This is a genomic window from Paenibacillus sp. FSL R5-0473 (genome assembly GCF_038004565.1).
In the GTDB taxonomy this organism is placed as follows: Bacteria; Bacillota; Bacilli; order Paenibacillales; family Paenibacillaceae; genus Paenibacillus; species Paenibacillus amylolyticus.
Window position 1 is genome coordinate 3,575,629 of sequence record NZ_JBBORL010000001.1, and the last position, 57,671, is coordinate 3,633,299.

General features: G+C 45.6%; 54 protein-coding genes, 1 tRNA gene, 1 other RNA gene, 1 pseudogene and 1 riboswitch (1 of these 58 running past the window's edge). Of the genes and pseudogenes, 21 read left to right on the forward strand and 36 right to left on the reverse strand.

Annotated features, from left to right (window positions below; all coding sequences use genetic code 11):
• Positions 1 to 862: the start of an acyltransferase family protein gene (locus MKY28_RS15485; RefSeq protein ID WP_340936336.1), read on the reverse strand. The gene continues 1,232 nt to the left of window position 1, outside the view; the window shows 862 of its 2,094 coding nt (coding positions 1-862); it begins with the start codon at positions 860 to 862; its stop codon lies beyond the left edge, outside the window.
• A gap of 574 nt (positions 863 to 1,436) precedes the next feature.
• A complete protein-coding gene (locus tag MKY28_RS15490; protein ID WP_074094479.1) occupies positions 1,437 to 1,997 on the reverse strand; it encodes a flavin reductase family protein in 561 nt (186 codons plus the stop codon).
• 233 nt (positions 1,998 to 2,230) lie between these two features.
• Here MKY28_RS15490 and catA point away from each other — a divergent pair, with 233 nt between their 5' ends.
• The gene (gene catA, locus MKY28_RS15495; RefSeq protein ID WP_036670176.1) at positions 2,231 to 2,878 is read left to right on the forward strand and encodes a type A chloramphenicol O-acetyltransferase; all 648 of its coding nucleotides are present in this window, start codon (positions 2,231 to 2,233) and stop codon (positions 2,876 to 2,878) included.
• An 82-nt stretch (positions 2,879 to 2,960) separates the two neighbouring features.
• Here catA and MKY28_RS15500 read toward each other — a convergent pair whose 3' ends face one another.
• The gene (locus MKY28_RS15500; protein WP_340936338.1) at positions 2,961 to 5,600 is read right to left on the reverse strand and encodes an adenosylcobalamin-dependent ribonucleoside-diphosphate reductase; all 2,640 of its coding nucleotides are present in this window, start codon (positions 5,598 to 5,600) and stop codon (positions 2,961 to 2,963) included.
• Positions 5,601 to 6,131: 531 nt separating this feature from the next.
• Between MKY28_RS15500 and MKY28_RS15505 the strand changes: the two genes are divergently transcribed.
• The 3 genes from MKY28_RS15505 to MKY28_RS15515 all read left to right on the forward strand — a co-directional run bounded on the left by MKY28_RS15505 (position 6,132) and on the right by MKY28_RS15515 (position 10,254).
• The gene (locus MKY28_RS15505) at positions 6,132 to 7,895 is read left to right on the forward strand and encodes a DEAD/DEAH box helicase (protein WP_051447131.1); all 1,764 of its coding nucleotides are present in this window, start codon (positions 6,132 to 6,134) and stop codon (positions 7,893 to 7,895) included.
• Positions 7,896 to 7,898: 3 nt separating this feature from the next.
• Positions 7,899 to 9,092 (forward strand): YqhG family protein, encoded by a 1,194-nt coding sequence (locus tag MKY28_RS15510; protein ID WP_340936339.1) that lies wholly within the window; start codon positions 7,899 to 7,901, stop codon positions 9,090 to 9,092.
• A 154-nt stretch (positions 9,093 to 9,246) separates the two neighbouring features.
• On the forward strand, positions 9,247 to 10,254 hold the full coding sequence (locus MKY28_RS15515; RefSeq protein ID WP_340936340.1) for a hypothetical protein: 1,008 nt from the start codon (positions 9,247 to 9,249) through the stop codon (positions 10,252 to 10,254).
• Between the two features lie 120 nt (positions 10,255 to 10,374).
• Here the strand turns inward: MKY28_RS15515 and MKY28_RS15520 are convergent, their stop codons facing one another.
• Positions 10,375 to 10,593 carry a YqzE family protein gene (locus MKY28_RS15520; protein ID WP_036609606.1) on the reverse strand — a complete coding sequence of 73 codons (219 nt, stop codon included), beginning with the start codon at positions 10,591 to 10,593 and terminating at the stop codon, positions 10,375 to 10,377.
• Between the two features lie 195 nt (positions 10,594 to 10,788).
• On the opposite strand from MKY28_RS15520, the gene MKY28_RS15525 reads away from it, so the two are divergent.
• Entirely contained in the window at positions 10,789 to 11,535 is a 747-nt protein-coding gene (locus MKY28_RS15525; RefSeq protein ID WP_036609607.1) for an N-acetylmuramoyl-L-alanine amidase family protein, read from the forward strand.
• On the opposite strand, the gene MKY28_RS15530 is transcribed toward MKY28_RS15525, so the two are convergent.
• Positions 11,510 to 12,304, reverse strand: coding sequence for a divergent polysaccharide deacetylase family protein (locus tag MKY28_RS15530; protein WP_405144628.1), 795 nt, complete (start codon positions 12,302 to 12,304; stop codon positions 11,510 to 11,512). The genes MKY28_RS15525 and MKY28_RS15530 overlap by 26 nt on opposite strands.
• Positions 12,305 to 12,754: 450 nt before the next feature.
• Here MKY28_RS15530 and MKY28_RS15535 point away from each other — a divergent pair, with 450 nt between their 5' ends.
• Positions 12,755 to 14,449, forward strand: a complete 1,695-nt coding sequence (locus tag MKY28_RS15535; RefSeq protein ID WP_036609608.1) for a carbohydrate-binding protein — start codon at positions 12,755 to 12,757, stop codon at positions 14,447 to 14,449.
• Between the two features lie 145 nt (positions 14,450 to 14,594).
• Here the strand turns inward: MKY28_RS15535 and MKY28_RS15540 are convergent.
• Together MKY28_RS15540 and pelA are read right to left on the reverse strand one after the other, a co-directional pair.
• A tRNA-Leu gene (locus tag MKY28_RS15540) sits at positions 14,595 to 14,678 on the reverse strand.
• Positions 14,679 to 14,854: 176 nt separating this feature from the next.
• Complete coding sequence (gene pelA / locus MKY28_RS15545) at positions 14,855 to 15,808, reverse strand: pectate lyase (protein WP_200868499.1); 954 nt, start codon at positions 15,806 to 15,808, stop codon at positions 14,855 to 14,857.
• A gap of 428 nt (positions 15,809 to 16,236) precedes the next feature.
• Positions 16,237 to 16,368: riboswitch (cyclic di-AMP (ydaO/yuaA leader) on the forward strand.
• 5 nt (positions 16,369 to 16,373) lie between these two features.
• Between pelA and MKY28_RS15550 the strand changes: the two genes are divergently transcribed.
• Positions 16,374 to 16,838 (forward strand): C40 family peptidase, encoded by a 465-nt coding sequence (locus MKY28_RS15550; protein ID WP_036609611.1) that lies wholly within the window; start codon positions 16,374 to 16,376, stop codon positions 16,836 to 16,838.
• Positions 16,839 to 16,911: 73 nt separating this feature from the next.
• Here MKY28_RS15550 and MKY28_RS15555 read toward each other — a convergent pair whose 3' ends face one another.
• The 4 genes from MKY28_RS15555 to MKY28_RS15570 form a co-directional block, all read right to left on the reverse strand.
• A complete protein-coding gene (locus tag MKY28_RS15555; protein ID WP_253507302.1) occupies positions 16,912 to 17,241 on the reverse strand; it encodes a carboxymuconolactone decarboxylase family protein in 330 nt (109 codons plus the stop codon).
• A 141-nt stretch (positions 17,242 to 17,382) separates the two neighbouring features.
• On the reverse strand, positions 17,383 to 17,601 hold the full coding sequence (locus MKY28_RS15560; protein WP_036609613.1) for a hypothetical protein: 219 nt from the start codon (positions 17,599 to 17,601) through the stop codon (positions 17,383 to 17,385).
• Between the two features lie 119 nt (positions 17,602 to 17,720).
• Positions 17,721 to 18,050 carry a hypothetical protein gene (locus MKY28_RS15565; RefSeq protein WP_036609615.1) on the reverse strand — a complete coding sequence of 110 codons (330 nt, stop codon included), beginning with the start codon at positions 18,048 to 18,050 and terminating at the stop codon, positions 17,721 to 17,723.
• Positions 18,051 to 18,147: 97 nt separating this feature from the next.
• Positions 18,148 to 18,729, reverse strand: a complete 582-nt coding sequence (locus MKY28_RS15570; protein ID WP_036609617.1) for a xanthine phosphoribosyltransferase — start codon at positions 18,727 to 18,729, stop codon at positions 18,148 to 18,150.
• A 204-nt stretch (positions 18,730 to 18,933) separates the two neighbouring features.
• Here MKY28_RS15570 and MKY28_RS15575 point away from each other — a divergent pair, with 204 nt between their 5' ends.
• The gene (locus MKY28_RS15575) at positions 18,934 to 19,989 is read left to right on the forward strand and encodes a YkvI family membrane protein (protein ID WP_036609619.1); all 1,056 of its coding nucleotides are present in this window, start codon (positions 18,934 to 18,936) and stop codon (positions 19,987 to 19,989) included.
• Between the two features lie 135 nt (positions 19,990 to 20,124).
• Here MKY28_RS15575 and MKY28_RS15580 read toward each other — a convergent pair whose 3' ends face one another.
• From MKY28_RS15580 to MKY28_RS15605, 6 genes and pseudogenes are all read right to left on the reverse strand, one after another.
• Positions 20,125 to 21,255: a glycosyltransferase family 4 protein gene (locus tag MKY28_RS15580; RefSeq protein WP_036609621.1), complete on the reverse strand. Its 1,131-nt coding sequence runs from the start codon at positions 21,253 to 21,255 to the stop codon at positions 20,125 to 20,127.
• 316 nt (positions 21,256 to 21,571) lie between these two features.
• Positions 21,572 to 22,111: pseudogene (locus tag MKY28_RS15585) on the reverse strand (hypothetical protein); the annotation flags it as partial.
• Positions 22,104 to 23,144, reverse strand: a complete 1,041-nt coding sequence (locus MKY28_RS15590) for a hypothetical protein (RefSeq protein ID WP_340936343.1) — start codon at positions 23,142 to 23,144, stop codon at positions 22,104 to 22,106. The pseudogene MKY28_RS15585 and the gene MKY28_RS15590, both read right to left, overlap by 8 nt.
• A 97-nt stretch (positions 23,145 to 23,241) precedes the next feature.
• The gene (locus tag MKY28_RS15595) at positions 23,242 to 24,045 is read right to left on the reverse strand and encodes a Cof-type HAD-IIB family hydrolase (RefSeq protein WP_036670159.1); all 804 of its coding nucleotides are present in this window, start codon (positions 24,043 to 24,045) and stop codon (positions 23,242 to 23,244) included.
• A gap of 44 nt (positions 24,046 to 24,089) precedes the next feature.
• Positions 24,090 to 24,836 (reverse strand): pseudouridine synthase, encoded by a 747-nt coding sequence (locus MKY28_RS15600; protein WP_340936344.1) that lies wholly within the window; start codon positions 24,834 to 24,836, stop codon positions 24,090 to 24,092.
• On the reverse strand, positions 24,833 to 26,530 hold the full coding sequence (locus MKY28_RS15605) for an RsmB/NOP family class I SAM-dependent RNA methyltransferase (RefSeq protein WP_340936345.1): 1,698 nt from the start codon (positions 26,528 to 26,530) through the stop codon (positions 24,833 to 24,835). The genes MKY28_RS15600 and MKY28_RS15605 overlap by 4 nt, the downstream gene beginning before the upstream one ends.
• A 221-nt stretch (positions 26,531 to 26,751) precedes the next feature.
• Here MKY28_RS15605 and MKY28_RS15610 point away from each other — a divergent pair, with 221 nt between their 5' ends.
• The gene (locus MKY28_RS15610; protein ID WP_100529313.1) at positions 26,752 to 27,300 is read left to right on the forward strand and encodes a thioredoxin family protein; all 549 of its coding nucleotides are present in this window, start codon (positions 26,752 to 26,754) and stop codon (positions 27,298 to 27,300) included.
• A gap of 218 nt (positions 27,301 to 27,518) precedes the next feature.
• On the opposite strand, the gene MKY28_RS15615 is transcribed toward MKY28_RS15610, so the two are convergent.
• The 3 genes from MKY28_RS15615 to MKY28_RS15625 form a co-directional block, all read right to left on the reverse strand.
• The gene (locus MKY28_RS15615; protein ID WP_100529312.1) at positions 27,519 to 28,001 is read right to left on the reverse strand and encodes a DUF309 domain-containing protein; all 483 of its coding nucleotides are present in this window, start codon (positions 27,999 to 28,001) and stop codon (positions 27,519 to 27,521) included.
• On the reverse strand, positions 27,988 to 28,803 hold the full coding sequence (locus MKY28_RS15620; protein WP_036609636.1) for a GTP pyrophosphokinase: 816 nt from the start codon (positions 28,801 to 28,803) through the stop codon (positions 27,988 to 27,990). Before MKY28_RS15620 ends, MKY28_RS15615 begins: the two co-directional genes overlap by 14 nt.
• Positions 28,804 to 28,938: 135 nt before the next feature.
• Positions 28,939 to 30,036: a quinone-dependent dihydroorotate dehydrogenase gene (locus MKY28_RS15625; RefSeq protein ID WP_017689366.1), complete on the reverse strand. Its 1,098-nt coding sequence runs from the start codon at positions 30,034 to 30,036 to the stop codon at positions 28,939 to 28,941.
• A 255-nt stretch (positions 30,037 to 30,291) separates the two neighbouring features.
• On the opposite strand from MKY28_RS15625, the gene MKY28_RS15630 reads away from it, so the two are divergent.
• On the forward strand, positions 30,292 to 30,429 hold the full coding sequence (locus MKY28_RS15630; protein ID WP_017689367.1) for a hypothetical protein: 138 nt from the start codon (positions 30,292 to 30,294) through the stop codon (positions 30,427 to 30,429).
• A 42-nt stretch (positions 30,430 to 30,471) separates the two neighbouring features.
• On the opposite strand, the gene MKY28_RS15635 is transcribed toward MKY28_RS15630, so the two are convergent.
• The 3 genes from MKY28_RS15635 to MKY28_RS15645 all read right to left on the reverse strand — a co-directional run bounded on the left by MKY28_RS15635 (position 30,472) and on the right by MKY28_RS15645 (position 33,794).
• Complete coding sequence (locus MKY28_RS15635) at positions 30,472 to 31,914, reverse strand: L,D-transpeptidase family protein (protein ID WP_340936346.1); 1,443 nt, start codon at positions 31,912 to 31,914, stop codon at positions 30,472 to 30,474.
• Between the two features lie 219 nt (positions 31,915 to 32,133).
• Entirely contained in the window at positions 32,134 to 32,376 is a 243-nt protein-coding gene (locus MKY28_RS15640; RefSeq protein WP_017689369.1) for a ferredoxin, read from the reverse strand.
• Between the two features lie 116 nt (positions 32,377 to 32,492).
• On the reverse strand, positions 32,493 to 33,794 hold the full coding sequence (locus tag MKY28_RS15645) for a DNA polymerase IV (RefSeq protein ID WP_100529310.1): 1,302 nt from the start codon (positions 33,792 to 33,794) through the stop codon (positions 32,493 to 32,495).
• A 533-nt stretch (positions 33,795 to 34,327) separates the two neighbouring features.
• Here MKY28_RS15645 and cimA point away from each other — a divergent pair.
• A complete protein-coding gene (gene cimA / locus MKY28_RS15650) occupies positions 34,328 to 35,947 on the forward strand; it encodes a citramalate synthase (RefSeq protein WP_340936348.1) in 1,620 nt (539 codons plus the stop codon).
• Positions 35,948 to 36,067: 120 nt separating this feature from the next.
• Here cimA and MKY28_RS15655 read toward each other — a convergent pair whose 3' ends face one another.
• On the reverse strand, positions 36,068 to 36,619 hold the full coding sequence (locus MKY28_RS15655) for a TlpA family protein disulfide reductase (RefSeq protein WP_100529308.1): 552 nt from the start codon (positions 36,617 to 36,619) through the stop codon (positions 36,068 to 36,070).
• Between the two features lie 225 nt (positions 36,620 to 36,844).
• On the opposite strand from MKY28_RS15655, the gene MKY28_RS15660 reads away from it, so the two are divergent.
• The gene (locus MKY28_RS15660) at positions 36,845 to 37,336 is read left to right on the forward strand and encodes a M67 family metallopeptidase (RefSeq protein ID WP_340936349.1); all 492 of its coding nucleotides are present in this window, start codon (positions 36,845 to 36,847) and stop codon (positions 37,334 to 37,336) included.
• Here MKY28_RS15660 and MKY28_RS15665 read toward each other — a convergent pair.
• Genes MKY28_RS15665 through MKY28_RS15675 form a run of 3 tightly spaced genes read right to left on the reverse strand, consistent with a single transcriptional unit; the run spans position 37,322 to position 40,583 of the window.
• A complete protein-coding gene (locus MKY28_RS15665; RefSeq protein WP_340936350.1) occupies positions 37,322 to 38,059 on the reverse strand; it encodes an exonuclease domain-containing protein in 738 nt (245 codons plus the stop codon). The two genes, MKY28_RS15660 and MKY28_RS15665, sit on opposite strands and share 15 nt — an antisense overlap.
• Positions 38,056 to 39,141: a DUF294 nucleotidyltransferase-like domain-containing protein gene (locus tag MKY28_RS15670; protein WP_445670925.1), complete on the reverse strand. Its 1,086-nt coding sequence runs from the start codon at positions 39,139 to 39,141 to the stop codon at positions 38,056 to 38,058. The genes MKY28_RS15665 and MKY28_RS15670 overlap by 4 nt, the downstream gene beginning before the upstream one ends.
• A gap of 41 nt (positions 39,142 to 39,182) precedes the next feature.
• Positions 39,183 to 40,583, reverse strand: a complete 1,401-nt coding sequence (locus tag MKY28_RS15675; protein ID WP_076326943.1) for an ammonium transporter — start codon at positions 40,581 to 40,583, stop codon at positions 39,183 to 39,185.
• Positions 40,584 to 40,935: 352 nt separating this feature from the next.
• Between MKY28_RS15675 and MKY28_RS15680 the strand changes: the two genes are divergently transcribed.
• Entirely contained in the window at positions 40,936 to 41,364 is a 429-nt protein-coding gene (locus MKY28_RS15680) for a MerR family transcriptional regulator (protein ID WP_017689377.1), read from the forward strand.
• A 28-nt stretch (positions 41,365 to 41,392) separates the two neighbouring features.
• Positions 41,393 to 42,073: a zinc metallopeptidase gene (locus MKY28_RS15685; protein WP_036609646.1), complete on the forward strand. Its 681-nt coding sequence runs from the start codon at positions 41,393 to 41,395 to the stop codon at positions 42,071 to 42,073.
• A gap of 44 nt (positions 42,074 to 42,117) precedes the next feature.
• Here MKY28_RS15685 and MKY28_RS15690 read toward each other — a convergent pair whose 3' ends face one another.
• On the reverse strand, positions 42,118 to 43,029 hold the full coding sequence (locus MKY28_RS15690; protein ID WP_036609648.1) for a LysR family transcriptional regulator: 912 nt from the start codon (positions 43,027 to 43,029) through the stop codon (positions 42,118 to 42,120).
• Between the two features lie 69 nt (positions 43,030 to 43,098).
• A complete protein-coding gene (locus MKY28_RS15695) occupies positions 43,099 to 43,725 on the reverse strand; it encodes a rhomboid family intramembrane serine protease (RefSeq protein ID WP_036609651.1) in 627 nt (208 codons plus the stop codon).
• 148 nt (positions 43,726 to 43,873) lie between these two features.
• Between MKY28_RS15695 and tpx the strand changes: the two genes are divergently transcribed.
• Positions 43,874 to 44,392 carry a thiol peroxidase gene (gene tpx / locus MKY28_RS15700; protein ID WP_340936352.1) on the forward strand — a complete coding sequence of 173 codons (519 nt, stop codon included), beginning with the start codon at positions 43,874 to 43,876 and terminating at the stop codon, positions 44,390 to 44,392.
• Between the two features lie 72 nt (positions 44,393 to 44,464).
• Here the strand turns inward: tpx and MKY28_RS15705 are convergent, their stop codons facing one another.
• The 4 genes from MKY28_RS15705 to MKY28_RS15720 all read right to left on the reverse strand — a co-directional run bounded on the left by MKY28_RS15705 (position 44,465) and on the right by MKY28_RS15720 (position 47,912).
• On the reverse strand, positions 44,465 to 44,857 hold the full coding sequence (locus MKY28_RS15705) for a DUF1499 domain-containing protein (protein ID WP_017689382.1): 393 nt from the start codon (positions 44,855 to 44,857) through the stop codon (positions 44,465 to 44,467).
• Positions 44,858 to 45,039: 182 nt separating this feature from the next.
• Positions 45,040 to 45,231, reverse strand: a non-coding RNA gene (gene ssrS, locus MKY28_RS15710) — 6S RNA.
• A 51-nt stretch (positions 45,232 to 45,282) separates the two neighbouring features.
• Complete coding sequence (locus MKY28_RS15715; protein WP_017689383.1) at positions 45,283 to 46,095, reverse strand: YesL family protein; 813 nt, start codon at positions 46,093 to 46,095, stop codon at positions 45,283 to 45,285.
• Positions 46,096 to 46,313: 218 nt separating this feature from the next.
• Positions 46,314 to 47,912 carry a DEAD/DEAH box helicase gene (locus MKY28_RS15720; protein ID WP_340936354.1) on the reverse strand — a complete coding sequence of 533 codons (1,599 nt, stop codon included), beginning with the start codon at positions 47,910 to 47,912 and terminating at the stop codon, positions 46,314 to 46,316.
• A gap of 305 nt (positions 47,913 to 48,217) precedes the next feature.
• On the opposite strand from MKY28_RS15720, the gene MKY28_RS15725 reads away from it, so the two are divergent.
• From MKY28_RS15725 to MKY28_RS15740, 4 genes are all read left to right on the forward strand, one after another.
• On the forward strand, positions 48,218 to 49,039 hold the full coding sequence (locus tag MKY28_RS15725; protein ID WP_036609659.1) for a YitT family protein: 822 nt from the start codon (positions 48,218 to 48,220) through the stop codon (positions 49,037 to 49,039).
• Positions 49,040 to 49,213: 174 nt separating this feature from the next.
• Positions 49,214 to 49,402, forward strand: coding sequence for a hypothetical protein (locus MKY28_RS15730; RefSeq protein ID WP_029880762.1), 189 nt, complete (start codon positions 49,214 to 49,216; stop codon positions 49,400 to 49,402).
• Positions 49,403 to 49,565: 163 nt separating this feature from the next.
• Positions 49,566 to 50,747 carry a putative glycoside hydrolase gene (locus MKY28_RS15735; protein WP_100529304.1) on the forward strand — a complete coding sequence of 394 codons (1,182 nt, stop codon included), beginning with the start codon at positions 49,566 to 49,568 and terminating at the stop codon, positions 50,745 to 50,747.
• A gap of 204 nt (positions 50,748 to 50,951) precedes the next feature.
• Positions 50,952 to 52,304 carry an MATE family efflux transporter gene (locus MKY28_RS15740; protein ID WP_340936355.1) on the forward strand — a complete coding sequence of 451 codons (1,353 nt, stop codon included), beginning with the start codon at positions 50,952 to 50,954 and terminating at the stop codon, positions 52,302 to 52,304.
• A gap of 83 nt (positions 52,305 to 52,387) precedes the next feature.
• Here MKY28_RS15740 and pfkA read toward each other — a convergent pair whose 3' ends face one another.
• Complete coding sequence (pfkA, locus tag MKY28_RS15745; RefSeq protein WP_036609663.1) at positions 52,388 to 53,359, reverse strand: 6-phosphofructokinase; 972 nt, start codon at positions 53,357 to 53,359, stop codon at positions 52,388 to 52,390.
• Positions 53,360 to 53,412: 53 nt separating this feature from the next.
• Positions 53,413 to 54,492, reverse strand: a complete 1,080-nt coding sequence (locus tag MKY28_RS15750; RefSeq protein WP_017689390.1) for a tetraprenyl-beta-curcumene synthase family protein — start codon at positions 54,490 to 54,492, stop codon at positions 53,413 to 53,415.
• Positions 54,493 to 54,671: 179 nt separating this feature from the next.
• On the opposite strand from MKY28_RS15750, the gene MKY28_RS15755 reads away from it, so the two are divergent.
• The gene (locus MKY28_RS15755; RefSeq protein WP_047842380.1) at positions 54,672 to 56,012 is read left to right on the forward strand and encodes a multi antimicrobial extrusion protein MatE; all 1,341 of its coding nucleotides are present in this window, start codon (positions 54,672 to 54,674) and stop codon (positions 56,010 to 56,012) included.
• A gap of 40 nt (positions 56,013 to 56,052) precedes the next feature.
• Complete coding sequence (locus tag MKY28_RS15760) at positions 56,053 to 57,225, forward strand: MFS transporter (protein WP_036670134.1); 1,173 nt, start codon at positions 56,053 to 56,055, stop codon at positions 57,223 to 57,225.
• Positions 57,226 to 57,381: 156 nt separating this feature from the next.
• Here MKY28_RS15760 and MKY28_RS15765 read toward each other — a convergent pair whose 3' ends face one another.
• Positions 57,382 to 57,579 carry a cold shock domain-containing protein gene (locus MKY28_RS15765; RefSeq protein WP_017689394.1) on the reverse strand — a complete coding sequence of 66 codons (198 nt, stop codon included), beginning with the start codon at positions 57,577 to 57,579 and terminating at the stop codon, positions 57,382 to 57,384.
• Positions 57,580 to 57,671 lie beyond the last annotated feature (92 nt).

A 57,671-nucleotide genomic window follows, 5' to 3' on the forward strand; every position in this document is an offset into this window, starting at 1 on the left:
AAGACGATGGGTGAGCCAACACCGCTACCAGCAACGTTGTTGCGATAGCCTGAAGCACCATGCCCCCTTGATACAGAAACGGATCATATTCACTGCTGTTCAGCATCATGTAGATTAACAAAGCGAGCGCAGCAAGTCCCGACACATCGAGCACAAGCCGGTTCATGCCAGACAGAGAGTTCGATAGCTTGCGACTAGGCCACACCACGGCAAGAGCAGCACCAGCAAGCAGTGCGAATGCCCGCGTGTCTGTTCCATAATATACACGGCTCGGGTCCAAATCCGGATTATACATGATGGCCATTGCGCCAGCAGATAATTCAGCTGCGACGACAATGAAAACGACCAGCCATCCCTTTCTTTTGAACACTACGATTGCCGCGATCAGTAGAAGAGGCCATATAAGATAAAATTGCTCTTCCACAGCCAGTGACCAGAAATGTCCAAACGGTGATGGAGGGCCAAAACTTTCGAAATAGGAAACGTTGTGAAAGATATACCACCAATTGCTTATGTATAATACACCCGAAACGATATCACCACGAAGCGCAGCAAGCCGGGATGGATCTGTACAAGCCAACCAGATCATCACCACTGCTGTCATGGTCAGCATGCCTGGAAGCAAACGCCTTACCCGTCTTACCCAGAAATCACCGAGTGAAATGCGTCCATGTTCCTGCCACTGTGACACGAGAATATCTGTAATTAAATATCCCGAGAGAACAAAAAATATACCTACACCGAGCAGTCCGCCCGGAATAAAATCCAAATTCAGATGATACGCGATTACCGCAAGTACAGCGATGGCTCGCAAGCCGTCAAGTCCGTTCATATGTCTCTTACGATTTAACGATTGTGACATGCATGCCCCTCCTTGTTACTGTGAGTCAACAACATCGGTGTTGGGGGCATAAAGGAACTCCTGATCGTTCTGGTTGTCATTAACATACGTATTGCACCTTCCATCTTTCATTTACAGCATAAGAAAAGCTTCTGTTCGAAGCACGATCCGATGATGCGACATTCTGTGTGAATTCTATAATCTTAAAGAAGACGAGTTGCCTATCCATTAAGTTTAATTATTAAAATATTCTTTATATTCATTCGTGAGTTCACGTTTAGCATTATACGCCCGTATTAAGCCTTATACTTTACAGGAATAGTTACAAACGATTAAACCGATGTAACCTTTCCTGCCAGCTCATATAGCTGTAAAATCATACTCTAATTTTGTCGTTAAATATAGTACTTTTCATCGAGTGGCTAAAATTACCTGTCCCGCTTGCGCAAACCAGCATACCCACGCACACATCGATTGAAACAATTGAATTCATAACAAAAGGCTGCCGACTTGCTCAGCAGCCAATATCCATTATAAACCTATGTCAGACCGGATTGAAAGTTTTGCTCATAATTGCTTCTTCTTGCCTAGGACCCTAGAGGTGGAACGGGTGAATCTTTTCTTCTGTCCTCGCATCCATGATCCGGTATGCTGAACGCCCTGTGTACATTGGGATTTGCAACTTCTCCAGATCAACCATTCCATTCTCCAGAAAGTACTTCTGATCCTGATATCGCTGTAACACTTCGCCTGCAATCCATTCATGGTCACCATATGTCGTAATATCCATAACCTTGCATTCATAAGCAAAATAAGCATCTGTCAAAATGGGTACACTTACCTTGATTCCTTCCTCATACGGAATGCCGAATCTTGTGAATTTATCCGTATCTCTCCCACTGAACGTTCCTGCAGCTTGAATCCACTCCGATCGATGACCTGGCAGGAAATGAACACCGAATACGCCACTCTTCTCAATGAGTTCATAGGAGTATGTTTCCTTACGAAGGGAGATGCCGTATACGCCTGGTGATGACCCGATGTATGTATGCCATCCGGACGCCATCACATTCTGGACTCCCTCATGACGTGAAGTCACCACCGCTACCATTCCAGGATAAGAATAAAATATGGGTTCTTCTATCGGCTGACGCATCTAATCCCCTCTCTTCTTCGTTATAAACACAACTTTAATTATAAAGGAAAGAAACAGGTTGAAACAGCGTTTTGCAGAGGATTTCGCTATAAGCGACACATTCAGTATCATGTTATACTGAGATGGATCAATTTCTAAAAATACAATACTGGGAATGTGATAGGATATGGTCAAATCAGTCAAATATACCTCCTAAATAAAAGACATTATTCAAATTTAGGAGGTTATAACTTATGTTTAATTCAATCGTGTTAGATCAGTGGGATCGAAAGCCATACTTTGACCACTACTTGAATCAGGTCAGATGTACCTACAGCATAACTGCTAATCTGGATATCACTCTATTGATCAACGAACTGAAGCTTAAAGGATTGAAGTTCTATCCGGCTCTTATTCATATGATCTCTACGGTCGTCAATGCACACAGGGAATTTCGAACTTGTTTTGATGCCGAGGGAAGATTGGGCTACTGGGACGAAATGTCTCCGAGTTATACGATTTTTCATGAGGACAACAAAAGTTTCTCAACGATCTGGACAGCATTCCATGAAGATTTCGAGACGTTCCACAATCGACATCTGGAAGATATGAAGAATTACAAAGATCACAAACAATTTGTTGCCAAACCTAATGAACCACCAAATACTTTTCCCGTTTCCAGTATTCCTTGGGTGAACTTTACCGGATTTAATCTGAATATTTACAATGAGGGAACCTACTTGTTGCCTATTTTCACGATGGGGAAATATGTTCAACAGAACGATAAAGTATATCTTCCCTTATCCGTTCAGTTACATCACGCCGTGTGCGACGGCTACCATGCTGGTGTTGTATTTAATGAATTACAATCACTTGCAGATCGATGCCAAGATTGGTGTTAGTTATCTAAATGACAAAAAGGTATTCCTGACTTCGTAATGGAGTAAGGAGTGCCTTTCTTTTTCTCTTTTTTTCAAAAGATATTTAATTGCATTTACTGTACCCACAGTTGCTGCATGTTTTGCAACCTTCCACATTCATCAGGGATGCCGAGCCGCATGAAGGACATAAATCTCTCGATTCGATAAAGGTTTTCTGATCCTCCACTTTGGGATACGTGCTCTCCACTTGATTCTGTTCTTGTAATGCTTCAGTTTCGTTCTCCTGCATATCGCTCTGTACATGACTTTCCAATGCTTTGGCGACTGCATCAGCAATCGATTCAACCCTATTGGCTCCGAAGCCAATCGCTCCCGAACCACCGATTCCCTTGAGATGTTTGATCAACAGTTCAACCTTTTGCCCATGATCTCCGTATCGAAGGAACAGAGAGCATACTCGGCCGAGTGCCTCAGCCATGGCAAACACATCCGATCCCGCTTTGCCCACGTTCAGGAAGATCTCACCCGGGGTTCCCTCCAGATCATTGATCGTAATGTAAGCCATACCAAATGGCGTATTGATTTTGTATGTCGCACCGCGCAGTACTTGAGGACGGCTTCTGTATTGTTTATCCAGTACTGTAGAAGAGGACGGGGCTTGGTCAGAAGAATGCGTTCTAACACCAACCTGGCTATTGGAAGTTCCATCACTTGCCTGTACTTCAGCATTATTCGGGTTTTCTATAGCAGATACGACTGTCTTCTCTACAGCTTCCGCCGTGTTCTGATCTTCACCTTGGGTCTCTTCCTTCTTCGACGTGGACAACACCTGCACATCCCTGCTGCCGTCGCGGTATATCGTTACTCCCTTGCAGCCAAGGTCGAAGGCCAGTTCGTACAGCTCAGCCGTATCCCCCACTGTAAAATCAGCCGGACAGTTGGCCGTCTTCGAGATCGAACTATCCACCCATTGCTGGATCGCAGCCTGCACCCGTATGTGATTCTCAGCCGACAAATCCATTGCCGTCACATAATAGTCTGGTAAAGCTTCACCCGGATGTTCATCCAGCCAGTCTTGTGCAATCGGTACGAACTGTTCATCATAACCTAGACGGCTTTGACGGAAATACTTGAAGGCGAAATACGGCTCAATACCTGTTGATGTGCCCACCATCGTACCTGTACTTCCCGTTGGCGCTTGTGTGATCAGTGTGACATTTCGAATGCCCTGTTTACGAATGGCCTCTCCCACTTCAGGGTACGTCGCAACCATGTTTTTCATGAATCCACTCTGTAAATACGGTTCAGCTTCGAAAGCTGGAAAAGCTCCCTTCTCTGCTGCAATCTCTGCCGATGCCAGATAGGCCTCCTTCGCCATGAATCCATACAGTTTATCCAGAAATGCAAGAGATTCAGGACTGCCGTATCGAATACGCAGCTTAATCATCAGCTCTGCCAGTCCCATCGTGCCAAGCCCAACCCGGCGTTCACGCTGCTGATTCAGTCTATTTTCCTCAAAATGATATGGTGTTGCGTCGATGACATTGTCCAAAAATCTAGCCGAGATACGAGTGGTTTCCGCCAGTTCATCCCATGCCACATCATGATTTGTTTCATCGTAGAATTTGGACAGATTAATGGCAGACAGATTACATACACCCCAGCCAGGCAGGCCTTGTTCCCCGCACGGATTAGTACAGATAATCGGATTGAAATACCAGCTGTTGGACATCTGGTTGTAGTACTCCATGAATACCACACCAGGCTCTGCCGATTTCCAGGCTGATTCAATAATGGTATGCCAGATTTTGCGAGCCTTCAGTGTACGATAGTGCACCACCGAATGACCTGCGGCTTTCCATTGCTGCATATCCCCGTTCCACTCGGTATCATAGTCTGGATCGTTTGTATCGGGAAAAACCAAATCCCAATCTCCGTCCTGCTTGACAGCCTCCATAAATGCGTTGCTCACACATACAGACAGATTGGCATTGGTCACCTGCCCCATCGTTTGTTTCACGGTAATAAAGTCAAGCACATCCGGATGCCAGTCATTCATCATCAGCATGAGCGCACCCCGGCGGCTTCCGCCCTGTTCAATCAGTCCAGTCGTATAACTGAACAATCCGCCCCACGATACGGAACCGCTGGATGATCCGTTGACACCTTTCACCACCGCTCGGCGAGGACGCAAAGAGGACAAATTAATGCCTACGCCTCCCCCACGTGCCATAATCTCCGTCATCTCGGTCAAGGTTCTCATGATGCCACCCCGACTGTCTTGCGGAGATGGAATGACATAACAATTGAAGAGTGTCAACTCATCGCTTGCCCCTGCACCCGCAGCAATTCGGCCTCCGGGTACTAACTTCCAATCTTCCAACACAGAGCGGAACTTGGACTCCCACGTTGCCCGCTGATCGGCTGTGGATTCGACAGAAGCCATCGCTTTGGCAAGACGGTCCCACATCTCTTCCGGTGTTTTTTCTATGTTGAGTGTCAATTTCTCCACACTTGTCTCAATCATCTCTCCCCTTCGAGTCCTTACCTGTACAAGCTGACCCTTACGTTCTATGATTTCGCCCACTTCCTTGGTTGGGAACTTGGGATCATCCTTCGTTAATACCAATACCACATCTCCAACCTTGGCATGATTCGAATCAGCGTCCTTCCAGGCGTATCGGTCCAGAAATATTTTTTCGCTAAGTCCTTCTAATTGGTACGATCGTTGGTTCGATTTCATCGCTACATTCAACCTCCCCGGTATAAAGCTCCATTTTCATTATAAGAATAAATTATGACAAAACACCACATATAGTGATATAAAAACAGTATATTACACCATATATTGATTTTCCATGCGACTTTTATCACAGACCTTATTTTATAGACTCCCTATACACGGACAAACTTCTTCACACACCCTCATACGCATGAATACGACATCAGTGAATTTTTTGGCACAGAAAAAACATGTGCCTTTACTAAATTTCTGGGTTCAATATAAGTTAAACTAATCATTTGCACGTCAACGGAGAGGACAGAAATAACCTGAAGAAGTGAAGCGTTCGCCTTTATCCCCGGGTTTTCCCCCTTTGGACAAGGGAATCAAAAAAAATCTGGGGATAACAGCGATTGGAAGGTTATTCTGTCATCGGAGTGACAAGTGTAAATATTCCTTATTTGAACCCACATAGTTATGAACTGACTCTCATTCGTCCATACTATTACCTACGAATAAAACGTCATCACGTATGGCAGGGGAGGAAACACCATGAACCGGAAAAACCCGCACCACATGAATCAACCTGTAGCCGAGCTACCCGTTCCGTTGGAATTTGATCGGACCTGGATTAATCAATTGGAATCACGACTGGATAAAGGAGGTCCTTGGGGGGATTATCGACTCTTCCAACTGGGTATTCAAGCCGAAGAGACCAACCTGATTCCCAATTTTGACGAGATCCAATGTCTCAAGCATCTACAAGGTCTCACTCCACTCCCTCACCAGATGGACACTGCACGCAGAGTATTATTTGAAATGTCAGGCCGGGCCATTCTCGCCGATGAGGTGGGTCTGGGCAAAACCATTGAAGCCGGTCTCATTCTGAAAGAATATATGGTTCGAGGTCTCGTATCCAAGGTACTCATTCTCGTGCCAGCCTCTCTTGTGTTGCAATGGGTACGGGAGTTGAATTCAAAATTTGGCATCCCTGCTATTGCCCAGAAAAAGGCCTATTCCTGGCAGAATGAAGTGGTTGTTGCTTCCATGGATACAGCCAAACGTGACCCGCATAAAGATATGCTGCTGAATACTGATTACGACATGATTATTATTGACGAGGCTCATAAACTCAAAAACAAGAAAACAACCAACTATCAATTCATGCTGAAATTGCGCAAAAAGTATTGTCTGCTGCTTACAGCTACACCTGTTCAGAACGATATGAGTGAATTGTTCAATCTGATCAACCTGCTCAAGCCCGGTCAACTGGGTCGTCAGGGTGACTTTGCGGCCAACTTTGTTGTAGACAAACGGGTTCCGAAAAATCAGGAACAGCTTAAGAACGAGTTATCCAAAGTCATGATTCGTAACCGCCGCGGCGAAGGCCCTGTTCAATTTACCAAACGGAACGTCTCCAACGTGAATCTGCAACTATCGCCCGAAGAACAAGCGCTTTATGATGGCGTGACTTCCTTTGTTAAAGACCAGTACCAGGAAGCTGGCGGCAACCTGAGCAGCATGCTCTCCCTTGTTACATTGCAGCGTGAAGTGTGCAGCAGTCGGGATGCTGTATTCGTGACACTGGTTAATCTGTCTAAGAAACTTCCGCTGGACTCTCCCCTTCGGGACAAGATTTGGGAACTCGTTGCCCATATTAAAGCGATCAAGGAGAATACCAAAGCGGAGAAAACGATGGAACTGGTTCGGAACATGAATGAAAAAGTAATTATCTTCACTGAATACCGGGCCACACAGGAGTATCTGCTAAACTATTTCCGCAACAATGGGCTTACGGCTGTACCCTATCGGGGTGGCATGAATCGAGGCAAAAAAGACTGGATGATGGATCTCTTCCGCGGGCGTGTGCAGGCCATGATTGCAACCGAAGCAGGTGGTGAGGGCATCAATTTGCAATTTTGCCATCATATGATCAACTTTGATCTGCCTTGGAACCCTATGCGGGTAGAGCAGCGGATCGGTCGGGTACACCGGCTGGGACAGCAGAATGACGTGAACATCTTCAATTTATCCACGACTGGAACCATTGAGGAACATATTTTAAATCTGCTGCATGAGAAGATCAATATGTTTGAGATGGTGATCGGCGGGCTGGATGTCATTCTGGAACGGTTAGAGAAGAAGGAGTCTATTGAGAAAAGTTTGTACAAAATCATGCTGGAATCACAAACTGATGAAGATATTCGCCGAAAAATGGATTCACTTGGACAATCGCTGAACTCTATTCAACGTGAGGTTTCAGATGAAGGGCCTGCCGTATCCGGGTTGTTAGATCTTCGTAAAGGAGGTAGCTAACTCATGACCATGTCTCCCCATGAAGTGCAGGCTTATGTTCTCACCTATCTGGAAGCACTGGATTGTCAGATTATGGAGCGTTCCCCTGCCCATGTTACAGTCAAACTCTCACCTGAGGCGGACAAAGCGTTGACCAATCGCCCCTATTATTGGGGGTTCGTGGAACGAACCGGAGCACCCGCTGAGACGATGTCCTTTACATTTATATTTGATCCTGACAGTTATCAGCAGGCCATTGAAGCAGCAGAAGCCAAAGCTACGCAAGCATCACCTCCTGCTGTTCCTAACCCTGATGGAACGAATGGCGTAACCAACGGCAGTCCTCAAGGCGAGCCACCAAAAGAAACTATTTTAGGCCGTTACTTCGGTATTACGCCATCGTTGCCACAGCTGGGGCCAGGACGAATATTGCGTGAAGAAGTGGTGTATGGCAGTCGCAGACTCCAGCAGATTTTCGGCGCTGCCCGTGAAGGCGGTGCTTTCGTGAACCTGTTCGAACAGGCTGCCAAACGGCAATTGCGGGCTACAGCGCCAGCCGTATATGAGCCTTGGCTTGGTGTCTGTTTCAAGGTGGAATTCGCCTGTGATTTGAAACGGGAGGAATTGCATTTTCTCGGCATTTCCCTTCGCTCGGGTGAAATTATAGAAAAATTCGGCACCAAGCTGAACCGACGTGATCTTAGTCCGAGGCTTGCGGAGAACATGCATGTACAGACAGCTAAAGTTTCGTTATTTGATGCCGGAGCTGCTTTGGAATCTCATTTGACGAACCGCTTGCTGGAACTCGATTATAGCTGGGCAGAGAAAGCCCAAGAGCGGCTTGATCTGGAGCTGGACGTGTTGGACACCTACTATGAGGCGGTACTCCGGGAAGATACGCCTGAGGTAGAATCAACAGGTAACATAAACTCAGACACAGAGAATGTCACTTCTGACCGCACGCCACCTGTACCACTGATAAAAGTTGTGGATATAACTAACGCAAAACCCATTGGAGCAGATGTAGAACTGGCGGCAGAGGCCGCAGTACCGATCGACTCCGAGACAGATGCCGAAGAAGAGAAAGCAAAACAGGCGGTAATCGATCGTGAGGCTATGAAACTGCAGTATGAGACACGCCGGACCGAGATGATCTGGCAATATGAACCCAAAGTGAAAGTGACTGCCATTAGCAGCGGCATGTTTCACTTAAGATAGACGAAGACACTACTTTTCCTGCAAATGCTGGCAAAAGTAGTGTTTATTCATGATCAGCCGCCCGACAGGTTGCGGCAACCTTTGCATAGCCTGTCCCCTAGAATGAAACTAGGACCCGCTCAGGTAACGGATAAATGAAAAAGTAGGTGTAAATTTGAAACGATTCTTTCATACGTGTTGGAACAACGCTCGGAAAACAACCTGTATAACCTTGGGCTTGCTCAGTTGTCTTGCCCTATTCTCTTTTTGGTCGATAGCCAATGCAGAGGAACAAAAAACCTCTTCGCTATCCCCCGCATCATCAACAGAGTATAGCCCCGAACATCATGCCATTCAGAATGAAAAGCTAGCTCCCGCTGCTGTACAACGGTTTGCAGAGCAACAAGCTGTTACACTTGGTACAGCTAACGGCGAAGTGCATTGGAAGAACGCCGACCTGAACTTCTACCCTCTGGGGCCGGGTTTACATAGCTGGCTCGTACAGGCTGAGTTTGAAGGCAAACCTATCGGATATATGATTATTACGGCCACAGAGCAGGGTCAGTTGATGCTTAGTGAATATGGTCATGGAGAGCAGTCACCATACAACAATGAACTTCTTGGACAAACCTTAGATCGACAACATGTGGACCTTGAGGTATTACTTGCTGGCGGAGGAGAGCTTCATCTTGGTTATGCTCTTCCCCTACTGGCTTATTGGAAAGTGGAACAGCCTAACCATCCTGCACTTTATATTGATGCTACGAACGGAGATGTACTACCATCAGAGTTCCTGAAGCTGCTGGAGGCTGATTCCAAACAGACCTCTGTCAGCATAACTGATTTATCCACAACGCCATCTTTATCAGTCGACCCACTTCATCTCCGACCCGTCTTCAATCCGGCTGACAATCTGTTGTGGCTTACCTCCAAACCTGTTGCTGCCGACCGGGCACAAGATGTGATACAACACGGGGAGAATCAAGAGATTGTTTTCTCAGCGGGTGATCGTAACGCCGTATACGGTGGTCCTCTACCCGTTAGCGGTTATCAGCTATGGCATGCAGATCAGGAAGCAGAGTCCATTCTATATGTAGCGCTAGGTGGAAAATCATCCATTCAACGCTTTGTCCCTTTGAGCACATTGCAGCAAGATGGCCATTTTTACCTCGTAAATCCTTGATCATCAGCAAATTCTTAAGACACAGTCAGATAATTTGTAAAACAACAAATAAGACGCCTTCCCATTTTATTAAGGGATTGCGTCTTTTGGTTTACTATTAGTGAAATAGGTAAGCGATAGTCACCCTTTGCCCGAAGAACTTCGTTTATGAGACTGTGTATCGAATTCTTTTTCCTTTTTCCCCACCCACAGGGATACAGCGAAAGGGATCATACCAAACCACTTCATCGCCCACGGCTCTTTCCTTTTGGTGCGACCTTTCCGCTCATCCTTCGGCGTATCGATATAATGTACTACACGTTGCGTAATGTATTTTACCAACTCATCACTTTTGGCCATAACCTCTGCCTCCTTCGCTCCTGCACTTTCACGGAGCTTACGATAGTTCTATTGTGTGCAGGATGTGCAATGGTTAAACATTTTTTTATTGAAAGGAGTATGAAAACCCTCAAAATGCACAGTCTAATGCCAAAGGTATCCATACAGTCTTTAATCTGCATCCGGTACCTATTTCATGAAGGAGTGTGTATTCCCATGTATAAGCTGCTGACCGCTTCGGTGGCCTTGCTCATTAGCTTCCATTGTCTTCCCATCCTGCCCCACCATGTCGCGCATGGAAAAGCAGCCCCGTCCCAGAACAGTCCATCCATGCTGCCAGTGACCGATGGAGATGCTTATCGCTCAAGTCATCATGCCTTTGCAGCACCCGTTATCCTGCTCGACGTAGGCCATGGGGGTATTGACGGTGGTACGTCAGCCCAAGGTGTGCTGGAAAAAGATATCAACCTGGCCATTAGCCAAAAGGTCTATCTCCTGCTTCGCAGCAAAGGTTATGCCGTTATCATCAATCGACTTGGTGATTATGCACTTAGTGATGAGAACCGCTGGCTGAACAGCCGCTCCCGTCATACCAGAGATCTTGCCCAACGTAAAAGCCTTAGCGAAGAAGTAAGTACAGATATCGTGGTCAGCATTCATGCGAACTGGAGTCCCCGATCGACAGCACACGGCCCGGTGGTACTGCACCAGAAAGAAGGCAGGAGTTATTTGCTGGCCCAATCCATTCAGGATGCCATGAACAAGTTGTACGAAACGGAGCACGGGGTTGTATGGGGCAAGCCCTTTTATATATTGAATTACGTGAAGCAACCTGCCGTCATCGTCGAAACCGGATTTTTGAGCAATGCGGCAGATCGAGCCAGAATGAATGACCCCGCTGAGCAAAAACGAATCGCCCAGTCCATTGCCAATGGCATTATTTATTATCTGTCGGTAGTGTAGGAGCAGACTGCCATTGCCACACATCTCGAACCAGATCACCAATCCCTACAAATTGGACCTGATTTTGCAGACGGGAGACGGATTCACGAATTACTGCGGATGTGTTCATCCCCGAATGACCGACATGACCAATGACAACACAGATATCCTTATCGATCGCACGCTGAGCAGCCAGATCCAGTTGCTTGCGAATGTGTTGCTTGGAGTTTTGATCATCCAGGAAAATGTCATTACCTACAGGTGGCATATTTTTGGATACGGCCAGTTCCCCCACCACAGAGCGAAAGTTCGTACGGCTGTCTACAAAGAAGAGGCCCCGCTCCTTGCATACATCGAGCACAATGGACATGATGCGTTTGTCCGAAGTAATTTTGGAACCCATATGATTGTTCATGCCAATGGCGTGGGGCACATCATCAATCGCTTTCTCCACGCGTGAGCGGACTTCTTCATCTGTTAGATTGGATGTGATTGCACCCGGGCCCAGCCATTCAGGTCGTCCTTTCTTGGGTTCCATGGGCATGTGCACAATCACATCCATTCCCTTTTCATGTGCAGCCATCGCATCTTTCTTCGTTGTTGGTAAAAAAGGCATAACCGCTACCGTCAGTTTGACTGGCATCGCCAGGATCTCTGCCGTACCCTTCATGTCATTACCAACATCATCGATGATAATCGCTAACCGTTTGTGATTCGATGTGGACTCTGAAGCTGCCGCTGTAGGCCCTCCTGCCGATATGCCTGCGTAAAACACAATCAATAATGCCATGATACCTGCAATGAATCGATAATTCTTTCTCTGTACCTTCATCATGATTCCCTCCCCGTAACTTCTGTGATCTCATTGTTTGATAATGAAGGGAGGAATATGTAAGCCAAAGCCTTCCTTAATGATCATATCCCCGCCATTGAAGACCTCTATCTCAAGCGAATCCCCCATCATTCCAGTTTTCCCTTTTGCATTCAGACAAGAACTGTCATTGAATAGTTAGAAAATAGAGATTAATTAGAAAAAATACTGTAATTTGTCAGGTTTTCAGTTTAGGAATTTTTTAGTAGAATCAACAAATGAAAGAGGTTTTATGCTTCAATTCTATCCTATGATTTATGGAAGGAGGTTTTGAAAGGGTTTACATAAAATAAATGCCAGACAATCCGCTATTCTTGTTTGTTATTCCTGGTTGCTGTTTCTCTATGTAACTTACTATTATCGAGGAGGATGAAAGTAGTGAAATTCAAACTAAAAAAGACGATTAATGTTCTTTTGGCCTGTTTAACAGCCCTGCCTTTGATGTTAACCCCGACAAATGTGTCAGCAGCCAGCGATGCCAACATTAATTTGTCCTCGGAAAAACAGCTGATCAAGGGCTTTGGGGGCATTAACCTTCCTGCCTGGATTGGTGATCTGACTCCCGCTCAACGTGAAACTGCTTTTGGTAATGACCAGAATCAATTAGGCTTCTCCATTCTCAGGATCTACGTTGATCCAGATTCCAATAACTGGTATCGTGAAGTTGCCACAGCCAAACGAGCTATCGAAAAGGGTGCTATTGTATTTGCATCCCCATGGAATCCTCCAAGCAGCATGGTTGAAACGTTCAACCGCAATGGGGACACAAATGCCAAACGTCTGAAATACGACAAATATACCGCATATGCGCAACATCTGAACGACTTTGTAACCTACATGAAAAATAACGGCGTAGATCTGTATGCCATTTCTGTACAAAACGAACCGGATTATGCTCATGACTGGACTTGGTGGACTCCACAAGAGATCCTTCGATTCATGAAAGAAAATGCCGGGTCCATCCAAGGTACCAAAGTCATGGCGCCTGAATCCTTCCAATACTTAAAGAACATATCCGACCCAATCCTGAATGATCCGCAGGCACTTGCCAACATGGACATCCTGGGAGCACATACGTATGGAACCCAGATTTCGAATTTTGCCTACCCTCTCTTTAAGCAAAAAGGAGCCGGTAAAGAACTGTGGATGACTGAAGTGTATGTTCCAAACAGTGACAACAACTCGGCAGACCGCTGGCCTGAAGCATTAGACGTTTCCTATCACATGCACAATGCCATGGTAGAAGGTGATTTCCAGGCCTACGTGTGGTGGTACATCCGCAGACAGTATGGTCCGATGAAAGAGGACGGTACCATAAGCAAACGCGGGTATAATATGGCTCATTTCTCTAAATTCGTGCGTCCAGGCTACCTGCGAGTCGATGCAACGAAAAATCCGGATACGAACACATTTGTCTCAGCCTATAAAGGTGATAACAAAGTCGTCGTCGTGGCAATTAACCGTGGAACTTCAGCCACAAGCCAAAAATTCGTTCTGCAAAATGGTAATGCCTCTACTGTGTCCTCATGGATTACGGACAGCAGTCGAAACCTGGCAAGCGGAACCTCGCTTAACGTATCCAATGGAGCCTTCACGGCACAGCTCCCGCCTCAGAGCGTAACAACGTTTGTTGCCAACGTTACTGGCGGAAATAGCGGCGGGAATACAGGCAGTGGCACGACGTATGAAGCCGAGACCGGAACGTCACTTACGGAAGCTGCCATTGAAACAATCTACCCCGGTTACACTGGCTCCGGGTATGTTAACTTCAATGCGATGACTGGTTCAGCCATTCAATGGAACGGCATTAATAACACGACAACAGGTACCAAAAACGTAAAGTTTCGTTATGCGCTGGAAAGCGGCACTCGGAACCTCGACATTTTTGTGAACGGAACCAAAGTCATCAGCAACGAGCCCTTTCCCGCTACGGGAAGCTGGTCCACTTGGGTTGAAAAAACAATACAGGTCCCCATGAACACGGGGACCAATACATTGAAAGTGGTTACCACCGGATCGGAAGGACCGAATATTGACAGCGTTAATGTTACCGCAGCACAATAAACGTTCCGTATGGCTGATGGAAGACATTTGCTGTACGTGCAGCTAAGCACTAACCTCTTGAATACTCATCACTAAAGTTAGTGTTATATCAAAAAATGCAAAAAAAGACTCCTTAAGCGTTAGCTTAAGGAGTCTTTTTTTTAGATGCGGTCGAGAGGACTCGAACCTCCACGGGGGTTAGCCCACACGGACCTGAACCGTGCGCGTCTGCCAATTCCGCCACGACCGCATATTGTATCTTCGTCATCCATATCGGCGACAAGAAATAATATATCATGCGTAATCTATCATGTCAACACTGAAAATAATAACAATAAAGCCCGAATCAGACGTCCATGTCGATTCGGGCCTTACCTTTAACTGTTGCTAATAGTTTGGTTCATTAATACGGAAGCATACTACAAATTACAGCTTGGAAGGCCAGTTGCCATACCATGCATAACCGCCTCTTCTTTCTTTATCAATATCACTTAATTTGTATTTAACTACCCCGTCACGACCAATAAAGATTGGTTTATCCGTTCCGATCTCATAGAAGCGTGCCCAAATTGGTGCAGCTTTGGAATCAGCGATAATTTTACTATCTCCATTAGCTCTTTCATACTTGTAACCCGTAATTTTCACTTTGTTAAACCAAGCCTCCGCTCCTTTAATGGATGCGGTAATTTTAGCGTTAGCAGGTCTGGTTTTCAGAAATTTAACAATCGTTACACTCTCTCCAGCTGTCAGCGATGGCACTTCGTAGATTCTTGCGCTCGCTGGTTTAAGAGAGCTGGAATCATGTTGTTGTCCCCATGCTGTCAGCTTACCACCTGAAACGACCTGTGTATTCAGAATCGCCTCCACACCTTTGGCAACTGAATTTTTACTGCGGTTAGCAAGTGTACTGTCGATAAATGAGAAATCACCTTTGCGTGCCGCTACTTCATCCAGCATGATCATTACATTAATCATGGCATCATCATTGTAAGTGATGTGCTTGTGGTATCCGGAGCTTTGGTAAACTTGTGGCCACCCGCCGTTTGAATACTGCATGTTGATCAAAAAGTTAATTCCTTTGATTGCAGCTGTGGAGTAACGCGGATCATTCGTCTTTTTAAATTCCTTCGCCAATCTTCTAATTTCTGAGTATGTAGCCTTGTTGTCTATCGTGGACTTTGCCCACTCTCCACTTGTCTGTTTATAATCTTTTCTCCAACCTCCATCCGGCAGCTGGTTCTTCAAAATATCAGAAATACTCGCTGTAGTACCCGACGCATCTGCAGCAGATACCGTCCCTACAGGGAGAACTGCCATTCCAACTGCTGAGAACACCATCGTACATGCCAGGACAAAAGTAATTATTTTCTTCGCTTTCAAATGTAACACTCTCCTATGTTCGTTTTTATAAATCTTCCACTTCTACTTTACCTATGATACGCGTCTCTAAACCTCCTTTATTTGTATTTATCGCATAATAAAATCAATTTTAATCCAATATGTGGATTGGATAATCAGATAATATGCAAAAAATCGATTTTTGTCAATATATGCAACTTAATGAATATAATCTCTCTAATTCTACATAACGGAATAGTTCTTTTAACTCATGACAAACCTATCTATTTATCAAAATTCGTCTTACACGAATCAATAATGACGTTTTTGTCATGAATGATACCCAAACTCGATCCCTTTTTTCATATAAAAACCTTAATTCCGCTAACATTGAGGTATTAAGAAAGGGTTTAAATGGGTTTGACAATTACGCATTTATGCAATATAGTTTCAAATAGTTACAAAAACTTAATTATTCATTGCCGAGTTTCATGTTTGAAAACGGGGGAACCAATTTGGGTGAATTATTCTTATACATAGGAAATATAGGGAACCTTCTACCGAACCCTTAGCTAACTCCGTAGGCATCGAAGGGAGAACATTGATTTTGAAAAAACTGATTATCTCCATTTTTGGAGCAGCTGTATTATTTACATCCGGGGCAACAAGCACAGAGGCAAGCAGTATCAACTCCGTAGTGAACAACATGACAGGTATTCCTTACAAATGGGGTGGCACAACTGTAGCCGGCTTCGACTGTTCTGGTTTTATGAGATATCTTTTCAACAAATACAGCATTGAATTACCACGTACTTCGCAGCAGCAAGCCAAAGCAGGTACTCCCGTATCCAAGAGCAATGTTCGGACAGGTGATCTGGTGTTCTTTAATACAACAGGCAAAGGCATTTCACATACAGGTGTATATATCGGCGGCGGACAATTCGCTCATGCCTCCAGCAGTAAAGGTGTAAGCATCACGAAGTTATCGAATCCATACTTCAATGATCGTTATGTAACAGCACGTCGGGTAACTGGACAGTTTATGTATGATAAAATGTTAGGTAAAATGTGATTCACATACAAAAAGGCATCGGTTATTAACCGGATGCCTTTTTTGCACTTAAAAATGTATGTTGCATTGCTTACTAATGCAGCGCCTTCTGCACTCGCATCGCACCCTGAGACAGGGCATGTCCTCCTCCAACAGCTCCGGCCACCGCAACGGTCTCCATAATCTCCTGATCTGTTGCTCCCTTGGCCCGGGCTTCTTCTACATGGTAGAAGGTACATACCTCATTGTTTGCGAATAATCCAATGCCAAGCGCAATTAGCTGTTTTGTCTTCGCATCAATCACGCCAGATTGGAAACATTCTCCGGTAAACTCATGATACGACTTCACCACACCTGGCAGCACATCGCTTAATGCTCCAATCTGATCCTTGTAGGCATGAACTTTATCATTCATCAATGTCATGGCTTGTAGCACACCCTCTCGGCTATAGTTACAGATCTTCCTCACTGTACCTATCTTCTCTCCCGAGTGAGCCATTTATGCCAAGAAATCATGGTAATTCCAAACATTTAACGCGCATGGCTCTGCCATAATTATAAGCTGTTACTCACTAAGTGGACTCTGGCGCGGCTCGCTGAACAGCTGATAGCTGTAACCTCGGTCCAGCTTAACGACACGTCGATTCTGACGACGGATAAGTACCTGCTCGCCATCCCAGGCAACCACAATCCCTTTCACATCGTTCGATTCCAGCTCGTCCCGTACTACTCTAACTTTCTCACCTGACAGACGCAGGGCGTCCAATTCTGTATCACTAATCATCTTCATGGCTCCTATATTTCAAATTTATTTACAAAAAGAGACCTAAATGAAAAGTCATTTAGGTCTCACGTGACTGTATTGGACTGTCATGTCATTCGAAATTATGTCCCGACTGAAAGTTACCGCTGCGCGTGCTCTTTGCTGTCGTTCTTCTCGAACCAAAAATCAAGCACTTTGGCGGACATCACACGTTCTTCAAGGTACTCCACTTGATGCGGTGTAAATTGTTCTTTCCAAGAGAAGGACAACTCTTCGCACAAGCCTACAATCGTCAGTAATTCTGACCAGGCAACATAGCGTTTGTACCAGAAAAATTGAGGATGTTCAATCATATAGGGATAAAGGTCATCGAATTCCGTATGTTTACAATCCAGGGCACGTTCAAAATGAACTTTCGATTCCGCCAGCTTATCATTAAAAAATTGTTCTGTTGCCGGTTGGTTCCCCATGGTGTTGCCTCCTCTCCCTAACATAACCCCATTATAAATGAAATCGGCGGTCATGCAAAGGCATAGTTCAAAAAATAGGCCCTATTCCTTTAAAATGTCACATTTCGTTATCGTCAAATTGTACTGTTCCATCGTTCAGGGAACGAATGCGTACCAAGGCTTCCACCGGAATACCCTGTTCACGAATCGTGCGTGCCCCCGCCTGAAAACTTTTCTCGACCACAACGCCGAATCCGACGAGTTCCGCACCGGAACGCTCGATAATTTTGATGACGCCACGAGCGGCATCTCCATTGGCAATGATATCATCAATGAACAAAATGCGGTCATTCTCATGAATGAACTCGCGGGATACCATAATGTCAGTTACAATTCCTTTGGTAAAGGACGGTACACGTTCACAGTAAGCATCAGGATCAGCCAGAAGTGTTTTTTTACGACGGGCGAATACAAGGGGCACCCCAAGTTCATAGGCTGCTGCAAAAGCAACCGGAATCCCTGAGGATTCTACCGTGATTACCCGAGTTACTCCACTTTCACGAAAACGGGCAGCAAACTCACGTCCCATCTCCATCGTTAATGCAGGATCAATCTGGTGGTTCAACAGACCATCCAGCTTTAATACTTGATCCGAGATAACCACACCTTCTTGTAATATTCGTTGTTTCAATAATTCCATGATTTGACCTCCCAAGCCTATCCTATGAGGTAAAAGTATCATATATCTATCTATAAGTTCAAGCGAAATTGCCTGGGCGCTGTCCTTGAGACGTAATTCAAGCCAAAGCTCATTATCGATTGTCATGACTTTCGTGGGTCAAGCATACCTTGTACCATGGTACCCGCATGTCCAAACTATACAGGGGCCTGAGAGGGGAAACACATGAAACAGGCATTTCGGGTGCTGCAGATCGCATTTACATACATCGGAACGGTTGTCGGAGCCGGCTTCGCTACAGGGCAGGAAATTTTGCAGTTTTTTACCCAGTATGGCAAATGGGCCACCATCACCATAGGCTTATCCACCATGCTCTTTGTCTGGTTAGGTACCAAAATGATGCTGATCGCTCACGATACCGGGTCCCGCTCTTATGAGGATCTGAACAAACATTTATTCGGCCATAAGGCGGGCAAATGGATCACCTGGGTGACCCTTCTCATTCTCATTGGCGTGAACAGTGTCATGCTTGCCGGAGCAGGCTCCGTTTTTGTCGAACATCTGGGTTTGCATTATCAGACAGGTCTGATCGTCACACTTGTAGGGACATATCTGCTTCTCGGTCGGGGCATTCAAGCCATCCTACAAATGAATAGCATCGTCGTGCCCATGATGCTCCTGTTATCTCTGCTCATGATCACCAGTACGATCCATCATCCAGGTGCTTCCCGATTCATCACACTGACGACAGACTCAAACCCTATTCAAGTGTGGCTGTCTCCACTATTGTATACTTCATTCAATCTGGTGTTGGCTCAAGCTGTTCTTGTGCCTGTAGGTAACCAGATTCGTAGTCGGAATGTGCTGAAGTGGGGTGGAGTATTGGGTGGAATTGGCGTTGGTTTCATGCTGATGGCAGCTCATTTTGCCATGTCAGCTCAGATGCCCGGCATCATCCAATTCGAAATCCCGATGGGCAGCATTGCCTTTCAACTTGGATGGGCAGTGCAATCTGTATATGTATCCCTTATTTTCATGGAAATATTCACTACCTTTGTAGCCGATATCTATGGAATGACCTTGCAACTGAGACAACATATACGTGTCCATCCCCGTTTCATTACATTAACCATTATGCTATTGTGTTACTCACTCAGCCAGTTTGGATTCAGTTCCCTGCTGTCCATCCTTTACCCCATCTTTGGAACTATGGCATTAATCTGGGCTGCCAAATTGGTACTGAACCGCTGGGGCACCTTTCGTAAACGCAACAATATATAACTCTCACGGTCCATGTATTTCATGAATATGAGCATCCGTTTGCCTTCTAACCACAATTCACCGCGGGTACTCTTTCCTTAAACATGACAAAAGGCCGCTGTTTGTCACAGCGGCTCGCACTTTTTGCTCTACGTTTTAGGCTTGGCTAGGAAACTGTAGATACATCTTTTTCAACTCATTGACCGATCTGCCGAGCGAGTAATGTGTCTTGGCTTTTTCACACGCTGAACGGGCAAGTTCATAACGATAAGCCGGGTCCAGCATCACCTTTTCAAGCGCTTCAGCTAATGCAGAAGGATCTTCTGCCGGTACAAGCAACCCATTGCTACCGTTCTCGATCTGTTCCGGTATACCACCTACATCCGTACCCACAAGGGCAAGACAACTCAGAGCCGCTTCAGCAAAGACGGAACCAAATGCTTCTGCCCGTGAAGGAAGTACAAAAATATCAAAGAATGGCATGAATTCCTCAGGGTGCAGTGTGTAACCATAGAAAATGGTCTCATTATAGATCCCCAGTCGCTGCGCCAATTCTTCCAGGTCAGGACGAATCGGTCCATCTCCAATAATATGTAACACATAATCATGACCTCGACCCTTCAGTTCCGCACAAGCTTTGAAAAGAATATCCAACCCTTTTGCCGGAACAAGTCGACATACCGTGACCAGCTGTGGTATCGCATTATCATGAGGGATCGGCTTAAAGCGCTTCTCATCAAATCCATTGGGAATCACACCGATGACATCAGGTTCCTTCACGTAGGGAGCCAGATAACGGCGGAACGAATCCGACACCGTCAAAAGGCGCTCTGCCTGGTGTTCCAGCTCACCATATATCGCAAGCAGGAATCGATGCTCCGGTCCATCCGTTTCAATGCGTCCATTAAGGATTAATTCTCGTTCATAACTGGAGTGAATCGTCTGAATGAGGGGTGTATCCGGGAAAACTGTTTTCATCGCAAGTCCTGCAATTGGGTGGTGGGCATGGATCAGATCATAGGGCTTCTGAATTCGCAGTTTGGTCCACCAAAGATAATCACGATATGTTTGAATATATTTTTGGACAACAGGACTATCCTGATATTCCGTCCAGTCAAACGTTTCGAACTGAACTTCCTCTCTGCCCTTATTGCGAATTCGCTTTGGCAACGAGAACAGATCCATTTCCCACCTCGGGGTTGTAAATCTCTCTTGCATATACGGAATCATAGAGGATACACCTCCGGGCTGCTCCGGAGGAAAGAAAAGCGCCTGCAGCAATTTCACCGTTAGTTTCCCCCTTTCTAACTTACGTACTGCTCTACTATCCATTATGACATAGGGAAGCCGGAACATCTATATTACGATAACTCGTATATACAACATATTCATGAAACGTTCCCCTCAGAAGCAAAAGCTTTAATTCAGCAGTCCATCGCTTGCGGTTGTCGTCAACATATTCATAGGATAGTCAGAATTCTCAGCTCAGTGGCTCCACGGGCTTCTCATATGTACCGTAACCATCGGTCACTCCCAAAAAAGTATACCCGTTCCGCGCGTAAAAGGCGTTCAACGTGGCATTGCTCGCTCCGCAATCTAACCGAACCGTATGTTTGCCTTCAAAATGTATCCCGCTGCTGGACCATTGCAAAATGGACCGTCCTAAACCACACTGAGCATATTTTCTTCGAATCGCTAGCCGATGCAGATAAATTGCGCCATCCTCGGCATGAGCTTTTGAACCCCAAAGATGAATATCCCAAGGACTTGGCTGAACCAAAAGGATGACCATCCCCGCTACGTCCGCCCCTTTTTTGAATACAAACACATCCCCACGACGAATCGCCCCTGCCGTATCATGTGAATCTTCACCTTTAAGCAAAGCGTTCCATTGGGAAGAACCTTGGCTCTGTAACCATTCGGCTGTCTCCACCAGCAGCGACATCACATCCTCCGTATCTTCCGGCTTCGCCTGAACCGCTTGAAAACCATCGTTAATATATTCGCTACTGATCCTGAATGAGTGCATCATTGTTCTCCTCCGCTTCCTGATCTCTTTTAAACTAATGGTACTATACCGGGAAATGGATTTTTCGTCAAAACGAGAACAAAAAAAGGTAAAAGGCGGTTGCCCTTTACCCATCTATTCTGGCTTCATCAATAATCTGATTTCGATACAACATCGTCAGGTGCAAGGTGTCAAACTCCAACTCCTTGTCCAACTCCTGCATCAACACTTCGACCAGGCTCTTTCGCTGAATGCTGGTACCAGGAACCTCGTATTCAATGTATCCCGTCAGATCGGAATGAGAAGTATCTATTGTCGCTGTTCCCACAGGCAATCCACCTCGCTCCTGAAGAAACAGCTCATATACCCGGAACTCCCGATCCTTACGCTTCAGCATGACATAACATGTTTCTTCAGCAGCTTCCAACTCATCCAGATCCGATTCATCGGTATCCTCAAATTCCTCGGAGAAATCGCGATGTACCCACTCTAGCGTCTCGAGTTCGTTGCCCTGATGCCACATGCGGATTGTAATCGTATCGATGATATCTTCATCCAGCTCTCTGACCAGTAACTCTGCCGCAGCTTCCAATTGATTCTCTTCCGGCTCGTCATACCAGTGTATTTCACCTTGTACATCAGCGCCATATTGTTTTAAGGAAGCTTCTGCTAGTTCCTGCCCTTCGACATCATTGAAAATATACGTCGATATGCTGCGTCCTGCGCTTACCATTTCCATCTCCAGAACCTGATCCCGATCTTCATATGTAAACGATTCGGCTTGTGAAACAGGGATTACCTTACTTCCACTGCTACCTATATCGTCATAGCTGCCTTCGTCATGATTCATCTCTTCAGACGGCCACACTGTCTCTGACTCAGGCATATGCAGAACCGTATGTAATGAGCCACAACTAACCAGCACTTCATAATACGCAGCTTCCAACGCATCTGCAAGAGATCGGACATAGGCATGTACTTTTTCCACGATACGTTGCTCTGTATCATCTGGCAGAGACTCCTGCTCGATCTGAAGACTACCTGATAAACGATCTCCTTCTCTATACACAAGGAACAGTGAGCCTGCATATTGACCATTGACCATCACGTCCTGTACTTCTCCACCTGATGTCCGCAGGTCTGCAACTAATTCCACATCATAATTCATCACGTGTCCTCCTCCATTCCTAACGTTATTCTCTTAGGATGCCCCTGAGGACGGTAGATTATGAGGAAAGCGTGCATTTTAAGTATAAGATGTAGGGTTAGACGGATAACACATATTTTTGGATTGCGTGTGCCACACCTTGCTCGTTATTGGAGAGTGTAACCTCGTCCGCAGCAGCTTTCACCTCGTCCGGGGAGTTATCCATGGCAATACCTTTGCCCGCAAAGGTCAGCATCGTAATATCATTGAAGTAGTTACCAATCGCCATAATCTCCGAAGGCATGATTCCTTTCGATTCAGCAAGCCTTTTAAGTGCAGCGCCTTTGGACGCTTCGGGATGCATCAGATCAATAAAAAAGTCACCACTCCGTGTCATATAATAAGGCAGATTCCAGGTAGACCATTCCTGAAGTACTGCATCCATCTGTTCAATCGGACCAAATGCAGTGAACTTCGCCAGCGGTTCTGTCATGTCAACCCACTTGGGTAACTTCAGCGGCTCGGCCATAAAGTTGTAATACATCTCACGCACCTGCAACCCCAAACCTTCCGGTTGATCCACATACAGACCAAATGCCGTATTGATGTCAAAATGTACTCCATTGGTTCGACAGTAGGATATGATCGGCTCCAGTCCTTGTCCATCTAATGCAAAATGATGAACTACCTCACGGGTATCGACTTGCGCGGTAACTGCGCCGTTATGCGTAATCACATATCCATCCAGTCCCATCTGCTCCATAAAAGGAATCGTGTTGGCAGGACCTCTACCTGAACACAGGACAATCTCTGCTCCCTGACGGGAAGCTTGGATCAAGGTCTCCTGAGTCCATTCGGTAAGTTCATGATGATCATTCAGCAATGTTCCATCTACATCAAGTGCAATTAATTTATAAGTCATCTGGCTTCATCCTCATCTGTTAGTAGTCGCACCCACCCAAACCCTTACTTCCGCAGAAAGCTCAACTCATCTGCGGTTAGTTCACGATAACTTCCGATCGCAAGATCGGAAGCTAGTTCTAGCTCACCCATGGCTACGCGTTTCAGATAGACCACACGCTTGCCTACCGCCTGAAACATACGTTTCACTTGGTGAAACTTCCCTTCGTGAATAATAAGCGAGATCGACGAGATCGTACCTTCTTCCGTCTCTTCCTGACCGAGTATAGCCAGCTGAGCAGGTAATGTCTCGTACCCGTCATCCAATTGAATGCCCGCCTTGAAACGTTGCACATCCGCTTCATCCACGTTTCCCAGCACACGGGCTTCATAGGTTTTGGGCACATGCTTGCGTGGAGATAACAGATCATGGGCAAGTGGACCGTCATTCGTAAGAATGAGCAGTCCCTCCGTATCCTTATCCAGTCGTCCCACAGGAAAAGGATTGAACACCCGATCCTCTTTCCGCAGCAGATCCAGTACCGTCTTATCTCTGTTATCCTCGGTAGCAGACACAACACCCGGAGGTTTATGCAACATCAGATAGATCATCTCCCGATACACAATCCGCTCACCATCGGCTTCAATGACGTTGACCTCAGGGTTCACCTGTACACCACTGTCTTTCACCGCTTTGCCGTCCACATGGATTCTGCCTTGTTTCACCATCTTTTTGAGTTCACTTCGTGTTCCCACACCCATATGGCTTAATATTTTGTCCAGACGCAACGTTTGTTTGCCTTTTCCACTCATACCGATGTCCACCTCCACCCTGCCGGATATTCATTCTTCAGTACACCATCCAGCCATTTTCCCCAGCCAGCGGCATAACCATCTACACATACAAGAACATACCCTTTGGCAAACGTATCCGCCTTGAGCACCACTCGTTCTTCTTCAATATTTAACGTTTCACCCTTGAGGTATCTCACGGCTTCGCCATCAGCGGATGACAGATTTACGCTTCGCCGTGCTTCAGATGCATTCAAAGCACACGCAAGCGGGTGGGACGGAACAAATCGTCCATTCTTGATCGTGCCCATAAACCAACCTGGACGAATGACTTTCAGTCCCTCCAACCGAGCTGCACCAACCGATGATTGATACACACGATCTCCATAACATACCGTCTCTCCCGTTAACTCAATCTCCAATTGTTCTTTCATAAACTGACTGTAGATCGCAACCGGATCAATACTTGCCGAATCAGCTCCGCGTCCCTGACCCCGTTCCGATTTACGTCCACCGTGATCTTTACCTTTTTTACTCTGTCTACCCGAATTTTTGCCGCCACCAGCCTGTCTGTCATGGGACTCTCGGGATTCGATTCGCAATAAACGTTCCTTTTTACGATCAGCCTTGGTCATAGCAATTGAAGAAGCAGCAATAGAGTGATCCTTGTTCCCCTCTACTTCAATCCTGGACACATCCACGACCTGTCCATACTCCATTGCTCCTTCTTTAACTACTCCAGGTTGATCTGTTTCTAATTCTTGCCCTGCACGATGCTGCAATACAGCGAGATAATGTCCCTCTCCTTCCAAAAGGTGAGGCCACAATCTTGCGGTGCCACGCGTTTGATCCAGTACAGCTTCCGTCTCCTCTGCCTTCTCTGGCATCATCTGACGTACCCATTCCGGACGTCCTGGAGCGAATCCTTTTTCTTCAGGAATGTCCCTGACAACGAAATCATGGTTTACATTCAGAAACTCCGCAATCATTGCTTCGTTTTCCTCCGGCGCAAAGGTACATGTCGAGTACACGATGGTTCCTCCCGGGGCCAGCAACCGTGCCGCAGTCTCCAAGATATCCCGCTGCATGAGCACACATTTTTCCACCGAATGATGTTCCCACGATTTCACCATGTCTTCATCCTTGCGGAACATGCCTTCACCTGAGCAAGGCGCATCAATTAATACTTTGTCAAAATAATGAGGAAATGCATTTGCGATCCGCTCTGGCGACTCATTCAAAACAACCGCGTTACGCACCCCGTACAATTCCACGTTCTTGGCCAGCGCTTTTGTGCGTTCAGCATGGATATCGTTCGTGACAAGTACACCCATGCCTTGCAGCTTTGCAGCAATCTGTGTCGTTTTTCCTCCCGGAGCAGCACATAGATCTAGGACACGATCTCCAGGCTCCACCTGCAATAATTCAACTGGAGCCATTGCACTTGGTTCCTGTATATAATACAAGCCTGCATGATAATAAGGGTGCAGCCCCGGTTTAACACCATGAGGTACATAGAATCCTGTCTCACACCACGGAATAGGTCTTAGATCAAACGGAGCAATCTCATCGAATTGTTCCATCGATATTTTTAGCGTATTCACTCTCAGCCCCGCATGTGGAGACTGTTCATAAGATTTCATAAATTGTTCAAACTCATCACCCAGCAAACTTTTCATTCGCTCAGCAAATATCAAAGGTAACTTTACACCCATATTCCCACTCATCCTGTCTTGGTAAGATTGCAATATCGTTTTATTTTATCATATCCAAGCTTTGCTTTCCTATCATATCGTATCTATTCCACTACAGCGTGTAATGTAGTATAATGGCAAGTAGATTGATTCCTGAGCAAAAATTCGGGTGTTTATGCATATTATCCCAACCTTTATTTTTGCCCAAACTATATTTCGATATGATCGATGGGGGATGTCCAATGAAATCCAAGAAGAAAAAGAAAAGTGCTGCGATCCTTATTTTCCTGGGTATTTTAATCATTATGATTGCAGCACTGGTTGTCGTAGACCAGCAATCCAAGAAACAGATGGATTCAGTGGAAAATGCTTATGGCATCGCTGCTTCCAAGCTTAATCCAGCTACACGGGAGCTACTTAGTGATCCCAACTATCAACAAATTATTGTACCCACTGATCTCAAAGCCAAAATCGATAACAAAGACAGCTTTTTTGTTTATTTCTTTGCTTCCGACTGCTCGCACTGCCGTGCCACAACACCTCAGTTGATGCCACTGGTTGACAGTGAAGGTATTGAGCTTCCACAGTTCAATCTGCGTGAATTCGAAGCAGGATGGACCGATTACAATATCGAGTTCACACCTACACTCGTCTATTATGAGGCTGGTGTCGAGAAAGACCGTATGGTTGGCGGACTGCAAGAGAATGGCAGTGACCAGGGCTACACACTGGAAGATTACAAACAATTTTTCCAAAAATATAAAGGCAGCGCTACTCCTTCGGCAAGCTAACTGATAGATCCGTTTCCACAAGTATCTACAATCAGGCACTTGTATCACCAGACACTGTTCTGTTGAAGGACAGGCTGCGCCACCTGCAATCATCTGAATATGAGGCAACATTCAAAAACACCCCGATCGTTCCCTTTACAGGAATCGTCGGGGTGTTTCATATACATGGAACTTCATATCCATGGGATGCTCATTTGAATGTTAACGCTAATTACGGTTCAACTTTTACTCTGATCCATCGCCTTCATCTTCTCTTCGTATATTCGCCCTCTGGTAGGACTCCGGCGCTGCGGAATATTAGGTTTTAGCTCAAGCGATCTTCTAGACATCTCTTGTTCTAAGACCTCATCAACAATTCGTATGGACAAATCCCTATAAGTCACAGACTGAGCGTCAGGCTCAGATAGTTGCTTCACGATTTCCTGTACATCCCGTACCAAAGCCCCTAGGTCAATGCCCAGAATCGTAGCAGGATAAGGTTCCAGAAGATCAAGTGAACTCTGTAACATCATCGTTCCTCCGCGGAGATTGCCATTCCTGAAGTGGTATAAACCAACTGCAATTTGTAACAATCCCTTATAGAGAGAATCCCGGTTCCGTTCAAGCCACAATTCTTCCAGCACCTCATGGCACTCGAAATAATCCTGATCCCGATTGAAGTAGATTAAGTAGTCAACGTACAGTGGCTCATAGATGCTCATCCGGGTTTTCGCCCTTTCTGGCGTTGTTCAGAAGTTTCTTCACGTCATCCAGCAAGTCTTTGAGCCCTTCCATATCATGCCGTTCCCAGTAATCGTTAAATCGCTTCTGTGCTTCAATTGCTTCACTGACAAGGTGGTAGAAGTATAATTGATGAATGATATTCAATGTTCTTGACACGATATTGGAATCATCCTCAAATGCCTTCTGCGCCTCCAAAATCTGTAGACGAATTGCAGACATCTCGTTGTCCAGTATAAACGCGGCCTCAGCCGTTTTTTTCAGCCTGGTTCTCATCTCATCAGGTAACCCTTCGCGAAACTTGTAACTCAGCGAATGTTCAATGGTAGCCCAGAAATTCATGGCAAGTGTCCGGATCTGTATCTCGGCCAAAACTTTCTTTTGTCCCAGAGCCGTCTGAACGGGATACTCAATAATCATATGGAAGCTGCGATAGCCGCTCTCTTTGAAATTCGTAATGTAATCTTTCTCAATGAGTACCGTGAGATCCTTACGACCTCGAATATACTCGGCAACCCGACGGATATCATCCACGAACTGGCACATAATGCGGATACCTGCAATATCCTCAATGCCTGTTTCCACGTCATCAAGCGACACATTCAGTCGTCTGGATTTCTCCAGAATACTGGATATTTTTTTAACACGACCGGTAACGAATTCAATCGGGGCATACTCTTCCCGTTTCTTCAGTTCCGCTCGCATTGTCTTAAACTTGACTTTCAATTCCTCTACCGCTTGTTCATAAGGAAGTAAAAATGTACCCCAGTCTCTACCGTCCATGCTTATGCCTCCTGTCTCTATAGCGTCCCCTGTTCTATTCCATTATACATGATGTTTGGTGGGGGGAAGAGTCCCGAACCATTTTACGCTCTTCCCATGCTTCTATATTTTCATTCCGGGGATTCACATTCCTTCTTAACGATGCTCCGCACCAACCGCTTCGGAGATATGACGATAACCGTCCTTGCGTAGCAACTCACGCAGTCCGGCATGAATGCGCCGATTCACCTCAGGTCCTTCATAGATCAATGCTGTATATATTTCGACCAAGCTTGCTCCGGCTTTAATTTTCTCGTATGCATCCTCACTTGTGAAAATGCCACCTGAACCGATAATCGGAAGTTTGCCTTCGGTCTGGCGATAGATCTGGCGAATAATCTCCGTTGAACGGTCACGTAGAGGTTTACCGCTCAGACCGCCTGTTTCCTTCGCATGTTGGTGGGAAAGTCCTGTACGACTGATGGTTGTGTTCGTTGCAATAATACCAGCAACACCGCTGTCTGCAATTGTGCGAACCATATATTCAAGTTCCTGATCATTCACATCCGGTGCAATTTTCACCAGAACGGATTTGGTCGCTCCGCCCGCTCGTGCATGCTGCACGTTCATCTCGTTCATAACCGCAGCGAGCAGTTCCTTCAATTCATTCCCATGTTGCAGATTACGCAAATCCGGTGTATTTGGTGAACTGATATTAACCACGAACAGATCAGCATAATCGTATAGTGCCTGAATGCACTTCGAATAGTCCAGGTGAGCTTCCTCATTAGACGTTGCCTTATTCTTGCCGATGTTAACAGCCACTGGAATACGCCGATCCTGTAGACGTGCCAATTCACCTGCCATGGCTTCCGCACCAAGATTGTTGAAGCCCATTCGGTTCACCAACGCCTCATCTGGAGGCAAACGGAACAGCCGTGGTTGATCGTTACCTGGTTGTGCAAGTGGTGTCACGGTTCCCACTTCCATGAATCCAAATCCGATGGAAGAAAAGCCCGTTACGGCCTGCCCGTTTTTGTCCAGACCCGCAGCCAGACCAACAGGTGTAGGGAAATGACACCCAAACATGTCAACAGCCAGATCAGACGTTTCACGAACGCCGTACATCACACGCAGTCCGGAAGGAACCGGACGGATGCTACCGACGCCACTAAGGCCGCCAATAATCAGATGATGGGCCTGTTCAGGGTCCATTTTGAACAACAAAGGTTTAGCAAGACTTCTGTATAACAAATCACTCACTCCGTTCTGGTCCGGTACGCCAAAAAGCCGTTGTCCGTCTTTTCATATGTAAAAAAACACTCTACTCACAAGTTTATCTGTTTCTTATTAAAAAGGAAAGTAGTTTGCGCATAGACAGCACAAATCGAATAATACAAAATGCTCACAAGAAATCCACCCGCCCACTGGAAATGACGAGTTGAATTCTTTACAATGAGAGCATGGTTACTCTACACCAGTTCTATTCCAAATAAGGAGGAATAACTCATGGCTCCCAAACGTAAACCACCTGCATTACAGCAAAAGAAAGAAGAAGTGAATCGCAAAGCCATTGCATGGACAGCAGCCAGTGTAGGCGGCTTGATCATCATCATTGGTGCTCTTATCATTATTGCCAACATGTAGATGATTCAGGCTGAATCCATCTGATTCTACATATCAAACAGATCAATTCAGCCAGTGATACGTTTTGTTCGGATTATTTTGCTTTGGAACAAGCGTATGCTGATAACGCTGCTTTGCTTCTGGAACAAGCGTCAGATCTGGCAGTACATCTTCTCCAATGCGTACCGGAGTGCCTTGCGGAGCAAGAGCGAATAACTCTTCTACATCTCCTGTAAGCATTCTCACACATCCAAGGGACTCATCCAGTCCGATACTGTCTGGCTCGTTGGTCCCGTGGATGGCATAATTCGTATTCGAGAGCTGCATACCTCTGCTTCCAAACTCACCGTTCGAGCGTCCATTCGGATTGACCACTTTATCTGTGATGATAAATGAACCTTCCGGTGTTTGATCACCGCCAAGTCCCACATCATATATACGAACAATGGTATCCCCACTGATTAATGCAAGTTTATGTTTATCCTTATCAATGACCATCTCCAGCGGTTCCTGCAAAAAAGGCTGACCTCCCAGCGTATCTGCAAAAGCAGCATTTTTGCCTTGAGACGAATCCAAAGATGTTGAACCGTTCTCTTTACCAATTGAATCGCTCTTTCCTTTCTGTGCCTTTCCTTGATGCAAAGCTAGCAGCTTCGGAAACATCTCGGTCATACCTGGCGCAGTCTCTCCCAGAATATTGTTCGGAAATGGCTGAGCCATTTGCGTTACACTCTTGGGCCAAGCGCCATTTTTTTTGCGATAGGCAACGATTGCACTTGATAATGATGCAGCTGCTTCCTGCTTGGCGGTCCACGCCAAGGCCATTTTTTTGATTTTCGGTGTAATTTCAGGAGGTTCACAGTTACATTGCTTGGCATCATAACTCTGTGCAGTTAATTTCCCGCTTGTATTGGTTTGTACTATGTATTTCACAGGCATATTTCGTTTCCATAAAGACCAGTCATCCGAGGTTTGCATGCCCAGTACAGCAGAGGTCTCTACTTTTGGGCCAGACCCGGACCAGGCAGCTGCGAGCGCAGCCTCGCCATGATTACCTCCACCAAATGCCGCAGCAGTGAACACATTGCTTGGCGCAATGGATGCAGTTCCAACCTGTTTATCCGCTTCTACAGGCGCTTCGATGTCATCTGTGGATTCCAGTGCTGCTGACAGTGCGTCGGCCGCTTCCCGACTGAAACCCGGAGCGTCCGCAGGTGGCAGACCCGCCAGCACAAGCAGCATGAGCAACGTAAGCCACATTTTGCGTCTACGTTGTTTTTTCTCTTTTTGCTCAGACATTTCCACCAGTTTATCCTGATAGTCTACCCAGATGTCCGCAGGAGCTTTACTGCGTTCAAATGCCTCATAAACCTCGCCCGCTTGCTGAAAACAATAATTGGCTTTGGCCTCCTGTCCTTCGCCCAAATACTCCTTTCCAAGCAAGTACCAAGCCATTTTGTTGTCGGGATGTTTCTTGACATATGTTCTTAGATGAGTATTTTGCATCCGATCCTCCACTATTTCGCCTTTTTCCGTTTATCATTATATATCGGCATAACCAGGCGTTGAATCCATAGGACTTGAGTACCCGGTGGAAAAAAGGGGGTTCGACAATGTTCGTCCTGGATCCACAGATCAGATAATCACAGTTAAATGAATGCAAAAAAAGCACCTTCCCTTGTCGTTAAGACAAAAGAAAGTGCTCTATGTTCATGTGAGAAATACTTAGCCTTCTTTATTGAAAGGCTCGTCCGCTACTTTGATTGAATCTGTAGGGCAGCCATCGCATGCATCCTGCATATCGTCAAACAAGTCGTCTGGAATAGCTTTGACACCATGGTTAGCATCGCCGTCAAAGATAACTTCAGCCAAACCTTCATCATCATAATCGTAGATGTCTGGAGCTGTTGCTCCACAAGCGCCACATGCGATACATGTGTCTTTTTCAACCCAAGTATATTTACTCATTTACATTCTCTCCTCCTAAAATTCAAAACGTACAGTGTTTTTATCTAGAAACATATTAATACAAAGTAATGATAATTACAAACATTTTGCAACCACAAGTCTCTATTATCCCTTATTTAATCAAGACTTTGCAAGTTATCTTTTTGCAGGGAAGTACCGCGCACTTTATGATTACGAAGCAGCACGGAAGGATCGTCTCCAAGCATGCCCGCGGTCACAACAGCATTTTCACCAAATTTATCACGTAACTGATCCATAATCCGAATCAGATTGTCCTTCTTGGGCTTCTGCTCATATTCGAACAAGTCCATCTGCACAGCGGATTCTTCTCTTGGAATCAGGTTCTGAAGTGTCACACCCAGCATGCGTACAGGCTTGCCACTACCCCAATGCTTCTCAAATAGTTTACAGGCCTCACGGTAAATGACCGTTGCATCCTCCGTAGGAACTTCCATTAGACGTGATCGGGTGATTGTCTTCATATCCGGTGTCCGGATTGTAATCTGAATACCCTGACTGAACATTTCGTGCTTGCGCAACCTTCTGGCTACCTGGTCACTTATATTGAGGAACACCCGATGAATCTCATTCATATCCGATACATCCGCCGGTAAAGTGGTTGTATGCCCAATGGATTTATTGGCCTCACGTTCCGCGTGAACTGCGGAATGGTTAATGCCATTCGCGGAATTTTTGAGCCATGCTCCATTAACTCCAAATAGTTCGGTCAACATGTTCTCATCCGACTTGGCCAATTGACCAATCGTTTCAATGCCCAATTTTTTCAACTTTTCAGCCGTTTTTTTGCCAATGCCAAACATCTCATTGCATGGTCTGTGCCAAAGAATCCGAGGTACGTCTCTCATGCGTAAAATGGAGATACCGTTCGGTTTTTTCAAATCCGAAGCCATTTTCGCCAATAATTTGTTGGGTGCAATGCCAATGGAACATGGCAGCCCCAATTCATCCTTGATTCTACGCTGAATACTCTCCGCAATCTCCATTGGATTCCCGAATTGCCTTGAACCTGTAATATCAAGATAACATTCATCAATGGATGTCGCCTCAAGTTGAGGGGTATAACTATACGCAATCTGCATGAAGGCTCTTGAATATTGACGATATAAATGAAAATCAGGACGTATCACAATGAGATCAGGGCACTTTTTCATGGCTTGGTGCACAACCATACCTGTTGAGATGCCTCGATTACGAGCGGCATATGAGCAGGTTACAATTACACCCTTTCGCAGTTCACTGCTACCCGCAACGGCCGTTGCTTTTCCTCTATATAAATCTGGTTCCTCGGCTTCATGTACAGAGCAGTAGAAAGCATTCATATCGACATGCAGAATCACCCGTCCGGCTGCAGGGTAATATTGATCCACATTTGCTGGAGGATTGCCGTCTGAAGACATCATGAACCCCCGCCCTTTCTTGCACACTAATTAATGAAAACTAAATTACTTTCTTCTATAGTATATCAAACCCGTTATGTTAATTCAGTCACGAGCATTTATTTTCTACGAGATCTGATCAGAGACCGAATAATTAACCAGCCTACACTCACAAAAAGTATCAAAGTGATCAGAGCAATAATCGTATTTTCCCATAAAAAAGTCAAAATCACCCCTCCTTTTCTTCCATATATTCCAATTAAAACTCAATAATAGATTATAACATACATTCGGATTATGATTAACATCCTTCTTTTTTCTCTAAAATCCGTTAATTGTTACATGAAACTGCGATTTCTATGTAGCATTTGGCTATAATGGTGCTATAATAATTAATTATACAAATTGACGACTTTAGGACAAATCAGCGCATTGAGTTTAACACAGTGTAGCGTTGCCGAATCGAAGGATTCGTCCACTAACGTACTTAACAGCTTTTCCTAACTTACAATCCAAACTTTTAAAAGAGCGCTTTATCTCAAAGGAGGATCTTCATGTCAAAGGCCATTTCCATCTTCGATACGACTTTACGTGACGGCACACAAGGGGAGGGTGTCAGCTTATCGGCAGACGACAAACTCAAAATTGCCAAGAAGCTTGATGACCTGGGTGTCCATTATATTGAAGGCGGAATTCCCGGCAGCAATACCAAGGACATTGAGTTTTTCAAAAGAGTCAAGGAATTAAACCTGAACGCAAAGGTTGTTGCTTTTGGCAGTACACGCCGTAAAGGCAGCGTTGCTAGTGAAGACGCCAACCTGAAGCGTATGATCGAATCCGGTGCTCAAGCTGCAACCTTGGTCGGTAAATCATGGGACTTCCATGTGCATACCGCTTTGCAGACTACATTGGAAGAGAATTTGTCCATGATCTATGATTCCATCGCCTATCTGAAACAGAATGGTATGGAAGTGATCTTTGATGCAGAACACTTCTTTGACGGATTCAAACATAACCCGGAGTATGCTCAAGCGGTCTTGACCAAAGCTCACGATGCTGGAGCGGACTGGCTCGTCATGTGTGATACCAACGGCGGGACGATGCCAAACGAGGTGCACGAGATCGTATCCACATTGCGTAGAAGCCTGCCTCATGCACATCTCGGCATCCATACACATAATGATTGTGAACTGGCTGTCGCTAACACACTCAGCGCTGTACAAGCCGGAGCCCGTCAAGTGCAAGGAACGATGAACGGTTATGGAGAGCGTTGCGGTAACGCCAATCTCGCATCCATTATCCCGAACCTGCAACTGAAACTTGGTTATGAATGTGTTACTGAGGATTCCATGAGACAGCTTACAAACGTGGCTCGTTATGTTAGCGAGATTGCCAATGTGAATATGCCGATTAATCAGCCTTATGTTGGCAATGCTGCTTTTGCTCACAAAGGTGGAATTCACGTCTCTGCCATCCTGCGGGATTCACGTACCTATGAACACATCGTGCCTGAACTGGTTGGTAACAAACAACGTGTGCTGGTCTCTGAACTTGCCGGACAAAGTAACATTGTATCCAAAGCACAGGAACTGGGGCTTGAGTTCGATCCAAGCAGTGCCAATTCACGTCAGATTATTGAGAAGATCAAAGACCTGGAGCATCAGGGTTACCAGTTCGAAGGTGCAGATGCTTCGCTCGAATTGTTAATTCGTGAAGCGAACGGTGATATGAAAGAATTGTTCACTTTTGAATCATTCAAAATGCTTGTGGAGAAAACGGCGGGCAAATCTGTTGTTTCCGAAGCTTTTGTCAAAGTGAATATCGCTGGAACAAGCGCTTATACCGCTGCTGAGGGCAATGGTCCGGTTAACGCACTCGATAACGCCCTTCGGAAAGCGCTGGTGCAATACTTCCCTTCACTTGCCAACATGCATCTGTCGGACTACAAAGTCCGTGTTCTGGATGAGAAGGATGCCACAGCTGCCAAAGTTCGTGTATTGATCGAATCTAAAAATACGGAAAACACATGGAACACTGTTGGTGTATCCGAGAACGTAATTGAAGCAAGTTGGGAAGCGCTCGTTCACAGTTTCCGCTATGCTTTGCTTCAAGAAAAATTACAGGATGAGCCGGGCACACTCCCTATTTCTGCGCATGGGATAAGCAACCACTAAAGTATATATTCAAAAAAGCGTTTTTTTGAACAACCTTTTAACGCTTATTTCCCGGAAAATATAAAGAAGCCTCTGTACCCATGATTCATGGATGCAAAGGCTTCTTTGTTTACATGAAAATTAATTCGCAATTAACTTTTTAATCTTACGTTCCAACTCTTTCTCGGGTAATATGCCCAGAACAATCTCCTGTATAACTCCTCTGGAGTCAATCAGAACATTCGTTGGAAAAGCCACCCCATTGTATTGAGCATACACAGTCCCCTTCTCATCCAAGGGAATAGGGAATGTCAGTTGGTACTCATCCACAAAAGCTTTGGCATCCTTGAGTTTATCGTATGACGTTACATTAACCCCATACATGTCAAGCTTATCCTTGTATTTTGCAGCCATTCTGTTCAGCTCTGGAGCTTCCTGCTTACACGGCTCACACCAGGATGCCCAGAAACTGACAAACGTGGCCTTATCTTTGGCACCGCCCACACTGTACGTCTTCCCATCCATTGCTGTCAGAGAAAAAGCAGGCGCCAGAAGACCCGCACGAGGTCCCGTCTCTGTAGGCATGGGTTCTTCCTGCTTAAAGACGGCTGCAATGCCGTCACCCGCATTCTGGGCCAGTGCAATACCAACCAGCAAGACAACACCAAGGAGTATGTATATGTTTCGTTTCATAACCCGCCACCCTTTTATATAATTAGCATATTGAAACTGAAACCGTAATTTCTGCATATGCTAAGTGTTTATCACGCTCTATGACAGTTCACCAGAACATGATTCCAAATGTTCTCTTTATTATTGTACCCTTTTCCTTTAAAATTTTACAATCCGCATCACAGAAAATAAAATGAAAAAGGACTCCTGCCGTAGCAGGAGCCAAAGAGAGAGGGGTGAATACAAATGGCAGCACTTCACGGGCAGCAAAACGCCTTCTACATCCCTTCTTCCGTAGAACAAGAGATGTCAAAGCACATGTTCCTTTCGCTGCCACAAGAAGCCTGCGGGGTTATGCTGGGTGAAACCGCAGCGGGCGGTATACGAATCAGTCGGTTTCAGCCCATTCGTAACGTAGCACCTGACCCGCTGCACCATTTTGCTCTAGACGATGCCGAATGGATTCGGTGCGTATTCTCCGAGCCCAAGCTCATCGGTATCTTCCATTCTCATCCGCATACAAGGCCCGTTCCATCCTTAGAGGACATCCAAGCGCTTCCGGCCTTCGCAGGTTTGCTTCAGATGTACCTCATCGGCTCACCTGACCTTACAGCCGGATTAGTATCTCATATGCATCTGAACGGTTATCTGATTGAATCTTCGAAGGAATCGCAGGATCCGGCACAACACGTTGTGCCTTCATACAATCTGCTTCCCGTTCCGTTATGCGTGACTTAGCTGGGTATACAGATCACCCAAGGTCTCCACATTTTTACGAGTCATGTCCTCCAAGTAGCAGGACCATAACTGTGCAGTCATTTTTGAATCTTCCAGTGCATGGTGACGTCCATAGATCGGAATCCCTCTGGATTCCAGCAATTCATCCAGACCATACCCCGGCCTGCTTGGTTCAAGCCAGCGGGCCAACATCATCGTATCGATTAAACGATGTGTCAGCCTTACCTTTGAAGTCCGCCACAGAGCTGCATTCAGAAAAGCTCGGTCATGCGCACTTGCGTGTGCAATCAGAACATTTCCACCTACAAAAGACATGAAATCATGCAGCCCTTCCAGCAAAGTCGGTGCGTCCAACGTCATCTCCTGTGTAATACCTGTAAGTTCAGTAATATGTTCCGGAACTGCGGTCTTGGACTGCACCACCGTATAGAACTGTTCTCCTTCCAGTACCACACCACCATGTATACGGACCGCACCAAATGAGATAATCTCATCCCCATGCTGGGGCGAAAAACCCGTCGTTTCCAGATCAAATACAACTGCGTCCAGCTCATTTAGAGGTGTATGCAGAACCTCAGGTCTGCGCTGTTCTCTCATCATAGAGCGGATAAACGCCATGTGTTGCGCCGTAGGGGCTCCCATAATGGAAGCGATGACGGAAGGAACCCCTCCCTGACGCAGCGAATTCCAGAATCCTGTATTGCCCCTTGCCGGCTCTCTCATGGACGTCTCCTTTCTGCAAAACGCAACTGTCTTTGCAAAGCACGATGCACTCGTCGTACCAACCCGAGCGTATCCCTGAGCTCATAATGAATTTGCTTTTGTTTCATCTGTTTCTCATCCAGAAACCCACTGCTATGTTGCAAATCCCCTTGGATGACAACCGGTGTACTTCGGCGAAATTTCAAAGCGGCAAAGAAGGCCCGCTGGCATGCATCCAGTAATGTAAATGGAACAGCTTCAAGTGAACTCAGTCTCTCCATTCTTTTTAACGTAGATGACTCCTTGATCCCATGTTGCAAAGCCAAATAACGTGCACTGTTCACCAGCGGAATGTACAAGCCATACTTGACATCAAATCCGCCTGCATGTTCACCAAATCGTTCTGTGACCACACGTCCAAGTACATTTAATGTAGCTTTATGTTTAACCGTATTGCGAAGAACCGCATCCGAAAGTTCAGGAACCAGTCTGAACTGTTCATAAAAACTCGTGATCCATTCCTCCGCCAGACTTTGCTCACCTGCAACAAAACGCATGTCTGAAGCAATAATCAGATTACGAACGGGCTCCCAATTCAGATCCGAGCTCCAATCTGCTAATTGTTGTTTCCATGACGCCAGCGTTTTTCTCCAGAGTGGCTCAGAGCACATGACTTTGCCTTCGCACTTGGCGTAACCAAGCTCTTCTAACATATCCGTCATTCGCAGTCCGAGCTGAGCAAAATATTCCTCTTTACCTTCATGCGGAGTATCGCTAATGATCATGCCATTATCCTGATCACTCCATAACGTTGCTTCTTCCCTGCCGGAACTGCCAAATACGATAAAGGCATAGGGGACGGGAGGTTGGCCGAAGCCTTCCTCAACCATCCCCTGAATGCATAACTCTACTGCTTTCCGTGCAATCCGGTCATGCAGTTCATTTACCGTTTGGTACCACTCGATCGGCGACAAGGAAGCGGACAACAATTCCTGGAGCTCGTTCTGTAATATTACACGTGCCTGGCGCAGTTCTTGAGAAGACACCGCACCATCGATTCCCTGATAAGACCAGGAATAGTTTGTATACGAGATGGGTTCCATCATGTCCAGCCTCCTTGAAGCATGATTCAGCATCATTCACCTCAGGAGCTGAACGTACCACCATTGGATTTAGAATCTACATTTTTCATTTGTTCAGGGTATCCGTAAGTACCGTGCTCACTGATATCCAGACCCATTGTTTCTTCTTCTTCAGTAACACGGATGCCCATGATCGCTTTCATACCGCCCAGAATAATGAAGGACATTACCAGTACGAAGGCAAAAGCACCTACCAGACCGAGAAGCTGTACGCCCAATTGGTGGAATCCACCGCCATAGAACAGACCCGCTTGACCTACACCCGCATGCTCAGCAAGTTCTGGTGTAGCGAACAAACCTGTGGAGATTGCTCCCCACATACCAGCAACACCGTGTACGGAGAAAGCGTAGATTGGATCGTCAATTCCTTTACGATCGAAGTACTGTGCCGTGAAGAATGTGATAACACCAGCCAAAGCACCGATAACCAGAGCTGCCCAAGGTTCAACGAAGGCACAAGCACCTGTAATTGCAACGAGTGCCGCAAGCACACCATTCAACATGCTAGGAATATCGGACTTGCCTAGAACTGCCCAAGAAATCAACAGTGCAGCAACACCACCAGCTGCAGCAGCTACGTTAGTAGTTAATGCAACATAACCAAAGAATCCATCGTCCAAGGCCGTTAACGTACTACCTGGGTTGAAACCGAACCAACCGATCCAGAGGATAATAACCCCGAGTACGGAATACACTTGGTTGTGACCTGGAATGATGTTAGGTTTGCCGTCTTTGTTGTATTTACCAATACGTGGTTTCAACAAGATGGTCGCTACCAATGCTGCAGTCGCACCAGTCAAGTGAACAACCGTCGATCCTGCAAAGTCTTGCATACCCAGCTCAGCCAACCAGCCGCCGCCCCATACCCAGTGAGCAACAACCGGATACATGATAATGGTATAAAGTGTACCGAATACAATATATACGCTCATTTTTGCACGTTCAGCCATACCACCGCAGGCAATGGCCAGAGATACCGCCGCAAAAGCGAGGTGGAAAACGAATTTAACAGTCAGTGGAACATCGGAGAAAGCCAGTGATTCGAAGGAAGCAGCCATCTTGTCACCGCTCAGGAAAAATCCTGTTGTTCCAAAGAAGCTGTTACCATTACCGAAACCAAGACCGAAACCCAAAGCCCAGAAGGCAATAACTGAAATTCCCAATGTCAGGATGGTCTTACCCGCAATGTGTCCTGCATTCTTCATTCGTGTTGAACCCGCTTCAAGTAAAGCAAATCCCCCTTGCATCAAGAACACGAGTACAACAGCCAGAAACGTAAAGGCTGAGTTCAAACCACTTTGAAGTTCAATGTTAGTCGGACCCTCCGCAGCCGCAAATGCGCTAACCGGAAAAGCGAACAAAGTAAGCATTACTAACATGGAAACCAACCATTTCTTTCTCATATACCCCACTCCCTCTTATGTTAAGTTTCTTCACATAACGTGAAACTCTTAATGTCATTATAAGCAGAAGAGAGGAAAGTTGACAAGAGTATTTTCATCAAAATTGAAAATTATTTCTGGGAATAAAGTCATACGTCTTTTTCTTGCACTTAAGTACATAATCACATTCTATGAGTACATAGATATAGAAATGCAGTATGCTGATTGCCAAAGCATAACGTTTGACTGTACGGTTAAAGATCATGTATCATACTTATTAGTAAGAAAAATTGGGCGTAGTCTAGAAATTCACAAGTGGAAACTACAATTCCCTACATTTGAACTTGCAAGCGAGGTGAATATCATTGGGGATATGAAACTTTTTCGGATTGGCGAACTCGCCAAGACCGCTGGTGTTAGTGAACGGACGATTGATTATTACACAAAGCTTGGACTAATCGCTCCCGAAGAACGTACACAAAAAAATTATCGTCTCTATAGTAATGAAACTTTAACGAGGCTTGAACGTATTGTACAGATGAAACAAGAGAAGTATAGTCTCGACGAGATTAAGCAATCTCTTGAGAAGTGGCGTCTGGTTAGTACAGAAGAACAAGTTGCCAGCAAATTGACAACATTGGAACTTCACGTACAACAACTTGAGCGAGAGGTTAACGAACTCAAACCGCTACTTGGAGAGATGAAACCTGTACAAGCACGTAAAATGATGGCAGGACTCCTCACCAAAAGTGCCGGTACAATGGAGGCACTAAAAATCTTGCTTGAGAACACCATGATGTAGCTTATTCTTAGAAAGCGGAGGAATGAATATGAGTTTTAATAACGGTATGTTCGTATTGATCATTATCGCCTTTTTGCTCTCTTTATGGGCGCAATTTCGCGTTAAAGGTACGTTTAGACGTTGGTCGGAGGTACCGAACCAGAACGGAATGACTGGTTACGATGCCGCTCGCCAGATGCTTGATGCTAACGGCCTGCATGATGTTCCAATTGAACCTGTACGCGGTACACTCTCTGATCACTATGATCCGATCAATCGGGTTGTACGTTTATCAGAACCAGTATATTACGAAAACTCAATCTCAGCTGTTTCGGTAGCGTGTCACGAAGTTGGCCACGCCATTCAGCATAAAGAAAGTTATCCGATGCTGGCACTGCGTCACCGGATCTTCCCAATTGTGAACTTTGCATCCGGATTAGCTCCATTCCTGTTAATTGCAGGATTCATCTTCAACGCCATGAACCTTGTAGGTATCGGTATCATCTTCTTCTCCGTAACTGTAGCATTCCAACTCATCACTTTACCGGTTGAGTTCAATGCAAGTAATCGCGCTAGAGAGATTATGGTATCCGAAGGGTACATCCGTAATGAAGAAGAAAAAGGTGTTGCAAAAGTTCTGAATGCCGCAGCCTTGACTTACGTTGCTGCAGCGTTGATCTCACTGCTTGAGTTGATTCGTTACATCGGAATCTTCAACAGCCGTGATTAATTGGATACTTAATACAAAAAAAAACAAAACACAATACCCCACCGTTAATCGGATGGGGTATTGTTTTGTTGTAAACCGAAATAATCAAGCAAGAATGAACGAAAGGACTGAGCAACCAGCGGCAATTTATCATGCGCACGATGAATTAACCCGATAGTTCGCGTTACTTTGGGATGGGAGATAGCCACATGTGCCGGTTGCAACGGATTCGTCTGGAATAACGCCATCTCAGGCAGAAGACTGACCCCCATGCCCGCAGCGACCAATCCGCGGATGGTGTCGGTCTCTTCCCCTTCAAAAGCGATCTTGGGTGTAAAACCAGCTTCCAGACAGGCATGCCACACAATAGGACGAAGAGAATAACCTTTGCTAAACAATACAAATTTATCATCCTTGAGCTGTTCAAGCGCAATTGTCTCTTCACCAGCTAACGGGTGATTAGGAGGAAGGATCGCATGTAATTCTTCCGTGAGTACAATATCGCCATCTACTTGATCATGCTTCTCTGGAAAAGGAGAAATGAATGCCAAGTCTACCTCTCCCGATAACACATCCCGAATCAGTGTAGGGAACATCCCCTGCTTGAATCTGAATTTCACGTTGGGGTAGCGCTGACGGAAAGCAGCCACCACGGAAGGAATGAGATGAATCCCCAGGCTATGCGGAAACCCAATTCGAATCTCTCCATGCTCCGGGTCCAGAAACTCATGAACTTCCCCGACTGCCTTGTCCAAATCTTTCAAGATACCTTCAATTCGTTTGCAAAAAAGCTGCCCCACTGCAGTCAACTGCAGGTTTCGTCCCTTTTGCATAAAAAGGTCCACGCCCAGTTCTTCTTCCAGCTGATGAATCTGACGACTCACCGCCGACTGTGCCACATGCAACTCTTCAGCAGCCTGTGTTACATGTTCCTTCTGTGCCACTTTCAAAAAGTAATGCAACTGTCTTAATTCCACTCGCCTGATCGCTCCAATCTGTTATACCCTACTTATCCTTGACTGTATTCCATCTTGAGAACGTTCTGACTACCGCTTTAAGCTGCGGGGTTTCCACAATCTGATCAACAGTCCGTAAATAAAGAATCCACCCAACAATCCACCAAGGTGAGCCATCCAGTTGATGCCCGACATGGCAAAGGAGAATATGATCCCGAACAAAAGCAATGTGTACATCGTTTTGCGCGAAGCCTCGTCCATCATCGTTCGCTGGAACAGCGCTACATACAGGAATGCACCATAGACGGCATAGATCGCTCCTGAAGCACCTACCGAGATGGTAATACTCCCAACCGAGTTGTACCACGCAACAGCAAGAATATTACCCAATACACCGCCACCCAGGTACAATACACCATACCTTACCGACCCGAGCAACCGCTCCATCGGTGGAGCAAATACGATTAACGCAAAGCTGTTAAACAATAAATGACTGAAGCCCGCATGCAGGAACATGGATGTAATGTAACGCCACCATTCATGTGCGAACAGTTCATGATTCGTAAGTGCCCCGAATTTCAGCAGCACCATATTGTTCGTTGATCCACCGTTCACCGTTAACACAATAAACATGACTACATTGGCAATTAAAAAAAGCGACGTCAAAGGGAAATACTTCAAATAACCTTTCCAGTTCTCATAGCGAATAAATATCATAAATTTCTTCTTTCACTCCACCCTGTTCAGATCGGACTTACATCTCTGATCCATCGTAATGGTACATGTCCGAATTGGACAATGCCTTTCATAAAAGATTATAATGGATTTTGGCACGGATCACCAATTTATAAGGAGGAACATTATTATGACACAAGAACGTACAGGCGCAGCCACATTTAAAGGCAACCCTATTACATTGATCGGACCCGAACTGAAAGTCGGCGATCAAGCACCTGATTTTACACTGAGCAAGAACCTGGTTGAGGACGCTTCCCTGAAAGACTTCGCAGGCAAAATCAAATTAATCAGCGTTGTTCCTTCCCTGGATACTGGCGTATGCGATGCGCAAACTCGTCGTTTCAACGTGGAAGCTGGAGAACTCGGAGACAATGTTGTTGTCTTGACAGTAAGCGTTGACCTTCCGTTTGCTCAGGCTCGTTGGTGTGGAGCAGCTGGTGTTGACCGCGTAGTTACATTGTCAGACTACAAAACACGTTCTTTCGGTGAAGACTACGGCGTTCTGATCAAAGAATTCCAACTCGACATGCGCTCCATTTTTGTTTTGGATGCCGAAGACCGGATTACATATGTGGAGTATTTGCCTGAAATGACAGAGTCCCCTAACTTCGAACAAGCGATTGCTGCTGTAAAAGCTTTGCTGTAGAAATTATCATACGTTCAGAACAAAAGCGAGGAAGGTTAACCTTCACTCGCTTTTTGTTATTTATCATCTATTTCAATCATTTGCTTTATACTTGCTTAGCTTTTTATCCAGTACAGAGAATAAGTTCATAATCGTGCGATAATTGGAACCCAAGTCTCCAAGTGAACCACGTGAAGCTGAATACATATCCACCGCACTGCGAACAGGACTTACTGAGATAATGGAAACTGTAATATCCATCGTCCGTCCAAAGGTAGTCCGCTTCTCTAGAATAACTTCTCCAACAGAAGGCACTTCATGCAGCACTTTATAACCCGGAATCTTTTTGAGTGTCGAAGAGACCTCTTCCCAGGCTCTGTCTTTGGATAAGTTATAATACCGTGTTTTTAATTTGGGATCCTTGGCTCGATCGCTGGTCCCCTCCATGCTGCGGATGATACCGACGAGCGTTCTCTTTAAGGTCAAGACCCTTCCTCCTTTGATTGTAACCGTTCCATTTATGTATCTTAGTGTAACATTGTTCAAGTAGTAACAAAAGGGCAAGCATCATATTTATCATAAAACCAATCAAAAACATTCATCACAACTTAAAAACACCCTGAGATTCCTTTTGTAGAGGAAAAGTCAGGGTGCTGTACATGAAGATTTAGGAACCCGCCTATGCCGTCCGGCTACATTGTCTTATGAACCTGCTTGGCAGGTGGGTGACCGCAAAAATGCTTTTTGAAGTCCCCATGTCGTATAGACAGGGCTTTTCAGCAACATTCTGTGTTGATCTCCCGAAGACATCATCATTGGTTCAAAACAACGAATAACCGAAACGTACATCGCAGGATGTACAATTATTATATCCCTAACTGTGTAAAAAGTAAATGGCGATTCATCATGTTTTATTTTTGCAATGTAATGTTTTTGTCGTCTGATGGCTCAGATGTTTCACCATTCTCTGCTGATTGTTCAGCCAGCGCAGCAGCTTCCTCTTCTTCCTTCTTGAGTTGCATCTTCTCCATCTGCTCCTGCATCTTGTTGAAGGTTGCGTAGAAGTTAAAGAAAGCAAACCAGGCAATGATGCTGATAATGAAGAAAACAAACAAGACCGGATAACGGAAACCGATGTAGAACAGCAATCCACTTCCCAGCAATGTGGAAAATACACGGAATGGTCTGATCAGCGTAAGCAATACCGCGTTTTTGATAATGAGTCCGATGGACATATGATAATGTACAACCATCGAGAAGAAGTTAAAGAGTGATACAAATAACAAGAGAAGCAGTACTAACATGATGATTCCCACGAGCTGCATATTGCGGAACTGAGTCATGTACACTGTATAATCCAGATACATAATCGCGAATAGCAGTGTGTAAAAAATACCCCCAATTAAACTTTGCTTGTAGTTTTCCTTGTAACCTACAAAGAAAGTACGGAAGATCGGTACATCCGTATCGCCCATATTCCATTTACGAACAACCGTAAACAGCGCCGAAGTCGCCGGGAACAGTGTAAGCGGTGCCACAATAGCTATAGCCCAGTTCATTTGCAATGATTCGTTTGCGAGGTTCTGCTGCATCACGAGCAGTTTCATAATCAAGAAAAACAAGAACGGAGACGAACAAATAGCCCACAACAGATTGGTTGCGGCCAGTCTCGTAATCCACTCTGTAAGCCGGTAGATCCCACCCATAGCTCCTTTAAATTCCAAACATTTCTCCTCCTCTGCAGCCTTGCGAATTACCTGAAGTCTAATATTAATATACCTTATTATAGATAGGAAAAGCCAGTACTTCCCGAAAAGAGATCGTCATTGTCCTTAGCTAGCGCTTCTGGCCACTTCTGGCAGTGAAATAAAATGATGCAGTCACTTTGAAAATAAAAAAATGGAGCAGTTGCCCGCTCCATTTTTCAGATCATACGTTTAAATTACTCGAAAGAAGAATCTTTCGCTGGACGACGTCCTTCGTTACTGCTTGGACGCGGTTTGCGGTCACGGTTGTAACCACCTTCTCTGCTTCCACCGCTAGTGCTGCTGCTACCGCTGTTACGATCACGGTTGTAGCCACCACGTCCGCTGCCACTGCTGTTGCGATCGCGGTTGTAACCACCACCACTGCCGCCGCTACCACTTGTGCGGTTGCCGCTGTAACCCGATGGTTTACGTCCGCCTGAGCGAACATCCGGTTTACGACGTTTTGCACGGATTGGATCTTCAGGAGTCAGATCAACTTGAGCATCTTTCTTGTCACCTGTCAGGAGCTTCAGTGCAGCCGACAACAGTTGAACAGAATCATATTGCTCAAGCATTTGAATCGCAATACCTTTGTATTCGTTCAGTTCGCCTGATTGTACGATTTCCAGCAAGCGCTCTGCTGTCAAACGTTGTTTACCTTCAACCGCTTCTGCCATTGTTGGCAGTGGTTTACGTGGAATACGGTGACGTGTTACACGCTCGATGAAGTGCAAGTGATCAATCTCACGCGGTGTAACGAAGGACCAAGCAGCACCCTCTTTACCCGCACGACCTGTACGACCGATACGGTGAACATAGCTCTCCGGATCTTGCGGAAGGTCAAAGTTAACAACGTGAGTTACACCAGATACGTCGAGACCACGTGCAGCCACGTCTGTTGCAACGAGTACGTCAATGCTGCCGTCACGGAACTTACGCATTACCGCATCACGTTGATTCTGGGACAAGTCACCATGAAGACCGTCTGCAGAATATCCACGTTTTTGCAAAGCTTCAGCCAATTCGTCAACACGACGTTTTGTACGTCCGAATACGATCGCCAGTTCAGGAGATTCCATATCCAACAAACGGCTCAATGCTTCGAATTTTTGACGCTCAGGTACTTCGATATAGGATTGGTCAATCAATGGTGCACTAACATGTTTCGGAATCACAGAAATGTGTTCAGGATTGTTCAAGAATTGTTGTGCCAATTTTTGAATGTTAGGAGGCATTGTTGCTGAGAACAGCATAGTTTGGCGCTCGTCTGGAACTTGTTTCAGGATGGATTGGATATCCTCCATGAAACCCATGTCGAGCATTTCATCTGCTTCATCCAGTACAACAGTTTGTACATCATCTAGTTTGATTGTTTTGCGGTTGATGTGGTCAAGGAGACGTCCAGGTGTACCAATGATGATCTGTGGTTTTCTTTTCAGTGCACGGATTTGACGCACGATATCTTGTCCGCCGTAGATTGGCAGGGAGCGAAGACCTTTGAAGCGAGTGAGTTTTTCGATCTCTTCAGCAACTTGAATTGCAAGTTCACGTGTAGGTGCCATAATAAGGGCGCGGATTTTCTCGTCACTTTTTGAGATTTTACTGATCAACGGAATACCGAATGCAGCTGTTTTACCCGTACCTGTTTGAGCTTGACCAATCAAATCTCTGCCTTCGAGTGCCAAAGGAATCGCTTTGGATTGGATCGGTGTTGCTTCTTCAAACCCGAGCTCAGTGATGGCTTGCAGCACCAGTGGTTCAAGATTGAAATCTGTAAAGTTTAAATTTGTCAAAATTATTCATGCTCCTTTTATATGGTGGACATGGTGGACAATCCACTTTGTTGTCTGTATTCTTAAGTAGCGTTAATATTTATAGGGTATCCCAACGGGACGAATTATTTTCACTAACGAATATAATTCCATGAATGGGTCCCCAACATAAGACTAAAACTACATACATGTGTTTGAAACATTTCAAAATTTTATTGCTCCATTTAGGAAAAGTTTCCTACTCAAGAATATCCACAAATTATTATATCACAAAACAATTCAAGATTACCAGCAATCTGGTTTTAAATATAAATGAGGTGATTAAATTGCCCAAAATAATTTGGCACTCTTTAGTGATCATTTTGGGTGCTGCAGCTATTGCCTGCGGCTTCAACTGGTTTTTGGTCCCCCATCAGCTTTTAAGCGGCGGGGTGTCCGGTATTTCAATGCTTCTGGGTTATTTTACAACGTTGAATCTTAGTATAATGTATTTTGTTCTTAACATTCCCCTGCTCATTGCAGGTTGGTTTATTCTTGGACGACGCTTCATTACATTAAGTATTCTTTCGGTAGCAGCCACTTCCTGGTTCATTGCGCTTCTGCCTGTTTTTGCTGTGGCTACAGACCCTTTACTTAGTTCTGTATTTGGCGGTGTGCTTATTGGAATGGGCACTGGCGTTTCCTTCCGAGTGGGCGGCTCCACAGGAGGACTCGACATTGTTGGGTCCATTTTCACGCGTAAACGAGACTTTCCGATTGGTACAGTAATGGCCGGTATGAACGGTACGATCATTATGCTTGCAGGATACCTGAGTGACAATTGGAATACAGCCTTGGCCTCGATGGTATCCATCTACATTACAGGCAAAGTGCTTGATCTGATCCATATCAGTCACGTCAAAGTAACACTGTACATTATTACAAACGAAACCGAAGCCATGTTAAAAAAATTACTTGTTCGGCCTCGTGGAGTTACCAAAATTAAGACTCAGGGAGCCTACACGGATATTGAGAAGGACATGCTCATGACCGTTACCACCCGCTACGAGTTGGTTGAAATTAAACGTATTATCAAGGATACAGATCCAAACGCTTTTGTTAACATTGTGGAAACGGTTGGTGTTATGGGTTCATTTCGCAGAAGTTGAGACACCTGTACGGTTAACAATTCACAACATTGTGGTATAATAACGGTGTACGGCTCCTAAATATGTTGTATAGCAGGTTCAACCCTTCAATTTCACAGGCCATATGCTTTCCCGAATCGCGCCGAATGACTTACCATTTTGGAATTCGAGTAGGAAAGGGTGATTATTGTGGATATGGAAACGGTAAAACTGTTTGAGATTGTCAACAGATGGTGCCCGGAAATGCTCCCTTTCTTGAAACCGAATGAACTCGACTCACTGATTGTCCTCCGGGATGGGCTGGGCATCCTGGAACAGGGAGACGCAATGGAAATCATTCAGTACAGTATTTGTGAGCATCAAAATGAGATTTACATTCAATAATTTTTTTCAGATTGATCACGCCGCTTCTTGCAGGGGATTTCCTCAGCAGGAAGCGGTTTTCATTTTTTCCATGTGTTTCATTACTTGATTAATATGGTTAAAAGCCCAGAGGCTTTAATGTATAATTCATACATGGAATGCACACATAAGGGAGTGGAAATGAATGAACATGTTTTGGGCTTTAATGGCTATGGCCTTTGGAAGCTTTGGTGGTGCCCCCGCAGTGGCGGACCAGGGAAATCCTCAATTCCAATCGTTAACCAACAGTTTTAACACCGCAATTATCCAATCTCAAAAAGATCAGGTTGTTATTGATGCCGATAACCCACCTGCCAAAATTGATCCTCAACCTGATGCACCTGTGGTCAAAGGTATCTATGTAACGGCCTACAGTGCCGGCGGTGCACGTATGAAAGAATTGCTGGAACTGACCGACAGTACAGAACTGAATGCCATGGTCATTGATATCAAAGACGATCTCGGATACATAACTTATCCCACAGAAAACAAAGCGCTTCAGAAAATGGGTAAATCCCAACCTTTTATTCGGGATATCGATGCCTTGATGAAACGATTGCAAAAACATGAGGTCTACCCGATTGCACGTGTCGTTGTATTCAAAGATACGATTCTTGCCAAGAAAAATCCGGAGCTCTCCTTCCGCAACAAGGATGGATCTGTATGGGCAAATGGCAAAGGCGACAGCTTCGTGAATCCGTACAGCAAGGAAGTATGGGACTATAACATTGAGATTGCAAAGGAAGCTGCCAAGCTTGGATTTAAAGAGATTCAATTTGACTACGTTCGTTTCCCGGAAGGTTTCGAAACTCGAGCCGATGTATTGAAATATACCAAATCTGACAAGTCACGCGTGGATGTTGTGGCTGAATTCGTGCAATATGCACGCAAGGAGTTAGCCCCGCTAGGGGTCCGTGTCTCGGTTGATATTTTCGGTTATGCCGCTTCTGTACCTGCGGCTGAGGGCATTGGACAGGATTTTGTTAAGATATCCGAAAACGTGGACGTCATCTCACCGATGGTATACCCTAGTCACTATTCTACTGGCTGGTATGGGGTCAAGGATCCTGACAAAGATCCTTACACAACCATCAAGGGTTCAATGGAAGATACACACAAGAAACTAGACCCTACCAAAGAACTCAAACCCGTCATTCGTCCGTGGATTCAGGACTTCACAGCAAGCTGGCTGGGCAGTGGGCATTATATCAAGTATGGCAAGAAACAAGTGGAAGACCAGATTAGAGCGATGAAAGACATGGATGTGCATGAATATCTGCTCTGGAATGCGTCCAACCGTTATACATCAGGTGTACAATATAAGTAATCCGCACTCTTTCATACTTCTCATTTCATCCAACCTCGTTCTGCTTGAAGCGGAGCGAGGTTTTTTGGTGTTCATTTTTCTCTGTACACCCCTACTCTGCTTCTGTCCCTATTCAAATTGAACAAAATCCACTACAATAAATAGCTGTCCAGATATGACACTTGGATGACATCTCTTTAGAATAGCGAGGCACTGCCAGTGAACATGAACACAACAAGTTTTTCCCAAAAAGTGAAGCAATTCCTGATTATATTTTTGCCCATATTCACCACTCAAATCGCCCTCTCTGCCATGTCGTTCTTCGACACCAATATGTCAGGCAAGTTTTCTCCGGCCGACCTTGCAGGCGTCGCAATCGGCACAAGTCTATGGATGCCAGTTCAAACTGGACTAAGCGGGATTCTGATCGGTATTACACCTGTCGTTTCCCATCTGTTAGGTTCCAAACGTAATGATCAGATCGGGTATAACGTCATCCAGGCGCTGTATCTCGGGATCGCAGTCAGTCTCGTCGTTATCGGAGCCGGGGCGTTGTTACTTGGCCCTATACTGAACGGAATGCCTCTGGAACCCCGAGTTGCCCAAGTTGCCTTCTATTTTTTGTGCGCACTTGCTTTTGGCATTATCCCACTCTTCGGATATACAGTGCTGCGCAGCTTCATGGATGCACTTGGCCAGACACGGACTACGATGTTCATTACGTTGGTTTCCCTGCCCGTTAACATCTTTCTAAATTATCTGCTGATATTCGGCCGCTGGGGCTTTCCACAATTGGGCGGTGTTGGTGCTGGTGTTGCTACAGCATGTACATACTGGCTGATCTTTCTTATTAGTCTCTTTTTTGTCCATCGGGTCGAACCTTTCGCCCAGTATGGCATTTTCCGTCAATGGACCCGTGTCTCATTCGCCAAATGGAAAGAGTTACTCAAGATTGGAGTGCCCATCGGATTTGCGACTTTTTTCGAAACGTCCATCTTCGCTGCTGTGACTTTAATGATGAGCCGTTTCGATACCACAACAATTGCTGCCCACCAGGCGGCGCTGAATTTCGCTTCTACGCTCTACATGCTGCCTGTGAGCATATGTATGGCTCTTACGATCCTTGTGGGCTATGAGGCAGGTGCGGGGCGTCTGAGAGATGCCAGACAATACAGTCTGCTTGGAATTGGTGGAGCCATCGGGCTCTCACTGCTGACAGCGATCGTGTTGATTGTGTTCGGCGAACAGATTGCAGGCGTGTATTCAAACGATCGAGAGGTCATTGCACTTACGCAGCATTTCCTCATCTACGCCATTTTCTTTCAGATCTCAGATGCGATTGCTACACCGACCCAAGGAGCATTGCGTGGCTACAAAGATGTTAATCCGGCACTAATCATTACGTTTATAGCGTATTGGATCATTGGCTTGCCTGTAGGCTATCTAACTGCTACGTATACTTCACTCGGTGCCTTCGGATACTGGATCGGCCTCATTGCCGGCCTTGCTGTAGGAGCAACAGCGCTTCTCTGGAGACTCTTCCTGGTACAAAAACAAGCCGCACTCCGCAAGGCGTAACATTGATATACTCACTCCGTGAAACAACAAAAAGAGCACAATCCACGTTAAAACGGGATTGTGCTCTTTGCGTATGAATGGAATTATTGGGACAAACGTTGTGCAAGCTCGTAAGTCACCATATCGAAATCTTTTTTTGTGTTAACCACTTTATCAATATCCGTCAGGGTAAGTTCACCCTTGATAATGCCACAACCTTTGTCTGTCTCGCCTGCAATCAGACTGCGAACAGCGAAGTCGCCAAGACGGCTTGCCAGGTTACGGTCGAAAGGTGTTGGCGTACCCCCACGCTGAATGTGACCCAGAACGGTTACACGCGGCTCATACGTTGGACAACGTTCCATCAGTTCTTTTGCTACATCTTCACCCTTGCCCACGCCCTCAGCAACGATGATAATACTGTGACGTTTGCCATGTGCAAAGTTAGCTTTCATCCGATCTGCTACTTCGTCCATATCAAATGGAACTTCTGGGACAAGAATCGTTTCAGCACCCGAAGCAAGTCCGGCATGCAGAGCGATATCCCCACAGTGACGACCCATAACTTCCACGATGGAAGAACGTTCGTGTGAAGACATCGTATCACGCAATTTGTTTACTGCATCAACTACTATGCTTACAGCTGTATCAAATCCGATGGTATAGTCGGTGAATGAAACATCGTTATCAATCGTTCCTGGCAGACCCATGGTGTTAATACCCAGTTTGCTCAGTTTGTTTGCTCCGTTGTAGGAACCATCCCCACCGATAACAACCAGACCGTCAATGCCACGCGCACGCAGAATGTCCGCACCTTTTTGCTGACCTTCAGCGGTATAGAACTCCTTGCAACGTGCCGATTGAAGAACCGTTCCCCCACGTTGGATGATATCCCCTACACTCCGCAAATCCATTGGGAAAATGTCATTATTCAAAAGACCCTGGTATCCACGTTGAACTCCAAATACTTCGAGACCGTGAAACAGTCCGCTGCGAACAACCGCACGAACAGCCGCGTTCATCCCCTGTGAATCACCACCGCTCGTTAATACTGCGATTTTCTTTACTGCTGTCATGATGTTTCTTCCTCCTCTAGTTTCACTTCAGGCTCCGCAATATCACACCTGACTTACATATTTTTCCGTATCCAGCGACTGAAAATGAAGAAAAATATTCTTGTGATCGGACTATTTTTCAGCAGACGTTTGGATACAACGCGAACTTCCTGTTGTTCGCTGACTTTGGGATCAGACAGGTAAATGGCTATCAGTCCTTCGATGATCATCCGGTGAAAGGAGCTTCCCGGAATCTTCTGTACATCACTGCGTGCCATCTCCACAATAAAAGCAATTCGGTCCAGCATAGTCTCCACATTCTCATAATAGTTGCAGAAGTTGAGATCTCCCCCGATGCGGTCCTCATCCTGATCAATTAAATAATCGAGCATAATGTGCAATGCGCATACATGTGGGAAATAGGCCGTGTGGATCGAGGCCGCTTGCTCTTCAGTCAACTGATCGTCACTCGCAGCCAGAAACAGCATGAAAACGCCCAGTGTAGAGCCAGTTGCAGCAGCAAATTCGTTCCAACGAAACTGAGGTGTGCGATGACGATGCTCCGACCACCATTCGAGCAGTGCCGTTTCTCTCAGTTCCGGCTTGATATGCTTATATACCTGCAGGTCCGTGTATAGGCCTGCCAGATCCTGAATTTGGGGCTTGGCGGACGTATAGCCTGGTAACTGACGGGTCAGTTCCTGACATGTAGTCACCAGATTCCGCAGATATCCACCGTCATCCTGCTCCTCACGGAGGGCATAATAATTGACGGGAATTGCTTCGGGATCTACCGCATCAAGCATGGATTGATGGAGAAGACGAAAGTCATCCGGGTCCATCGACGTGCTGCGGTCGCACAGATTGTCCAAATAATCACTAATAGTTTGATATGAAACGATCAGCGGAATCAGAATGTGCCTGTTGGGCAAATCAGCCAATGCGTAGACGGTTCCGCCTTCACAGTGAAACTGTTTATCCTTCAGACTGGCAAGTGCCTGTGTACGCAACTCCTCATTCGGAATCGCCTCAGCTTGAGCACGCCATCCATTCAGTGCCTTCCGTGTTTCCGGAATGGTGTATTTGTACACCCCTCTCATCAATGCCAGCGGTCCACGCGGATATTGATGACGTTTTCGATTTGATTGGCTCAAAATAAATGTGCCTCCACTTGGTTGAATACGTATTAGAGCGATTTTTAACCATTCCTATTATAATATGATCCCCTTAATTGTACAAATGATCTGCCGCATATTCCGCATAAAAAATCGCATCCGCGCCCAAAGCTTTGTGATATACTAGGCATATTTCATCCATCAAAGGAGTCGTTGACATGTCGTCAAGTGAATCACTTTCGTGGAGACGGTTATTTTCTTTTTTTGTGCCACTTGGCATTTCCGCCTCTCTCGTCACCATTTCTCACGTCATCATAAACAGCACATTAGCACGTTCCGCTCATCCCGAGACGGTTATTGCCAGCTATGCAATCGCCGGTAGCTTGTTAACCCTCACGGAACGCCCCTCCACCCTGCTGCGGCAAACCTGTTCCGCACTGGTTCGCGATCGCCTTTCCTTTCAGGCCCTCACGTTTGTGACCAAAATATTTCTTGCCTGTGTGCTTCTCATTGGGTTTCTTATTGTATACTCTCCCGTTGGTACCGGGGTGTTCAAATACTTGTTTGGTGTAAGTCCGGATCTGCTGAACAAAGTCATCGACGTATATGAAATTCTCATGTATGTAAGTATCTTTTCAGTGATCCGCAACATCTATCAGGGGATCATCATTACGAATAACCGCACCAAGTGGTTAACCATCGGGATGGTATTCCGTTTAGCCGGAATGTACGGCCTATCCCTCTATTTCATATACACAGACAGCATTGACAGTGGACGTGTAGGCGCTATCATTTTTGCTACTGGCATGATGATTGAAGCGCTCGTCAGCTTTCTGGAGGGAAACAGCATCAAGCGCAAGATGCCAGCCAAGCTTGAGGATCATCCCGTCGAGAGCAAGGGAGACGTATTTCGCTTTTATAAGCCACTGCTTTTATCCAGCTTTGTAGCGCTGTTCATAGGACCGGTTATTAACATCGTACTTGGCAAAACGACCGGGATCGCACTAGCCATTTCATCCTTTGCCATAGCAAGCAGTCTGATGCAGTTAATGCTAAGCTTCTTTACATACATCCATCAGATCGTGCTGAATTTCTACCTTGTGGACGCCAAATTGGTACGAAAATTCGCACTTGTCACCGGATTTATTCCGTTTGCGATGATGGTGTCAATTGCCTATACCCCCTTGGGACCATGGGTACTCGAAAATGTCATGAGCGTTCAGGGCGAACTTTTGCAACAAAGTCTGTGGACACTGCGTGCGTTCGTCTTATTTCCGCTGATCTTCCCTTTTCTGGATTTCAGCAATGGTCTCATTCTGCTTCGCGGTCAGACAAAAACGATGTTTCGTTCACAAACGGCGAATGCAATCTGCACGGTAATTGTGCTGCTTATACTGGTTAGTATCTTCCCTGCGTGGAACGGCATGATTGGCGCTGTAGCCCAATCCCTTGGCCTGCTCGCCGAACTTATCATTGTCTGGCTCGTCATCCGGCGCACGAAGCAAGAACCTACGATGTCCGTGCCTAGAGCCCGTAAATCAACATCCCTGAAAGGGTAATAAAATCATTGAATTGTTATCAGGATTGGAGTCTCTCATCATGAAATTAAGTCACAACGCCCGCCCGGATCAGAACTGGCTTCGGGCTCTCATGTTCACCATCTTTGGTTCCACCGTCCTGGTGGTATCCTACTTCCAGCTTTACTTCAGTCATCTGGGTTTCAGTCGGGCTGAGATTGGATATCTCTACGGAATTGGCCCCCTCATCTCTGTGTTCTCCAATATGTTCTGGAGCATGGCCAGCGACCGCTACCAAACGGTACGCAAAGTGATGATCATTCTGCTTGGTGGTCAATTGATCACAGGGATCATGCTCGCCAATGCAACAACTTTCGGTCAGGTATTTGTACTCGTGACCCTGTTTTACTTTTTCTATTATCCGGTCTATCCACTCTCCGATACGATGGCTATTACAACGGCCAGCAAGTACGGCCGAAATTTCACTTCCATTCGAGTCTTCGGCTCGATCGGTTATGCCTTCTTTGCATTAAGTATCGGGTATTTCCTTGGATCTTTTGGTCCAGCATGGACGATTTGGGTCTGCGTTGGTCTTGCTGCAACTACACTATTGATCAGTTTTCAATTGAAGGATCAACCTTCGGGAAGCAGTAGCAAAATGGATCTATCGGGGTTATGGGCTATTTTGAAACGCAGAGATGTGCTCACCTTTTTTGGCTGTGTATTTTTGCTTGCCATGGGACATCGCATGAACGAAGCATTCCTTACCATCACGCTAAAAGATCTGGGTGCCAGCGAGGGGCTGATCGGCTGGTCTTTGCTGATCTCTTCCGTAAGTGAAATCCCCATATTTCTATTGCTCAGCAAGTATGGAAACCGTTATAAAGAACTGCCGCTAATTGCTTTTGCTGCACTGATGTATACGGTTCGTTTGCTTCTCATGTCTGTCTCCGATACACCTGCAGCTGTTGTTGCGATTCAGACGATGCACAGTGTTACCTTTGGTATTTTCTACGTTACGGCGGTCCGCTACATCATTCGCCTAGTTCCGGACGGCTACAGAGCTACAGGTATGGCTTTGTTCACCATTGTCTGGTCCAGTGCTTCGGGACTTCTTAGTGGAACGTTGGGCGGACTGCTGCTGGAACATGCAGGCAGACAAACCTTCTATCTCACCGCTATGGCTTTCTCCCTAGCTGCACTAATCGGTTTCGGATTGAAGTTATGGTCCAGCATGACCAATCGTGTCTCGTGAACACACAGGGAAACTTACATCGTATTCAACCGTTATATACACTGAAAATTTTAGAATCAAAAAAAGCACAGCCTCCCATGGGGGGACTGTGCTTAGGTTCTTAATATTCAGCTATAAATTTATAATATATAAGAAGTCCGTTAGCCGGATAAATTCTTACAGTTTGTTTACGTTAGCTGCTTGAGGACCACGGTTTCCATCAGTGATTTCGAATTCTACCGCTTGACCTTCTTCCAATGTTTTGAAGCCATCTCCTTGGATTGCGGAGAAATGTACGAATACGTCCTCGCCGCCTTCAACTGAAATAAAGCCATAGCCTTTTTCTGCGTTAAACCATTTAACTGTACCTTTCAAATGAAAAACCTCCTAAAAATATCGCCATCTATGGCGAATACCCTTATTATACTGTATGGGCTTCCATTTTGCAATTTAACTTTCCATAAATG

What these genes read in the sequence shown, in the direction of transcription:
- MKY28_RS15500 (WP_340936338.1), bottom strand. Translation starts at nt 5,600, where the DNA reads ATGAAATCGAACCAACGATCGTACCAATTAGAAGGACTTAGCGAAAAA.
- cimA (WP_340936348.1), top strand. Translation starts at nt 34,328, where the DNA reads ATGTCAAAGGCCATTTCCATCTTCGATACGACTTTACGTGACGGCACA.
- MKY28_RS15605 (WP_340936345.1), bottom strand. Translation starts at nt 26,530, where the DNA reads ATGGGTGTAAAGTTACCTTTGATATTTGCTGAGCGAATGAAAAGTTTG.
- MKY28_RS15565 (WP_036609615.1), bottom strand. Translation starts at nt 18,050, where the DNA reads ATGGGGAACCAACCGGCAACAGAACAATTTTTTAATGATAAGCTGGCG.
- MKY28_RS15735 (WP_100529304.1), top strand. Translation starts at nt 49,566, where the DNA reads ATGAACATGTTTTGGGCTTTAATGGCTATGGCCTTTGGAAGCTTTGGT.
- MKY28_RS15615 (WP_100529312.1), bottom strand. Translation starts at nt 28,001, where the DNA reads ATGAGCATCTATGAGCCACTGTACGTTGACTACTTAATCTACTTCAAT.
- MKY28_RS15680 (WP_017689377.1), top strand. Translation starts at nt 40,936, where the DNA reads ATGAAACTTTTTCGGATTGGCGAACTCGCCAAGACCGCTGGTGTTAGT.
- MKY28_RS15635 (WP_340936346.1), bottom strand. Translation starts at nt 31,914, where the DNA reads ATGCAAAATACTCATCTAAGAACATATGTCAAGAAACATCCCGACAAC.
- MKY28_RS15555 (WP_253507302.1), bottom strand. Translation starts at nt 17,241, where the DNA reads ATGACATTGATGAATGATAAAGTTCATGCCTACAAGGATCAGATTGGA.
- MKY28_RS15570 (WP_036609617.1), bottom strand. Translation starts at nt 18,729, where the DNA reads ATGGAATTATTGAAACAACGAATATTACAAGAAGGTGTGGTTATCTCG.
- catA (WP_036670176.1), top strand. Translation starts at nt 2,231, where the DNA reads ATGTTTAATTCAATCGTGTTAGATCAGTGGGATCGAAAGCCATACTTT.
- MKY28_RS15760 (WP_036670134.1), top strand. Translation starts at nt 56,053, where the DNA reads ATGAAATTAAGTCACAACGCCCGCCCGGATCAGAACTGGCTTCGGGCT.
- tpx (WP_340936352.1), top strand. Translation starts at nt 43,874, where the DNA reads ATGACACAAGAACGTACAGGCGCAGCCACATTTAAAGGCAACCCTATT.
- MKY28_RS15610 (WP_100529313.1), top strand. Translation starts at nt 26,752, where the DNA reads ATGAAATCCAAGAAGAAAAAGAAAAGTGCTGCGATCCTTATTTTCCTG.
- MKY28_RS15620 (WP_036609636.1), bottom strand. Translation starts at nt 28,803, where the DNA reads ATGGACGGTAGAGACTGGGGTACATTTTTACTTCCTTATGAACAAGCG.
- MKY28_RS15730 (WP_029880762.1), top strand. Translation starts at nt 49,214, where the DNA reads ATGGAAACGGTAAAACTGTTTGAGATTGTCAACAGATGGTGCCCGGAA.
- MKY28_RS15665 (WP_340936350.1), bottom strand. Translation starts at nt 38,059, where the DNA reads ATGAGAGAGCCGGCAAGGGGCAATACAGGATTCTGGAATTCGCTGCGT.
- MKY28_RS15535 (WP_036609608.1), top strand. Translation starts at nt 12,755, where the DNA reads ATGAAAGTAGTGAAATTCAAACTAAAAAAGACGATTAATGTTCTTTTG.
- MKY28_RS15505 (WP_051447131.1), top strand. Translation starts at nt 6,132, where the DNA reads ATGAACCGGAAAAACCCGCACCACATGAATCAACCTGTAGCCGAGCTA.
- MKY28_RS15685 (WP_036609646.1), top strand. Translation starts at nt 41,393, where the DNA reads ATGAGTTTTAATAACGGTATGTTCGTATTGATCATTATCGCCTTTTTG.
- MKY28_RS15590 (WP_340936343.1), bottom strand. Translation starts at nt 23,144, where the DNA reads ATGAATTATGATGTGGAATTAGTTGCAGACCTGCGGACATCAGGTGGA.
- MKY28_RS15520 (WP_036609606.1), bottom strand. Translation starts at nt 10,593, where the DNA reads ATGGCCAAAAGTGATGAGTTGGTAAAATACATTACGCAACGTGTAGTA.
- MKY28_RS15740 (WP_340936355.1), top strand. Translation starts at nt 50,952, where the DNA reads ATGAACACAACAAGTTTTTCCCAAAAAGTGAAGCAATTCCTGATTATA.
- MKY28_RS15575 (WP_036609619.1), top strand. Translation starts at nt 18,934, where the DNA reads ATGAAACAGGCATTTCGGGTGCTGCAGATCGCATTTACATACATCGGA.
- MKY28_RS15655 (WP_100529308.1), bottom strand. Translation starts at nt 36,619, where the DNA reads ATGAAACGAAACATATACATACTCCTTGGTGTTGTCTTGCTGGTTGGT.
- MKY28_RS15670 (WP_445670925.1), bottom strand. Translation starts at nt 39,141, where the DNA reads ATGGAACCCATCTCGTATACAAACTATTCCTGGTCTTATCAGGGAATC.
- MKY28_RS15490 (WP_074094479.1), bottom strand. Translation starts at nt 1,997, where the DNA reads ATGCGTCAGCCGATAGAAGAACCCATATTTTATTCTTATCCTGGAATG.
- MKY28_RS15675 (WP_076326943.1), bottom strand. Translation starts at nt 40,583, where the DNA reads ATGAGAAAGAAATGGTTGGTTTCCATGTTAGTAATGCTTACTTTGTTC.
- MKY28_RS15600 (WP_340936344.1), bottom strand. Translation starts at nt 24,836, where the DNA reads ATGAGTGGAAAAGGCAAACAAACGTTGCGTCTGGACAAAATATTAAGC.
- MKY28_RS15560 (WP_036609613.1), bottom strand. Translation starts at nt 17,601, where the DNA reads ATGATTAGTGATACAGAATTGGACGCCCTGCGTCTGTCAGGTGAGAAA.
- MKY28_RS15530 (WP_405144628.1), bottom strand. Translation starts at nt 12,304, where the DNA reads ATGGCATTATTGATTGTGTTTTACGCAGGCATATCGGCAGGAGGGCCT.
- pfkA (WP_036609663.1), bottom strand. Translation starts at nt 53,359, where the DNA reads ATGACAGCAGTAAAGAAAATCGCAGTATTAACGAGCGGTGGTGATTCA.
- MKY28_RS15630 (WP_017689367.1), top strand. Translation starts at nt 30,292, where the DNA reads ATGGCTCCCAAACGTAAACCACCTGCATTACAGCAAAAGAAAGAAGAA.
- MKY28_RS15695 (WP_036609651.1), bottom strand. Translation starts at nt 43,725, where the DNA reads ATGATATTTATTCGCTATGAGAACTGGAAAGGTTATTTGAAGTATTTC.
- MKY28_RS15640 (WP_017689369.1), bottom strand. Translation starts at nt 32,376, where the DNA reads ATGAGTAAATATACTTGGGTTGAAAAAGACACATGTATCGCATGTGGC.
- MKY28_RS15510 (WP_340936339.1), top strand. Translation starts at nt 7,899, where the DNA reads ATGACCATGTCTCCCCATGAAGTGCAGGCTTATGTTCTCACCTATCTG.
- MKY28_RS15645 (WP_100529310.1), bottom strand. Translation starts at nt 33,794, where the DNA reads ATGTCTTCAGACGGCAATCCTCCAGCAAATGTGGATCAATATTACCCT.
- MKY28_RS15525 (WP_036609607.1), top strand. Translation starts at nt 10,789, where the DNA reads ATGTATAAGCTGCTGACCGCTTCGGTGGCCTTGCTCATTAGCTTCCAT.
- MKY28_RS15755 (WP_047842380.1), top strand. Translation starts at nt 54,672, where the DNA reads ATGTCGTCAAGTGAATCACTTTCGTGGAGACGGTTATTTTCTTTTTTT.
- MKY28_RS15595 (WP_036670159.1), bottom strand. Translation starts at nt 24,045, where the DNA reads ATGACTTATAAATTAATTGCACTTGATGTAGATGGAACATTGCTGAAT.
- MKY28_RS15660 (WP_340936349.1), top strand. Translation starts at nt 36,845, where the DNA reads ATGGCAGCACTTCACGGGCAGCAAAACGCCTTCTACATCCCTTCTTCC.